The sequence below is a fragment of the Candidatus Chryseopegocella kryptomonas genome (assembly GCF_001536065.1).
Taxonomy (GTDB): Bacteria; Bacteroidota; Ignavibacteria; order Kryptoniales; family Kryptoniaceae; genus Kryptonium; species Kryptonium kryptomonas.
In genome coordinates this window covers 1-57671 of the sequence record NZ_CZVW01000003.1, presented here as the reverse complement: position 1 = coordinate 57671, position 57671 = coordinate 1, and the positions used below count along the sequence as shown (strand labels likewise).

The window sequence follows — 57671 nt, the reverse complement described above, 5'->3', positions numbered from 1 at the left end:
GCAAGCCATTGCAGCTCCAACAGCGCCCCAAGCGATCCCGTATCTTGCCTGTGTTAAGCACATAAGTGCTGCTTTTAGACCAACTGCTTTCGGAAGTATGTTTTCCTCGGGGATCCAGCAGTCCTGAAAGACAAGTTCGCTTGTCACAGATGCACGAAGCGAATGTTTACCCTTCATTTCTGGCGCTTCAAATCCTGGCGTTCCTTTTTCAACTAAAAAACCTCGTATAACCCCATCAAGTTTAGCCCAGACAACGGCAACATCTGCGATTGAACCGTTCGTTATCCACATTTTTGTTCCATTGAGGACAAAACCGCCATTTTTATATTCTGCTTTTGTTCTCAACCCCCCAGGATTTGAGCCGAAATCTGGCTCGGTCAAACCAAAGCAACCAATTTTCTCGCCCCGTGCAAGTTTCGGAAGCCAGTAATTTTTTTGTTCTTCGCTACCAAATTCATAAATCGGATACATAACAAGTGCACTTTGAACTGATGCAAAACTTCTTATTCCGCTATCTCCACGCTCAAGCTCCTGCATTATCAAACCATAAGCAACATTGTTCAAATTTGCACAGCCATATTTTTCTGGAAGTGTTGCCCCGAAAATTCCAAGTTCCGCCATCTCTGGAATTAGGTGCATTGGAAAAGTCCCTTCCATATAATGTTTCTCAATTATGGGTATAACTTTTTCATCAACCCATTCTCTTATAGTATCACGGACCATTTTTTCTTCTTCGGTGAGAAGTTCTTCGGTGTTATAAAAGTCAACGCCCTTGAACTTGGTTCCCACTATCATTGGCATTTCAGATTTTTATTTTTGATTTTGAACAAAATTATCAAAAAATCCGTCCAAATGCAAGAGAACCTTATAAAATTTCGGGCTTTGACAACTTTAAAAATTTTTTTAACTTGTATTTGAAACAAAAACAAAAGTCATCATTTTAAAATGACAAAAAGAAAACTTCTCTTCTCATTTTTCCTTCTTCTCTTTTTGCCTGTTTTTGCTCTTGCTCAAACTTACACGATTGAACAGTATCTCAACATAAGAAGCGCAGCATCTCCAACGCTATCCCCAGATGGAAAATTTATTGCTTATTTGACCGACATAACGGGAACAAATCAGGTTTGGAAAATTGGCGTTGAATCCGGTTGCCCAGAACAGATGACATTTTTTGATGAACGAGTTCAATTTGTATCTTGGAATCCGAAGGATAAATACTGGATATTGTTTGGCAAAGATGTGGGTGGAAATGAACGAACACAACTTTTCCTTTTAAAATCCGATGCAAGTGAAATTAGAAGATTAACTCACAAAGATGATATAATTTACAATTTCGGTGCGTGGAATAACGATGGGACAATGTTTGCTTACACATCAAATGAAAGAGATCAAAGATATTTTGATGTTTATGTGATGAACATAAAAACTGGACATGTTAGACTTGTGTGGCAAAACGATGGCAATAATTCCGTCGTTGCTTGGTCTCCCGATGGGAAGTATATTCTCGCTTCACAAAACAGAAGCAGTTTTGATAACGATCTTTATCTCATTGAATACGAAACTGGAAAAGTTTATAACATAACACCTCACAAAGAGCAGGCAAGATACTTTGGGGCTAAATTTTCAAAAGATGGACGGAGAATTTATCTCCTCTCGGATGAAGGTAAAGAATTTACAGGGATTGCTTACATTGATGTTCCGAATGGAAAGTTAAATTATATCTACACAACTAATTGGGATGTTGAAACGATTGAACTTTCAAAAGATGGCAGGAAAATTATTTTTGTTTTGAATGTTGACGGATACAGCGAGGTTTATTCACTTGACCTTATAACGAAAAAAACGCAAAAGTTAAATTTCCCGAGCGATGGGATAGTTGGCAGTTTGAGATTTACATCTGATGGAAACAAAATTGTCTTTACCTATCAAAGTCCGGTTAAAAATCAGGATATTTACATTTATGATGTTTTAAAGGGGACTTACAGACAGATAACGCAGAGTTCAACCGCCGGCATTCCACCATCATCGTTCGTTAAACCGCAACTTGTTCGTTTTAAATCTTTTGATGGGCTTGAAATTCCGGGGTATCTTTATCTTCCGAAAAATGCAAAGAAAGATGCTTCTTTACCTGTTATAGTTTCAATTCACGGTGGACCTGAAGCACAAGAGTTGCCGAGATTTTCAGCTCTTTATCAGTATTTTGTCAATAATGGTTATGCTGTTTATGCGCCGAACATTCGTGGAAGCACAGGTTATGGTAAAACATATGCTTCGCTTGACAACACAACAAAGCGCAAAGATGCAATTAGAGATGTTTCACTTATCCCAGAATTTTTAAAATCAACTGGATATATTGACCCGAGTAAAATCGTCGTTTATGGAGGAAGTTATGGTGGTTATATGACGCTTGCAGCTGTGACATTCTACCCGGATTTGTGGGCAGCTGGTGTTGATCTTGTTGGAATTTCAAACTTCTTAACATTTTTGAAGAATACCGGAGCGTGGAGACAAAGACATAGAATGGCTGAATATGGAGACCCGGAAAAAGATGCGGAATTTTTGAGAGAGATTTCACCATTTTATCATGTTGATAAAATAAAAGCACCATTGATGATTATTCAAGGTGCAAATGATCCGAGAGTTCCGAAATCGGAATCAGATCAAATTGTTGAGTCAATCAGATCACGCGGTGGAATAGTTGAGTATCTTGTCTTTGAAGATGAAGGTCATGGTCTTGCAAAACTAAAAAATAGAATTAAAGCGTATAAAGCAATTGTTGAATTCCTTGACAAATATTTCAAAAACAAACCGAAAGCATCAAATTGATTTTATATCTTGTAAGACACGCTGACGCTGAACCAAAAAAGCCGGGGATGAGCGACTTTGAAAGGGAATTAACTTTAAATGGGCGCGAAACTACTCAAAAAATGGCAAAAGCATTGAAGAAAATGGGCGTTAAAATTGACCTTATTGTTTCAAGCCCGCTTGTCCGCGCTGTTCAAACTGCTGAAATTATCCAGGATGTGTTGAACGTTGGAGCGGAAATTTTGAAGTTAAATGAGCTCATCCCTGGCTCTGATTTTATGGCATTTCTCAGTGTAATTTCAAATCTTGAGGCGGAAAATATACTTGCGGTTGGACATGAACCTTATCTTGGTGAATTTTTAAGTTGGTTCATTTGTCTTTCAAAGCCGATTGAATTTGAAAAAAATAGCGTTGCTTGTGTTGAAGTTGAAAGATTTTCTCAATGTGGTGGGGATTTGAAGTGGTTTGTAAACCCTGAACAAATTTTAAAACTTGTGGAGTAAGAAAAGGAGAGCGGGAGACGGGACTCGAACCCGCGACATTCACCTTGGCAAGGTGACGCTCTACCATCTGAGCTACTCCCGCGAAAGTTCATTATAAATATAATACTTGGGAAAGAAAATTTCAAGTTTAATTTGCAGGTATCTGGGAAAATTTGGTCTTGATTTTTGAGAGCAAGTTAAACAAATAATTTCAAATTTTATGGAAATTTTTGAGTTTTTGAATCCGCCGGATGAATCACTTTTTTATTCAAGGGGTGATGAAGATGACCCAAGAATGGGGGATATTGTGTTAAGAGATAAAAAAGATTTTAAAGAGATAGATGTTGTTTTACTTGGTGTTCCGCAAGATGAAGGCGTAAAAAGAAATAAAGGACGTCCGGGCGCAAGAAAAGCCCCAGACGAAGTAAGACGGTATTTTTACAGATTAACACCTTTCAATTTCAAATTTAAAAATCAAATAACGAGATTAAAAATTTTTGACCTTGGAAACTTGAAGATAAATGGGACGCTTGAAGAAATTCACGAGCGACTTTCTTTTATTGTTGATGAACTAATTAAGAATGGAATTTTGCCCATTGTTATTGGTGGTGGGCATGATATTGCTTTTGCGGATTATCTTGGCTTTGCAAAGAATTTTGAAAAAAGGGCAGTTTTAAACATTGATTCGCATCTTGATGTGAGAAACAGCAAGCCGTGTAACAGCGGAACACCTTTCAGACAAATTCTTGAATCCGAAAGTAAACCCGACAAATTAGTTGAAATCGGAATTCAAAATTTTGTAAATTCTTATCATCATTATGAGTATGCCATTAAAAAAGGAGTGAAAATTTTCACACTTGATGATGTTAAAAATTCTGGGCTTGATTCAATCCTTGTTCAGGTTCATCATGAGTTGAAAGATTATCCACTTCATTTGAGTTTTGATGTTGATTCTGTGCGTAATTCCGACGCACCTGGAGTAAGTGCAACTTATCCCGATGGGTTAAAGGTGGAAGATGTTTTAAGAATTGCGTTATATTGTGGTTTAAATTTAAATGTTAAAATTCTTGACATTGCTGAATTTAACCCGGAGTTTGACATTGATGGCAAAACCGCAAGATTGGTTTCATTTTTCATTTTAAACTTCTTAACAGGTATAGCAAATTCCAGAGGTTGACATGCTCAAAACAGTAAGTTTAAAATTTAAGTTTGTCGTTTTTACAATTTTAATAATGCTTGTTTTGATTTTAATTCCAAATTTAGCACGAGGCAAATTCATCACAGAGCCAATTCTTGTTTTCTCGTTGATATTTTTCGCCATTGTTGCGGGGTATATTTTCATTTGGCGGATTTTAAACCCTATTGAGAAATATAAAATTGCGGTTGATCGTGCTTTGAAGGGGCAGTATATTGATTTTGAATTTAAAAGCAGTGATGAAGTTGGAGAACTTGGGATGAAACTCAACAAACTTGTTGATAAACTAAAAAGGCGTGATCTTGAAAATTATATCATCACGAGAATTGACCACACTTTAATCTCAAACATCAAGATTGAGGATTCAGCGGAGGAAATTTTGAAAATTTTTAAAGAGACGCTCGGATATTACAGATTTTCAATTTATCTTGTTAATAAAGAAGAGCAAAAATTTCGGCTTGTTAAGTCGGTTGGATTTGAGGATAAGTATTTGATCCACGAGTTACCAATCGGCGGGCGTGGGTTGATAAATTATGCTTATATGTTTCGCACCTCTGTTTATTCACCAGATGTTTTAAAAGACGAAAGATATATTCAAGAGCATCCGATCATCAGGTCTGAATTTGATGTCCCGCTTATGATAGGGGATGAAGTTATAGGAATTTTAAATGTTGAAAGTGAAAAAGTTGACGGAATAAAGCAGGAGGATAGGGAATTTTTAATGAGAATGGCAGTTCAAATAGCAACTGCTTTTAGAAATTCACAAATTTACAATCAAGCGATAACGAGATTTAAACATTTGAATTTGCTTAATAAAGTTTCACAGACGATCGGGTTTAAACTTGACATAGAAGAGATTTTGAGGTCGGTTTTAAATTTATTGATGGAAAATTATGGGACGAAAAAAATTGCGATTTTTTTGAAAGAGGGAAGCGATGCTTTAAAGTGTAAAATTTCGTTGGGTCTGTCGGAGAAAGTTTTAAAATTGATGGAAAAATATACGCCGTGGCACAGCGAAGCCAATGTATCGCCAATTATGATAAGCGACATAGAAAATGAAAAATCATTTCTTGATTATGAAGAGATTTTTAAGGAATGCGGAATTAAGTCGGTTGTTTTCTTCCCGATCGTTCATCGTGAGAGGTTTATCGGGAGATTGGATATTTATTTTGATTCAAAGAGGACAATTGTAAAGGAAGAAATTGAGTTTGGGGTAAATGTATGCGGTGAAATTGCAAGTGCGATAGAAAATGCACGACTTTTTGATCTTTTGAAATCATCTGAAAAATTCATTAGAACTGTGCTTGAAAATGCTCCAATTGGAATTTTGCGTCTGGATGAGCGAGGTAATTTACTTTATTTGAATTCCGAGATGAGAAGGATAATAGGTGTTTCTGCAATTGATGTTGAGAAATTAACGGGTAAAAAGATAGATTCAATTTTAAATCTTGATGGAGTTGATATTGAGTCGTTCAGGAATTTAATGTTGAAGGGTGAGAGGATAAAAAGATGGTCTGTTTCGTTTAAGTCAGTTGATGGGAGAGAAATATCTTTGATCGTTGATATTGAGCCGATTTTTGCCTCTGGTGGAGCAATTGATGGATACATAGTCATTGCAAGGGATGTGACGGAAGAAGAGCGACTGCAACAGGAGAGATTGAAGTTAAGCAGAGCGATTGAAAATTTGAGCGAAGCAGTTATGATAACGGATGTTGAAGGTAAAATTGAATATGTAAATCCTGCTTTTGAGAGAATTACGGGTTATAAACTTCACGAGGTGATAGGGAAAAACCCAAGATTTTTGAAGAGTGGTAAACAGGATAAAAGTTTTTATGAGAAAATGTGGAATACGATTTTGAAAGGTGAGGTTTGGGAGGGTGAATTAATAAATAGAAAAAAGAACGGCGATTTATATTTTGAGTATATGAGCATTTCTCCGCTTTTTGATAGCAAGGGTAATATAACAAATTTCGTTGCGATCAAGCGTGATATTACGGAGCAGAAACTTTTTGAAGAGCAGATGTTACAATTTCAAAAACTTGAATCAATTGGTTCTATTTCAAGCGGGGTAGCGCATGATTTCAACAATGTTCTCGCTTCAATTCAAACAGGGATAAAGGTTTTGCAAAGGCGATTATCAAGCGAAGACCCAGAGATAATGAAGGTATTGAACATAATTAGGAAGAGCGCTGAAAGGGGAGCAGATATAACAAGACGACTTCTCAATTTCGTCAGGCGTGAGACAGGGAAAGCATCAACGGTTGATGTTAGAGATTTAATCGGCGAAGTTAGAACTTTGATAAGTCACAGTTTTCCTGAAAACATAAAGATTGAAACTTGGGTTGATGAAAATGTTAAGTTTATAAATGCTGATTATGGTCAGATAATTCAAGCGATTATGAATTTGTGTATAAACGCTCGTGATGCTATGCCAGATGGCGGGGTTTTGAAGATTACCGCAAAAAATGTTAGCGCTGATTTAATTAAAACAAGGTTTCACGATGTTTCAGATGAAGATTATGTTGAAATTGCAGTTTCGGATACAGGCACAGGCATTCCAGAGGAAATTAGGGATAAAATTTTTGAGCCATTTTTTACGACGAAACCTGTTGAGAAAGGGACGGGGCTTGGGCTTCCAATTGTGCTTAAAATTATAACATCTCATGACGGCTATATAACTTATGAAACTGAAACAGGCAAAGGCACAACTTTTTACATTTATCTACCTGCGGTTGAGAGAAAAGTTGAGGTTATTGAGGAAGTTAAAGTTGAAAAGATAACACCTGCGGTTGTGTTGATAGTTGAAGATGAAGAGAGTTTAAGATACCTTTTGAAAGAATATCTTGAATCAAGAGGTTATACTGTGATTGCGACGGATGATGGGTATGATGCGATTGAACTTTACAAGATGAACATGGGCAAGATTGACATCGTTATACTTGATATAGGTTTGCCGACGATTGATGGGATAACGACATTTAGGAAGATAAGGCAAATTGATCCAAATGCAAGGGTTGTTTTAACAAGTGGATATTTTTTAACAGAACCATCTCCAACGACTTTAATGGCTGAAGAAGGACTTGATGGTTTCATTCAGAAACCGTATGATGTTGATAAAATTGAATTTTTGATTGAGCGATTTGTAAGGGGATAAAAAAGAATTTGAGTTGGTAAAGCAAGTAAAAGTTAATGTTGGTTTTAGTTTTTTCAATACCGATGAACTTGCGATGTTATTTAGAAACTATAACCAAGTGAAATTCCGATGATAATGATAAATGTGAATCTACGAACATCACGAAGACCGGTGATATCATACTCGTATGTTTGAATCATCACAGGTACTGGTGTGAAAGATAACCTAAAAAACAATCCACCCTTTGGTGGTTGATAGCGATAGCCAATTAGTCCTGATAAAATAGAAGATCTTTCAACAAAAGTTATACCAGCTCCAATTTCAAGATGATGAGAGGAATTAGGATGGCTTATAAAGCTTAATGACAACGGAAAACCAATGCCAAAAATAAGCCAAGAAAAACCTATTCTGAATGAAAAGTTAGGATGGAAGCGATAATCTACATTGGCAGATAAAAACAAACTCTGACCGAAAAGTTCAAGGAATAAAGAACTTCTTTTAATCTCATTTTCTTCTTGTATGTTTGTTTCTTTAAGTAAAGAGAGATAATTTTGGTCGGTTTGATTACCTTTTAAAATGTCATTTAGAGCATTTCTAACTTTATCGGCTAATTTGTAATCGTTATAATTTGCGGTGTATTTATACTTTTTGTTTTGAAATTTAAATTTTAGATTAACCTCTCTATCTTTGCCCTTTATTTCTACACTTTCAATCTCACTATAAGGTATAACTTCTTTTATCTCACATTTGAGATTCTTTTCATCAAGAATGGACGAAAGAGCAAGAAAGACATTTTTAACTGTTGGATTTTCAGATGCAAGGTTGATTGCGTTTTTGACTTGGGCGTTCATCTCTTTTTGTGGATCTGGGAGAATTTTTTCAAATAGGGTATTTAAAATTGCAGTTAATGGAATTAAACGTATATCATCTGCGCTGAAAACTGCATTGTTACTAACATTTGTTGTGTGTGAAATCTGGTTAGTTTTTACGACGACGATGTTTGAATCTGTAAACAGAAGAAAATATCTTATGTAACCACCACCAAGGGTTTCCCAGCCGAAGTTATACTTCCAACTGTCAAATATGAATTTAACCTTTTCGTTGAAATAATCCTGAGCCAAGATTGGCGATGTATGAAAAAGTAAAAGCAACAAAGTCAAGTTAAGTTTATTTAACATAGGAGTTTCACCTCCTATTTTCGTTTTTTGTGGTTGTTTTATAAAAATTAAAACTTTTTGAAATAAAATTTCAAGCGTTTGGTTTTCGGTGTGATATTATGTTGTTTTAGGTTTCAAATTTGTTTTAATTTTCGGGTGGAGTTATATTTAAATCTGAAAAAATAAACGAAAAAGATGCAGTGGCGTTTCTGGTGTTGAAAATTTTTAAATTTCTTCTCCCGTTCCTATACATAGCGACAAGCTGGATGTATGGAAGAGCGTTTTTTAAAGATGATTCGCTTGCTAAAAGATTGAAGACAAAATTTCTCGTTTTTACATTAACTTTTCATTTCATTTATCTTATCATAAGAACTGCCGAGCTTAAACATCCGCCTGTCACTTCAATTTTTGAGCTTTTGTGCGTTCTTGGGTTTTCTCTCTCGCTTGCTTACATCTTGATTGAGTCAATGACTAAAATTAAAAACACTGGCTTTTTTGCAACTTTGATATCTTCGCTTCTTGTTTTGATAGCGGGAATTTTTTCAAGGGATGTTTATGGTTTTGAGCACGATGTTTTAAAGAATGAATTGCTTGCGCTTCATGTGACATCTGCGCTTGTTGGGTATTCCGCTTTTGCGCTTTCGGCGATTTACGGGCTTCTTTACATTATGCTTTATCATAAATTGCGAACGAAAACATTTGACACAGTTTATAAAAATTTGCCAAACCTTGAAACGATTGAATCAATGATGTATAAGTCTGCAATCGTTGGATTTGTTGCTCTAACTCTGGTGATAATTTTTGGTTTTATTTGGTTGCCAAGAGCATTTGAAAACTTTTCTTATACGGATGCAAAGCTTGTTGGAACTTTTATGATATGGATTGTTTATGCAGGTGGTCTTGGTGTGAAGAAAATAACGAGTTTAACGGGGAAGAAGACAGCGTTGATGTCAATAATTGGTTTTATCCTTGCGTTTATACTTATGGCTTTTGCTAACGCTTTGTCGGGATTCCACAAGTTTTATTGATAATTAATTTCAGAGCAATGTATGGATTTGGTTTTAATTGGATTGAACCATAAAACTGCTAGTGTTGAGGTAAGGGAAAAGCTTTATTATACACTTGACGAGGTTGAAAAAGTTTTGCCAGAAATAGTTCAACTTTTTCTCAAAGAAGGCGTTCTTCTTTCAACCTGTAATAGAACAGAACTTTACGGCGTTTTCAGAGATGAAAGTGTAAAGTGTGAAGATGTGATAAATTTTTTGATTTCGGGCAAGCGGGCTGAAGACATCGTTAAACATTCGCACTTTTACATAATGCGTTCTTATGATGCGGTAAGACATCTTCTTGAAGTTGCGTCGGGGATTGATTCAATGCTTATCGGTGATGTTCAAATTCTCGGGCAGGTGAAAGATGCTTATGAGGTTGCGGTTAAGTGCGGTGTTGTTGGAACACTTCTTCACGAGGTTTTTCATACCGCTTTTAGAACTGGGAAAAGAGCAAAGACGGAGACGGCAATAAGCGAAGGTGCAGTCTCTGTCAGTTATGCTGCGGTTGAACTTGCAGAGAAAATTTTTGCGGATATATCAAAAAAGAAAGGATTGTTAATCGGTGCTGGTGAAACCGCAGAGTTAACTGCAAAACATCTTGTATCACGGGGGATAAATGAACTTTACATCGCAAACAGGACAATTGAGAGAGCGGAAAAACTTGCAAAAGAATTTAATGGCAAAGTTGTGAAACTTGATGAGATTCAAGATAAACTCGGTGAAGTTGATATAGTCATAAGTTCTGTTGCAGTTAATGATTACATTTTGAATTTTTCTCAAGTTAAGTCGGCGATGGCAAAAAGAGGGAATAAACCGATTCTTATCATTGACATTGGTGTTCCGAGAAATGTTGATCCGAAAGTTAGAGAGATTGAAAATGTTTTTCTTGAAGATATAGATTCGCTTGAGGCGATCGCAAAGGCAAATTACGAGCGCAGATTAAATGAGATTCCGAAGGTTCAAAAAATAATTGATGAGGAGTTAAAAAATTTGATAAAGTGGTATGACGCTCATCAGGTTGCTCCGACGATAAAGTTATTGCGTGAAAGATTTGAAAAGATAAGACAAGCGGAAATTGAAAAATACAGAAATAAATTTTCACCTGAAGATTTTCAAAAGGTTGATGCTTTGACAAGGTCTCTTGTGAATAAACTTCTTCACACTCCAACTGTAAGCATTCGTGAATCGTCAAACGGTAAGCCAGATTCAGAGCGTATAAAGTTTATCCAATTTGTGCGTGAGTTGTTTGGGCTTGAGCAAAAATAAATTTTAAATTTTGAATGAGAAAAATAATCATCGGGACGAGAGGAAGCAAACTTGCTCTATGGCAGACGGAATTTGTGAAGAAAAAACTTTCAGAAAATTTCCCCGACCTTGAATTTGAGATCAAGATAATAAAAACGAAAGGTGACAAAATTCTTGATTCACCACTTTCAAAAATTGGTGATAAAGGAATTTTCACACGTGAGATTGAAATTGAACTTTTGAACGGTGAAATTGATTTAGCAGTTCACAGTTTAAAAGACCTTCCAACGAAGTTGCCCGATGGTTTGATAATTGGAGCAGTGACCGAGAGAGAAGATGTAAGAGATGTGTTAATTTCTAAAAACAATTTAAAACTTTCCGAACTTCCAACTGGTGCAACGATAGCAACAGGAAGTTTAAGAAGGAAGGCACAACTTCTCCATTTCAGAGGGGATTTTAAATTCGTTGATCTTCGTGGAAACATTGATACGAGATTTAGGAAATTTGACGAATCAAATTGGGATGGAATGGTGCTTGCTTTTGCGGGTGTTAGCAGAATGAACTATTTGGGAAGAGTTTCGGAGATTATATCAACGGATGTGATTTTGCCCGCAGTTGGTCAGGGAGCGATAGCAGTTGAAATCAGAGAAAGGGATGAAAAAATTTTTGAGATAGTCAGAAAAATTAATCATTCTGAAACGGAACTTGCAACAAAAGCCGAACGAGCACTTTTAAAGTATCTTGAAGGAGGATGTCAAATTCCAATTGGCGCTTTTGCGAGTTTAAAGGATGGGAAAATTAAACTTTCTGCGATGATAAGCAATCTTGACGGGACTTTTTTAGTTCGCGATTCAATTGAAAAAGAAATTGGGAACAATGTTGAAGAAGTTGGTTTTGAACTCGCTCAAAGATTACTTGAACAAGGTGGAGCGAAGATACTTGATGAGATAAGAAAGTTAAGTTCTTAAAATGAAAGTTTTAATAACGCGTGCGAAGTCGCAGGCGGGTGAATTTGCCGAATATCTTGCTGAATTTGGATTCGTCCCAGTGTTTTTCCCGACCATTGAAATAACGGAGCCAGATTCGTGGGATGAAGTTGATGCGAAGATTAAGAAAATTGATGACTACACTGATTTAATTTTCACAAGTGCAAATGGTGTTAAGTTTTTCTTTGATAGGTTTTTAAAATTTTTTCCTATTGAAGTTTTGAAAGCGAAAAATTTTCATGCTGTTGGGGTTAAGACGAAGAAGGAGATTGAAAAATACGGTTTGACAGTTAATGAGTTGCCAGAAAAGTCGGATAAAGAGGGTTTGATTGAAAAAATTCTTATTGATAAAAATTCGGGGCGTAAATTTTTATTTCCGCGCGGGAATCTTGCTGATGAAAGTTTCATCAAAATTTTGAGAGATTTCGGCTTTGAAATTGATGATGTGGTTGTTTATAAAACGATAAAGCCAGATGTGAGCGATGAGATGAAAGAAGAGGTTAAAAAGATGATTGAAAATGGCGAAATTAAGGTTATAACTTTTTTTAGTCCGTCAAGCGTGAGAAATTTTTTTGAGATTTTTGGAAATGTAAAGTTCAACGGGCAGAAAATCGCTGTGATTGGTGATACGACATTGAAGGAATGTGAAAAGTTTGGACTTGTAGTTGATATAAATCCGATGAAATACAATCCCAAGCCAGATGCAAAATTTCTCGCAGAGTTGATAATTGCTTCATTTCGGGGTTAATTTTTGTCAAGTCAAAGATGAAAGCGGGTTCGGGGTGTGGATATTTTGAGGTGTTAATTTCTTTATTTCAATGTTTTGTGAAAAGTTTTTCGTATATTTGATGGAGAAAAAATCAAAATTTGGAACAGCGATGAACATCGGAATTCCAAAAGAAAGCATTGACACACAAAAAATTTTTGAAAGAAGAGTAGCACTTACACCTGCCGGGGTAAAAGCACTTGTTGAGCGTGGGCATGAAGTTTATGTTGAATCATCCGCTGGTGAATACAGCGGTTTCAGTGATGCTGAATATGAGAAGATGGGGGCGAAGATTGTTTTTTCAAGGGAGGAGGTTTATAAAAGAGCACAAATGGTTGTGAAGGTTGCTCGCCCGACGGAAGAAGATTATAATTATTTGTGCGAGGGACATCTACTGTTTGGATTTCTTCACCTTGCTGTTGCGCCGAGGAAATTTATTGAAATTTTGCTTGAAAGGAAAATCACTGCTATTGGTTATGAGATAATTGAGCTTCCGGATGGGCGACTTCCGATTCTTCAAGCGATGAGTGAAATCGCTGGGCAAATGGCAATTGTTGTCGCAGCAAGATACCTACAAAATGAGGATGGTGGAAGGGGAATTATTCTCGGAGGAATTCCCGGAGTTCCACCTGCGACGGTTGTGATACTTGGTGCTGGCGTTGTAGGGCAAAACGCTATAAGAGCAGCTCTTGGTCTCGGGGCTCATGTTGTTGTCCTTGATAAAGATATTGACAAACTTCGTGAAGTTGAAAAACTTTTTGACAAAAGAGTTGAAACTGCGATTGCAAATGTTTATAACATTGAAAAAGCAGTTCAATTCGCCGATGTTTTGATCGGTGCGGTTTTAATTCACGGTGCTTTGACCCCGAAAATTGTCACAGAGGAGATGGTTAAGAAGATGAAGCCGGGTTCAGTTATAATTGATGTCTCAATTGATCAAGGTGGATGCGTTGAAACGAGCAGACCGACGACAATTGCAAATCCTGTTTTTGTTAAGTATGGTGTGATTCATTATTGTGTTCCGAACATGGCTTCAAATGTCGCAAGAACCGCAACTTATGCTCTCACGAATGTTAGTTTGCCTTACATAATTGAAATTGCTGAAAAGGGGCTCTCACAAACAGTGAGGGAGAGACCATCGTTTGGTAAAGGAATTTACACTCACGCTGGTTTTTGCACGAATAAAAACATCGCTGAAATTTTCAATCTTGAATATAAAAAAATAGAAGAACTCCTATGAGCTGGACAAAGCACTTTAAAGAAAGAACAGTCACAGCAGAAGAAGCTGTTAAAGTTATAAAATCAGGAGATAAGGTCTGGGTTCATCCCGGATGTGCAACTCCTGAACCACTTATAAAAGCACTTGTTGCAAGAAAAGACGAACTTGAAAATGTTGAGATAGCACATATCTTAACATTTGGTGAAGCTCCTTATGTTGCTCCTGAAATGCAGGGGCATTTTAAGCATCGTGCTTTTTTCACGGGTGCAAATGTAAGGGATGCGGTAAATGACGGTAGAGCTGAATTTGTCCCAATTTTTTTATCTGAAATTCCAAAATTGTTTTACAGTGGTGAATACAAAATAGATGTTGCACTTATAACAGTTTCACCACCAGATGAATATGGATTTTGTAGTTTTGGCGTTGGTGTTGAATGCACAAAAGCAGCAGCTGAGACCGCAAGAATTGTAATAGCAGAGGTAAATCCAAACATGCCAAGAGCCCTTGGGGATAGCTTCATACATGTGAGCAAGATTCATTACTTTGTTGAATCAGATAGACCTTTGTTTGAACTTCCAAAAGAGGAAATTACAGACCTTCATCGTAAAATTGCGGGCTACATTGCGGAGTTAATTGAAGATGGTTCAACATTGCAAATGGGGATTGGTGGGATTCCTGACGCTGTTTTGCTTTTTATGAAAGATAAAAAAGATCTTGGGATTCACACCGAAATGTTCAGCGATGGTCTTCTGCCACTGATTGAGTCAGGCGTTGTAAATAACGAGAAAAAAACTTTACACAGGGGAAAAGTTATCGCAAGTTTTGTTTTGGGGACTAAGAAGCTTTTTGAATTCATTGATAACAATCCTCTTTTTGAATTTCATCCGAGCGATTATGTGAATGATCCGTTTATAATTGCTCAAAATGAGAAGATGGTTGCGATAAATTCTGCTTTGCAAATTGATTTGACGGGTCAAGTTTGTTCTGATTCAATAGGACATAAAATTTACAGTGGGATTGGAGGGCAGGTTGATTTCATTCGTGGAGCTGCTCGCTCAAAAGGCGGGAAGCCGATAATAGCCTTGCCTTCCACGGCAAAAAATGGAACTATTTCAAGAATTGTCCCTGTCTTGACGGAAGGAGCTGGGGTTGTGACATCTCGTGGAGATGTGCATTATGTTGTAACTGAATACGGAGTTGCTTATCTTCACGGCAAAAGTATAAGAGAAAGAGCGAAAGCGTTAATTGAGATCGCGCATCCAGATTTTCGTGACTGGTTGAAGTTTGAGGCAAAAAAGAGATGTTATCTGTAAATCAAAACAAAATTATCCAAAGTTATGTTCTTAACATTAAAAGAGCAAGACCCAGAAATATACAACGCAATTGCTGGCGAGGTTGAAAGGCAAAATTATACACTTGAATTGATCGCAAGTGAAAATTTTGTCTCAAGGGCTGTGCTTGAGGCGATGGGCTCAGTTATGACAAATAAATACGCGGAAGGTTATCCCGGAAGAAGATATTACGGCGGATGTGAATTTGTTGATATAGCTGAAAATCTTGCGAGAGAAAGAGCAAAGAAACTTTTTAATTGTGAATATGCCAATGTTCAACCGCATTCTGGAAGTCAAGCGAATATGGCTGCATATTTTACATTTTTGCAACCTGGAGATACAATTCTTGGATTAAATCTTGCGCACGGCGGACATCTCACGCACGGGTCGGCGGTGAATTTTTCAGGCAAACTTTATCGCGCTGTTTTTTACGGCGTTTCAAAGGAAACAGGAATGATAGATATGAACGAGGTTGAGGACATCGCAAAACGTGAGAAGCCGAAAATGATAATTGTCGGTGCAAGTGCTTATCCGCGAGATTATGATTACAAAGCATTCAGAGAAGTAGCAGATAAAGTTGGCGCTTATCTTATGGCAGATATAGCCCATCCAGCAGGACTTATTGCATCGGGGCTACTTAACAATCCATTGCCATACTGCGATATTGTGACATCAACAACGCATAAAACATTGCGAGGTCCCCGCGGTGGTTTGATTTTGATGTATAAAGACAGGGAAAATCCATTTGGTGTTAAAACTCCGAAAGGTGATCGTCTCCGTATGATGTCTGAATTAATTGATGGTGTTGTTATGCCCGGGATTCAAGGTGGACCCTTGATGCATGTTATCGCAGCGAAAGCAGTTGCGTTTGGAGAGGCTTTAAAGCCAGAGTTTAAGGAGTATTCCGCTCAAATCATAAAAAATGCAAAAGCGCTCGCAAATAAATTAATTCAACTTGGCTATAACCTTGTTTCTGGTGGAACAGATAATCACTTGATTTTGATTGATTTGAGAAATAAAGGTGTAACAGGCAAAGAGGCTGAAAAGGCGCTTGAACAAGCCGGGATAACCGTGAATAAAAATATGGTTCCATTTGATGATAAAAGTCCGCTTGTCACAAGTGGAATTCGTCTTGGGACGCCAGCTCTTACGACGCGCGGAATGAAAGAGCAGGAAATGGAATTTATCGCTGAGTTGATTGATAAGGTTATTTCCAACATCGGCAATGAAAATGTTTATAGAGAAGTGAGAGAGCAGGTAAGGGAACTTTGCGAGAGATTTCCGCTTTATGATTTCGTTTCTTTAAGCAGTGTAAGTGTTAAGTGAGGAGATTATGCAGGTGAAAGTTTTTCTTGATGTTGATAATGATTCGCACAGGAGAAGGATTGAATATGTCTTGAAAAATTTTTCGCTCGTTTATGGAATTGAATTTGATATTGTGAGTTCAATAGATGATGTATCAAATAATGAACCGTTGATTTATTATGGCTCAAATTTTGTGCGAAGGGATAAAAGCATTTCAATCGGAAAAAGCACTCAAGCGATTGAACTTTTTGAGAGACGGAAATCGTATGATGAGTTATATGAAATTGCAACAATTCATTTTGTTAATCTAAAAACTCCACTTGTCCCAGTTGAGTTTGAAGGTTTCAAACTTCCCGTCTTTTTTGTAACTGGTGAACCAATTTTTGAAGTTGATGATTTTTTGAGAATAAATTTTGACATTTTATCCTGTGCTTTTTACTTTCTTTCTTCGTGGGATGAGAGAGTCAAAGTTAAAAGAGATGACTTCGGGCGTTTTCCCGATGATGAAAATCTTCTCGTAAAACTTGGCGTTTCTGATCTTCCAATTGTTAATTTTTATTTTTTCATCCTGAAAAAATTTCTTGAGAAAATTGATGTCGTAAGCAAGCAAAGAGATTGGGAAGGCAAAAATTTTGCTGTGTGTTTGACGCACGATGTTGATGTGTTAAGGAAATGGTCGCCATTTGGAGTTTACAATGAGATTGTGAATAAGTTTATAATGGGGAGGGAAGAAATTCAAAAGAGAAGAGAACGATTTGCAAAGTTTCTTTATTATTTTTTAAAGGGCTATGATCCATATCGTGAAGGGATGGGGAAAATTTTTGAGTTTGAAAATAAGTTTGGAGTAAAATCAACTTTCTTTCTCAAATCTGGTGGTGCGACAAAGTATGACGCAAGATACAAATGGGATGAGTTTATGTTTGGATTTGTTCGCAAGTTGAAGGAAAATGGATTTGAAATTGGGCTTCATCCAAGTTTTGATGCTTTTGATAAAATTGAATTGATGAGAAACGAGAAAGAGAAAATTTTGGAATTTGTTGGCTCAAATGTTTTTGGGGTAAGACAGCATTATTTGAGATACAATTTTAAGATAACACCGTTTATTCAGAGCGAACTTGGTTTTAAATATGATTCAACACTTGGTTTTACATCAAGACAGGGTTTCAGGTGTGGTTATGCTTTTCCGTTCAAAATTTTTGATGTTGATGGAAATGTTGAGATGGAAATTTATGAGATTCCAATTGTCTTTATGGATGCGGTTTATCAGTATGGGAAAAATGTTAAGTCAATTGAGGAGATATTGAGTGAGGTTGTTAAGTTGCTTCGGGTTGTTAAGGTTTTTGGTGGCGTGATGACAGTTTTGTTTCATAATACGGTTTATGATGAGTTTGATTCTTGGGGTTGGGATTTTGTTTATGAGGAATTTGTTAAGTTGGCTTTGGAAGAAGGTGCTTTTGTCGGAAGTTGCGAAGAAATCATTGATTTATTTGAAACGAAATAATTTTTTGAGATGGTTTATTTCTGGCTCACGATACAGACATTGATCGCAAGTTTAACGCATATAATTGCAAAAGCGGTTGTAAAGGAAATTACACCGATGACGCTTACGCTTTTGAGATCGGGAATTGCAGGGATTGGTTTTGGGTTTTTAATTTCTTTTTCAAAATACAGACGAGTTAGAATTGCTCGTGAGGACAAGTTTAAATTTTTCATTTTGGGTCTTCTTGCAGTTCCGCTGAATCAAGGTGCGTTTATATTTGGGATAAAATACACGACCCCTGGGAATGCATCTTTGATTTATGCTATGACGCCAATTTTTGCGTTGATATTTTCCGCTTTATTTTTGGGGGAAAAAATTAACTTTTACAAAGTTTCAGGTGTTTTGTTAAGTTTTATCGGGATAGGAATTGTTTTTGCCGAGCATGGAGTGAATTTGAACATTGAGTATTTAAAGGGCAACATTATAATAATGTTTGGTGCGATGTTCTGGGCTCTTTATTCAATACTTGGGAAACCGATGATAGTAAAATATGGTGCTGTCTATGTCACGGGGATTGCTTTAATAGTTGGGAGTTTGATTTATTTTCCAGTCGGCTTATATGATTTTTTAAGGATTGATTTTTCTGGTGTTTCATTTGGTTCGTGGCTTGGAGTTATTTATCTTGGTGTTGGAACATCAATTTTTGGTTATTTTCTCTGGTATTATGCCATTGGGAAGATAGAGGCAAGTAAAGTTGTTGTCTTTACAAACGGTCAGCCGATAATAACTGCGATTCTTGGAATGTTAATTTTTGGAAATCCTATAACATTGCCATTTTTAATTGGAGGGACGCTCGTCGTTGCTGGAGTTTTTCTGGTTCAACTTGGTTAAAAATAAATTTTTTAAAGATGCAGGAAAATCATAGGAAATATCTTGATCCGAAAGTCGTTTCAAAACTTTCAAATCTTGAACTCATAGCACGGCTTGTTGTTGAGGGTTTTATCGTCGGGCTTCACAAAAGTCCATATCATGGTTTTAGCGTTGAATTTTCCGAGCACAGGCAGTATTCTCCGGGGGATGAGACAAGATATATTGACTGGAAAGTTTACGGCAGAACTGATAGATATTTTATAAAGCAGTTTGAAGAGGAAACAAATTTAAGGGCTTATATAATTCTTGATGCGAGTGGATCAATGGCATATTCTTCGGGTGATAATGTAAGAAAGTTTGATTATGCATGTTATCTTGCTGGGGCGTTGGCTTATCTTATGATGATGCAAAGAGATGCGGTTGGACTTGTGATTTATGATGAAGGTATAAGAAAGTTTTTGCCACCACGATCTGTGAGAAGTTATCTTGATGTCATACTTTCTGAACTTGAAAGGACGGAGCCAGGGAGCAAGACAAACACTGCCAAATCGCTTCATCTTGTCGCAGAGAGAATAAAAAGAAGGGGGCTTGTGATTGTGTTAAGTGATTTGCTTGATGATCAGAATGAGGTTATAAGTGCATTTAAACATTTCAAACATAAGAAGAATGAGATAATCGTTTTTCAGATACTTGACCCTGTTGAGAGAAATTTTGATTTCAATGTTGATGCTTTGTTTAAAGATATGGAAACATCGGAGAAGATAATGACGCAGTCGCTTTACATACGAAAAGATTATCAGCGTGCGATTGATGAGTTTATAAAAAGATATAGAATTGAATGTTTAGCCAACGGGATTGATTATGAACTTATGGATACGGCAACGCCGTTTGATGTTGCGCTTTTTAGATATTTGAGCAAAAGGCGTGAGTTGATGTGAGTTTTTTGACGGTGGAATTTTGAACAGATTTTTATTGACAAAGTTATCGTGCTTTTTTATATTTAGGAAAGAATTAGATTGTCTTGTCATAATAATCAAAAATTTTCCGTGCAAAATGATATGTTCAAAGCACTTCGTTATCACTAATCAAAGTTTACGGATTTTCGCACGCAATTTGGGGGGAATTTTGAGTGTTTTGATGATTTGTTTAATTGTTTTTGTTAATTTCTCATCCTTGCAAACTAAACTTTCAGATAGAAAAAAGCAATTGAGATTTTGCAGGAACATTTTAAACTTGAAAGAGGAAAAAAGAGAAAATTTGATGCTCCATGTATCGGGCAAAAATTAACTAAATTCGCTATCATTAAGTAAAAAACTAAGGAGGTTGATTTGAGATGAAGCGTTATTTTATGCTTTTACTCGCTTTAATTTCAGTTGCTACTTGGCTTTATAGTGGGACAAAAGGTAAAATTGCGGGTAGAATAATTGACGCTGAAACAAAAGAACCATTACCTGGTGTGAATGTAGTTCTTGAAGGGACAACGCTTGGTGCAGCTACCGATATAAATGGATATTATGTTATCACGAATATACCGCCTGGAACTTACACTGTTGTTGTTTCTGCGGTCGGTTATAGAAAAATAACGGTTAAAAATGTTAAGGTTTCAGCTGATTTGACAACGACTTTAAATTTTGAAATGGAACCAGAGGCAATCGGTCTTCCGCCTGTTGTTGTTGAAGCTGAACGTCCACTTGTAAGAGCGGACTTAACATCTTCACAAGCGGTTGTTGATGCTGAACAAATTCGTGAATTACCTGTTGAAAACTTTCAGAGAGTTTTAACTCTCCAAGCTGGCGTTGTCGTTGGTGCTGGCGGTGATATTCATATAAGAGGCGGAAGAACAAGCGAGATCGCTTATACAATTGACGGACTTTCAATAAATGATCCATTTTTTAATACACTTGGAATGCAAATAGCAAGAAATGCAATCCAAGAAATGACGGTCGTAAGTGGAACATTTAATGCTGAGTACGGAAACGCAATGAGCGGTGTTGTTAATATAGTTACAAAAGAAGGAGGACAAAAATATACCGGTGAATTGCTTGTATATACTGGTGATTTTGTGAGCAGGCATAAAAATATATTCTTCAACATAGATAAAGTTGATCCACTTAATAATCCAGTTGTTGAATTTAGCCTTGGCGGTCCATTACCGCTGCTTAACAAAACGATTTCTTTCTTTACATCATTAAGGTGGGAACAAAACAAAGGGTGGCTTTATGGAGTAAGAGAGCATCAACCAAGCGATCAACCTAACTTCAATGATGCGAATAACTGGAAGATTCCGATGACGGGAGATAGTGCAATTGTTCCAATGAATCCAAGTAGGAATTTGAATACAACGGCGAAATTAACATTTAGAATTTCACCAACCATTAAGTTAAACATTGACGGACTTTACGACAGAAGTTGGTATAAGACATACAATCATTTGTTTAAATATAATCCAGATGGAACTTATCAATATCACGATGAAAACTATAAAGTTGGCTTCACATTATCTCACGCTATAAGTAATAAAACATTTTACGAACTCAAAGCATCTTATAACTATCAAAAATTCAGACAATATGTTTATGAAGATCCACTTGATCCAAGATACCAGCCGATTGAAAGATTAGCAAGACCGACAAGTTTTACTTTTTATTTCGGCGGGACACAAAACGACCATGTTTATAGAGATTCAAGGACATTTATGGCAAAGTTTGATATAACAAGTCAGGTTTCAAATTACCACGAGATAAAAACGGGTTTTGAAATTCGTTTGCATAAACTTGATTTTGTTTATTTCACAGTTTTGAGAGATACAGTTAAATATCTTCAGCCAACGATTCCAGACATTACATCACCATATCACAACAGATATACACGAAGACCTGTTATTTTTTCCGTTTACGCTCAGGACAAGATGGAGTATAAAGATATGATTGTTAATTTTGGTATAAGGTATGATTACTTTGATGCGAAAGCGGATTATTCACGATTTATTTTCTATCCTGATCCAAACGACCCAACGATTCCGCCGATGATTGTTCGTGATACTTTGATTGCAAGGGCATCTCCAAAACATCAGATAAGTCCACGACTTGGTGTCTCTTATCCGATAACTGATAGGGGAATTTTGCACTTTTCCTATGGTTGGTTTTTGCAGATGCCACCGTTTGCTTATCTTTACACGAACCCAGAATTTGAATCTGCATTATTTGTTGGGACACCTACTTTCGGAAATGCTAATTTAAAACCGGAGAAAACCGTTGCTTATGAGTTCGGTTTACAACAGCAATTAACAGATAATCTTGCAATTAATATAACTGGATTCTACAAAGATGTTCGCGATCTTCTGGCATTGCAGAGAACGAGAATAAGTCAGGAGAAAGTTTACAATCTTTATGTCAATAAAGATTACGGAAACATCAAAGGATTTACACTTTCACTTGTAAAACGTAGATTGAAAGGCGAACTCATCGCTGCAACACTTGATTATACTTATCAAGTTGCTGAGGGTAACGATCCAAATCCAGATGCTTTCTTTATAGATTTGAAATCTGGGCGAGAGCCAGAAAAAATTCTTGTTTACCTTGATTGGGATCAAACGCACACTTTGAACGGAACATTGAGCATAGGAATTCAAGACAACTGGCTTTTGAGCTTTATCGGACAATATGGCTCTGGGCTTCCATACACTCCGTATGTTACGAACAATCGCCTTGAATTAAGACGAAATAGCGAGAGGAAGCCAGCTAGAATTCAAGTGGATATGATGTTTGAGAAATTGTTCAAGTGGTTTGGATTGAGATGGAGTTTCTTTGTTAAAGTTTATAACTTATTTGACACACTTAATGAAAGATATGTTTACGATGACACTGGGACGGCGCAATACACACTTGCAAAGCAAAGGGGTGAAGGTATTGTGGTTGATCAATGGGTTGGTAAGATTCCGGGGGTTCATTCATCAGATGATTATTACACAAGACCACATTATTATTATCCGCCAAGAGAAGTCAGAGTTGGTTTTTCAATAGGATTTTAAAAACAAAAGATTTGTTCATCAAGCCATGAAAAGTAAAATTTACTTACTTGTTTTGCTTGTGTTAATTTTTAGCCCGTTGATTTCTCAACAGAAAAAATCTGACAGAGAAAAAGCTCTTGAAATTTTGCGGGGACTTACTTCAAAAGAAAGAGAAGAGCAAAGAAAAGTTGAGCATAAGGTTATATCTGATTACATAGCGAATGGATACGAAGAAATGTTGAGAAAATCTACGTTTTTGAAACAAAACATTGAAATCGTTCCACCACCTCATCTTGCAAATGATCCTGATTGGAAGAAAAAATGGAAGAACCCAAAAGAGATGACCCCTGAGGAAAGAGAAAGATATTACAAGGAAATAGATAGAAAGATAAGAAAAGTTGGTGGTGAAGCCGATAGAAAAAAACTTGTGATGAATGGTAATAAAATTACCGTTACGATTTACAATTATGGTTCATTGTCTGCGCCTGGGGATAGAATTACGGATGTTGTTTGGAATGGTTTGGGGTATGCGTATGAATTTGGACCTCTTGTTGGGGCTTCAGTAGTTGATACATCTGGAAAAAGAATTCATATAATAACGGATGGACTGCTTGATGGAGGTGACCGCTCGCCAGATGGAACTAAAAGATGGGGATGGCAACCTTTGCCTGGTTATGCGGATCCGAATCAAGATAAGATAGCACACAATCCTGATAAAGATTTGAATGGTGATGGGAAACCTGATTCATGGCCATCAAGTTGGTATGATCCAGTTTTGGGTAAATATGTTTGGCCTGGCTATCTTTCAAGAGATGCTACACAAGCAGACCTTGAAGCTTTCTATGTAATGGATGATAGAGATAATGAAGAGTTTGCATATTTCCCATTCCCGGATGATTCAACAAGAAGAGGTTTAGGGATACAAGCGCAGGTAAGAGTTTTACAGTGGGCTAATCCACTTGCTGAAGATGCTATTTTCATTGTTTATACGATTACAAATGTCAGTCCAAAAAATCTTGATTCAGTTGTATTCGGTATGTGGGGTGATCCGCATGTTGGCGGTGCAACGGATTACTCTGATGATGATTCTTATTTCATTCCGCCGTATAATGTTCCAAATTATCCACCTGTTGATAACATTCCTGTCTACGCAAGAAGTATGGTTTATTCGTGGGATCATGATGGCAGAGGTATGTTTGGGTTAAAACCGGGATATTTCGGTTATAAATTTTTGGAGTCCCCAGGTAATCCATATGATGGTATAGACAACGATGGAGATGCTATGATAGACGAAAGCCAGCAGGATGGGATAGATAACGATGGAGATTGGAATCCGTTAATAGATGATGTCGGGGTAGATGGAATTCCTGGAACGGGTGATGAAGGTGAGGGAGATGGTGTTCCAACGAGAGGTAGATTGTTGCCGGATGGAAGTTTAGACCCATTAAGCCCTGGTGAACCAAATTTTGAATTTACAGACCTTGATGAATCTGATATGATAGGACTTACTAGCTTTAATGCTTTCATTTGGTCAACTGATTATGTAAGCAACGATGAAAATATCTGGAACAGGTTAAAACCAGGTAACTTTTCTGAGATAGTTCAAACTGCTGATAATGTTTTCCTTTATGGTTCGGGTTATATTCAGCTTCCAGCGGGGCAAACGAGACGTTTTTCTGTTGCATTGCTTTTGGGTGAGGATTTGAACGATTTGTTGTTGAATGCTGAGACGGTTCAGAGGATATATAATGCCAATTACAGGTTTTATCGTCCGCCTGAGAGACCCAAAGTTAGAGCAGTTGCTGGGGATAGGAAAGTTACATTATATTGGGACACGAGAGCTGAGAAGAGTTTTGATCCATTGTTTGGTAAGAATCCTTTGGATGCGAATGACCCTGGTTATGATTTTGAAGGTTATGTTATCTACAAGTCAACAGATCCTGGTTTTAAAGATGTTGAGTTGATAACAGATGGCAGGGGGGCAAAGTATTTGCGAGTTCCTTTGAAGGATGCATATGGGAGAGATGCGAGGTTTGACAAAGTGAATGGTTGGCGTGGATATAGTCCTGTTGCATATCCTGGGCGAGGAATACATTATTATTTGGGTGATGATGTTGGTTTGGTTCATAGTTATGTTGATAGTGTAGGTGTTATGAATGGTGTAAAGTATTATTATGCTGTGGTTTCTTATGATAGGGGAGATAGTTTGGGTATACCACCTACGGAGTGCACGATGAAGGTTGTCGTAGATCCTATAAGTGGCGAGGAGGAGTTAGATGATAATGTGGTGAGTGTGATTCCTGGAGATAGAGCAATTGGATATGTAGGACCACAAGTGAGTAGAACTGTAGACGGTGTAGGATTTAAGCATGTGAGTGGGCGAGGGACGGGTAAGATAGTGGTTGAGGTTTTGAATGATTTGGAGGTTAGGGATATGGGATATAAAATATGGTTTGAGGGTAGTGGAGATAGTTTGAGATGGAATGTTGTATCGGATGAGGAGATAAGAGAGAGAATAGATTTTACGGATACATTGTGGAAGAAACTTTTGAGGTTACCATTGGAGGGTGGGGTTATGATTGATGGATATGCTGAGGGGGTTGATTATGTGGTTGATTATGGACGTGGTTTGATAAAGGCTTTAAGAGGAGGAAGATTGTTTGGAAGAAGTGGGGTTGAGGTGAGATATAGGTATTATTCTGTCAAAGGAAGCAAAGAGTTGAGTGGTGGAGATGGGAGTGAAGTTTTTGATGGGATGAGGATAAGGGTATGGAATGATGAATTGGGATTGGATTTGGAGCGAAGTGGATGGGGAGGAGGTAGTGTCGGTAGAGTTAGATACAGGATAAGCACGGCTACGCTTGGATTGGGTAGAAGAATGTATCCTGCAGATTTTAGGATAGTTTTTGGTAAGTTGGATACGCTTTCAGATGGAAGTTTGTCAAGTCCTGTTGATACAAGCATAAATGGTGTGAAGTTGCCGTTTTATGTAGAGAATGTTACGGAGGGTTGGCGCGTGAAAGTTTATGTTAGGGAGGTGATAAGAAATGGCAGATGGGATTTGGGTGAGGATGTTATATTTTTGGAGCGTGGCTCAACGAACAGGACAACATGGCAAGTTTTGTTTGAGCAGGTTAGAGATGGTGATGTGGTTTATAGTTATCCGAGGATAGGGGTTGATATAAAGGAGGGAGATGAATTTTGGTTGAGGACGAAGCGAAGTTTCAACACTGTTGAGGGTGCAGTGGTTGATGTGGATAGTTTTAGGCTTGAGGTAAAAGGACATAAGTATGATTTGGGGTTGGCAAGTTCATTGTTGGATAGGATAAAGGTTGTGCCAAATCCTTATGTTGGCATAAACGAGCTTGAGCCAGTGAGTAAATTGCCTGGGCAGGTTAGGGGAGAAAGAAGGATATATTTTGATGGTTTGCCAAAGGAATGTGTAATAAGGATATACACATTGAGTGGGGAGTTGGTTAAAGAGATTTATCATTCAAGTGGAGTTGATAATGGACGTGAGTATTGGAATTTGTTGAATAGAGATGGTTTGGGAGTAAGTTATGGAGTTTACATAGCTCACATTGATGCCCCAGGTATAGGACAAAAATTAATTAAGTTCGCTATTATTAAGTAAAAGAAAATTTTGGTGAGAAGAAATGATGAGAAAAATTTTAACAATAGGAATTTTGAGCGTTTTAATGTTTTCCATTTCACTTGCTCAAATCGGAAGTAGTTTAACAAAAACTGGGACAACATCAGCCCAATTTCTAAAAATTGGAATTGGTGCAAGAGCCATAGGAATGGGTGGTGCTTTTGGCTCTGTTGCTGATGATATAAGTTCAATATATTGGAATCCAGCTGGCTTGAGCAGGATAAGTGGAAGAGGTGAAGCGGTTTTTAACTATGTTGACTGGCTTATGGACATAAAGTATAGCTTTGCTGCTTTTGCTCTGAATTTAGGTAATCTTGGAACAATTGGAATGCAAATTTCTTCACTTACAATGGGAGATATGGAAGTTAGAACTGTTGAGATGCCAGATGGAACTGGAGAAAGATTTAAAGCGGGTGGATTGATGATGGGCGTTTCATATGCAAGGCAATTGACCGATAGATTTTCAATTGGTTTTAATGCAAAGTATGTTAGAGAATATATCTGGCATGAAGTTGCCCAAGGTTTTGCTCTTGATTTCGGGACATTGTATATCACTCCGTTTTTGAATGGGATGAGAATAGGTGCAAGTATGTCAAACTATGGAACTAAAATGCAACTTACGGGTCGTGATTTGATAATTATTTACACTGTTGGTGGTGGAACGGGAAACAATATAAATGCATTTATCCAAACGGATAAATTTGAAATGCCTTTGATTTTCAGAGTTGGTCTGTCAAATGATTTTATAAAGACAGAATCGCAGAGATTAACAACCGCTGTTGATGCGGTTCATCCGAATGATAACACTGAATATCTAAATCTTGGGCTTGAATACTCGTTTAAAGAAATTTTCTTTTTAAGAGGTGGCTATAAATCGCTGTTTGAAAAAGGAGGGGAACAAAGATATACATTTGGAGCAGGTGTAAAGTATTCAATCGCAAGAGGTATCGCCTTTGCTATTGATTACGCATATCTTGATTTCGGTCGCTTGAAAAATGTCCAGTATCTTACGATTGCGGTGAAATTTTAAATTAAAATCTGATCTGCTGTGGAGTATTTAATTGGAGTTGATGGCGGTGGAACTAAAACGCATGGAATAATTACTGACATTGATGGTAACATTATAGCCGAATCAATTACATCATCTTCAAACTTTCAAATGCTTGGTGCTGAACCCGTTGCTAAATTGCTTGTTGACTTAATTTATGAACTCGTTGAAAAAGCAAAGTGTAAATTTTCTGATGTAAAACTTGCAGTTCTTGGTCTTACGGGTGCAGGAAGAGAAAAAGATAGGGAAAAAATTTACAACGCTATAATTCTTCACTCAAAAAATCAAAACCTGCAGATTCCCGAAATAATCATAGAAACCGACGCAAGGATTGCTCTTGAAGGTGCTTTGATGGGGCAACCTGGGATTATCTTAATCGCTGGAACTGGCTCGGTTATGTTTGCAAGGGATGTGAATGGAGAAATACATAGAGTAGGGGGATGGGGAAGATTCATCGGAGATGAAGGGAGTGCTTTTGTGATCGGGCGTGAAGCGTTAAGGGCAGTTGCAAAGTATATTGACGGTAGAGGTGAAGAAACAATTTTGAAAAAAATGATTTTTGAAAAATTTGAAATAAATGATTTGATGCAAATCGTCAGCGGAATCTATTCAGGCGAATTTGACATCGCAAAGGTTGCTCCAATCGTTATGGAAGCGGTTGAACTCGGTGATTATGTTGCGAAAGAAATTCTTGATGAAGCCTGTGATGAACTTTTTTATCACATAGAAGCAATGACTAAAAAAACAAACTTTGGAGAGAAAATTAATCTTGTGCTTCTTGGCGGGGTTCTTCAAAATGAAAACTATGTTTCAAAGAAATTGAGAAACATGGTTAAAGAAAAACTTCCAAATGTAAATTTGCTTGAACCACTGGCATCTCCTGCTTATGGTGGGATCGTTTATGCGAAAAATTTTCTCAAAAATAAAATTTCAACCGAAAAATGAAAAAATTACCCCTTGCTTTTTCAATCATTGCATTGCTTGTAATTTCCGTGGTTGTCGTTTCATATGCTATAAAAAATGAACCAGAAAAACACATTCAAACAATTTCTCAAGGGAAGAAAAAAATTGATAAAGTTGATTTCAACCGCTTTTCAAAACAGGAGTGGGTGAATTATTGGATGAAGAGATTAACACTTGAAGAAAAAGTTGCGCAGATGATAATGCCTGATGCCCGAGGAATTTTCCTTGCGAAAGATAATAAAGAGTTTAAAAAACTTGTTCATTATGTCAGAGATAAAAAAGTTGGCGGATTAATTTTCTTCCGTGGCGATGTTTATGAAACGGCGGATATGATAAACTATTTTCAAAAAATTTCAAAGATACCGCTTTTGATTTCTGCTGATTTTGAATGGGGGACAGCGATGCGACTTGATTACACGACGCATTTTCCACCTGCTATGGGGATAGCTGCAACAGGAAAGCCCGAATACGCTTATGAGGTCGGTAAGATCACAGCAATAGAAGGACGTGCTATCGGGATTCATCAAAATTATGCTCCAACGGTTGATGTAAACAATAACTATAAAAATCCAATCATAAACGTTCGCTCTTTTGGGGAGACGCCCGAAATAGTTTCAAAATTTGCTGTTGAGTTTATAAAAGGTTTGCAAGAAAATGGAATGATAGCGACCGCAAAACATTTCCCAGGTCATGGTGATACTGATGTTGATTCACATCTTGATTTGCCTGTTATAAATTATCCGAAGTCAAGATTGGATTCAATTGAGTTGCCACCTTTTAAAGAATCTATAAAAGCGGGTGTTAAGTCAATTATGATTGCGCACATCTTTTTCCCGCAAATTGACACAGGCAAAGCTTTACCGTCAACGCTTTCTTATAACATTGTTACAAAAATTTTGAAAGAAGAACTTGGTTTCAAAGGTTTAATCGTAACTGATGCGATGACTATGAGAGGCGTTACAAAACTTTACTCAAATGCGCTTGCTTCGGTTCTTGCTGTTAAAGCCGGAAATGATATAATTTTAATTCCGCCAGATGTTGATGAAGCAATTGATGCGATTGTAAAAGCTGTAAAGCGTGGGGAGATTTCAGAAGAGAGAATAAATGAGTCGGTGAGAAAAATTCTTGAGTTTAAATATGATCTTGGCTTGCATAAAGAAAGATTTGTTGATGTGAATAAAATTCGTGAAGTCGTTGCACGGGAAGAACATTTAAGAAAAGCGAAGGAAATTTCCCGAGCTTCAATCACGGTCGTTAAAAATGACGGCGTTTTACCACTTTTGCAATTTGATGATAAAAAAATTCTTCACATCACGATTGTTGATTCAAGAGACCCAAACACTGGGAGTGCATTTGAGAATGAACTTGCGAAAAGATATAGCAACATTTCTTTTGAAAGGGTTGATTTGAGAAGCACAAATGGTGAACTTAACACAATTCTTTCAAAGTTAAATAATTTTGACCTTATCATTGTCTCGGCTTATGTCCGTGTGAGGGCTTATCAAGCTTCAATTTCCCTTCCTGAAAAACAGGCGAAATTTTTAAGTCAAGTTTTAAACTCCGGAAAACCCGTCATTTTGATTTCATTTGGAAATCCATACATAGTTATTGATTATCCAAGTGTTAAGGCATACATTTGCTCCTATTCGGATGCCCAGCCAGTTGTTGAGGCAACCGCAGAGGTTATCTTCGGCGAAATCTCACCGCAGGGAAAATTGCCAATTAGCATTCCCGGATTTGCAAAACTTGCGACGGGATTAACATTTCCAAAAACAACGCTTCGCTATGGATATCCAGATGAAGCTGGGCTTGATGCAAATAAACTTGCAGAACTTGATTCAATAATGGAAAAAGCAATAGATGATTCTGTTTCCCCGGGCGCTGTTCTTCTCATTGCAAGAAATGGTGTAATTGCATATCATAAGGCATTTGGAACTTACTCATATGATCCATATTCAAGAAAAGTTGATCCAAATTCAATTTATGATATGGCTTCAATTACAAAAGTCGCAGCAACGACGATTTCAATTATGAAACTTTACGAGGAAGGCAAAATCAATCTTGACGATCCAGTTGCGAAGTATATTCCGAAATTTGCTCAAAACGGAAAAGAGAAAGTAACTATAAAAAATTTACTTCTTCACAATAGCGGTCTTCCATCGTGGAAACCATTTTATCAAATTTGCAAAACACCTGAAGAAATTCTTGATTCAATATACGCTCAACCGTTGGTTTATAAAACTGGAGATTCAACAGTTTATAGCGATTTAGGTTTTATAACGCTTGGGAAAGTTGTTGAAGTTGTAACTGGGAAGACGCTTGATCAATATGTTAAGGAAACCTTTTACATCCCTCTTGGAATGAAATCAACGACATTTTTGCCACCGAAGGAATGGCTTGATATAATTGCACTAACCGAATATGACAGCTCCACAGGTTCTTTCATTCATGGGGTTGTTCATGATGAAAATGCTCGGGCTTTGGGTGGTGTCTCTGGTCATGCTGGACTTTTTTCAAATGCACGAGATCTTGCGGTTTTGATGCAGATGATTTTAAACAGTGGTGAATACGGTGGGAAGCGTTTCTTTAAAAAGGAGACAGTTGAATTATTTACAAAAAGATATCCGAATAACCGCGGTCTTGGCTGGGATAATGCACTTTCACCTTATGGAAGAAGTGCGCTTGATGGAGCATTTGGAGAAAATGCGTTCGGACATACAGGTTTTACGGGAACTTCTGTTTATGTTTATCCTGAGAAAAATTTAATTGCTGTTCTTTTGACAAATCGCGTTCATCCAACGAGAGCAAATAACAAACACATTCAACTTCGGAAAATCGTTCATAAAACAATTGCAAAAGCCGTGATTGATTGAAATTGTAAAAACAAAAAGTGTTAAAAAATGCAATTAATTGATTGGCTTATCGTTGCTCTTTATTTCATTTTAAGCATCGCAATTGGGGTTTATTATTCAAAAAGAGCTGGAAAAAGCATTGGTGAATTTTTCTTATCGGGGAGAAATCTTCCGTGGTGGCTTGCTGGGACTTCAATGGTTGCGACGACATTCGCAGCTGACACACCGCTTGCGGTAACCGAACTTGTTGCAAAAAATGGTATCGCAGGAAACTGGTTGTGGTGGAATTTTCTTTTCGGCTCAATGCTTACGGTTTTCTTCTTTGCAAGATTGTGGAGAAGAGCCGGGATTTTAACCGATGTTGAGTTTGTTGAATTAAGATACTCTGGAAAACCAGCTTCATTTCTTCGTGGATTCAAAGCACTTTATCTTGGTTTATTTATTAACACAGTTATAATCGGCTGGGTCAATGTGGCGATGGTTTCAATCCTTACGGGATTTTTCGGCGTCCCGGAGGAAGTTGTGAGATACTATGTTTTTGGGGCGATGTTAATTGTTGCAATTTATTCGGCTCTTTCGGGATTGTGGGGGGTTGCAGTGACTGATGCAGTTCAATTTGTTATAGCAATGACTGGGACAATTATACTTGCTATTTTAGTTGTCAATTTGCCGCAGGTTGGTGGTGTTTCAGGTTTGAAAGAAAAATTGCCCGAATGGGTTTTTAATTTTACGCCTGTAATCGGTTCAACAGAAGAACTTGCATATGGTGGTGTTCTGGCTTTGACAGTTTCTTCGTTTATTGCCTATATCCTCGTTCAGTGGTGGGCTTCGTGGTACCCAGGAGCTGAACCCGGCGGTGGTGGATATGTCGCACAAAGAATGATGTCCGCAAAAGATGAAAAACATTCTCTTCTTGCAACTTTGTGGTTCACAATTGCTCATTACTGTGTAAGACCCTGGCCTTGGATAATTGTTGGACTTGCAACACTGGTTCTCTATCCTGAACTTGGGGTTGACGATAAAAAACTTGGCTATATCTACACAATGCGTGATTATCTTCCCGTTGGTTTGAAAGGTTTGCTTATATCAGCATTTTTCGCTGCGTATATGTCAACCATAGCAACACATTTGAACTGGGGAACATCTTATGTTATAAACGATTTTTACAAGAGATTTATCAAAAAAGATGCGGATGAAAAACATTATGTTTTTGTTTCAAGGGTTGTAACTTTGCTTGTTATGGTTGCTTCGGTGTTAATAACTTTAATCATAAAAACGATTTCCGGGGCGTGGCAGTTTATAATTGAAGCAAGCGCTGGATTTGGGCTTGTGTTAATTTTAAGATGGTACTGGTGGAGAATAAACGCCTGGAGCGAAATTGTAGCTATGATTGCTCCGTTTTTCGGCTACGCTTACATAAAATTTTTCACTGCTGTTAAATTCCCAGAGACGCTTTTTTACATCGTCGCTTTTACAACTATCTCGTGGCTTGTTGCTACCTTCTTAACAAAACCAGTTGAGCAAAACCATCTCATAAATTTCTATCGCAGAGTTCATCCGGGTGGAATCGGATGGAGGAAAATCGCAAGAATTGTCCCTGATGTAAAAGGCGACTCTGGATATGGTTATCTTTTCATTGACTGGATAAGTGGAGTTGTCCTGGTTTACATGTTTTTGTTTGGGATAGGAAAAATTGTTCTTGGTGAATATCTAATTGGATTAATTTATCTTGCGATCGGTTTGATTGCGGGTTCTGTAATTTATTTTGATCTGTCAAAGCGAGGTTGGGAGAAAGCAGTTGAATGATCTTAATGTTCGGGAAGTTTGATTTCAAATTTTTCCGTAAATTTTGAACACCATCCCTCTTTTTCAAAACAGTAAAAATATGTGAATTTTCCAGTTATAGCATTTAAGTTTTTTGAATTCAGAACAAGGTAAAAAGATATCGGCTTTTTTGTGTTAAGATAATTCTTTTCATCAACTTCAAATTTTACATCAACGATTTTTAGGTCTTTGCTCTCAAAACTAATTTCTGGCGCAGGTTGGGAGTTTATATGAATTCCCGGTGTCGGTGTTAAGAAAATTTGGAGAATCGCTCTATCATTTGAAAGTTTTTTAAGTTTAAAGCTTGTTGAGACAAATTTATTCTGCTTTTGTGTAAAGTTCAGCGCTAAAATGAAAATTAAAAGCGAAGATAAAACTTTCTTCATTTTGCATCAAAAATAATTTCTTAATCTCGTTTAAATTTGATTTCGCCTTCGTAAATTGTCATATGGACATCAAAGTTTTTATCAAGTATAACGATGTCGGCATCTTTTCCAGTTGCAAGAATTCCTTTTTGATGTTCTTTCCCAAGCACACGAGCTGGGTTAAGCGAAGCCATTCTAACTGCGGATGTGATTGGAACATCAACAAGTTGAACCATAACTTTGACAGCTTGCTCCATCGTCAGGGTGCTTCCAGCAAGCGTACCATCTTCAAGAAAAATTTTTTTATCTTTGACGATCACTTTTTGACCTGCGAATTCGTATTCTCCATCAGGCATACCGCACATTTTCATCGCATCTGTGATGAGAATTATTCCAGTGGGACCTTTTATTTTGTAAAGAAGTTTCATCACCATTGGATGGACATGAATTCCGTCGGCGATAAGTTCAATTTTTAGCTCGTCAAATAAAAGCGAACCTGTGATAACGCCGGGGTCACGATGATGAAACGGTTTCATAGCGTTGAACATATGCGTCACATGAGCAGCACCGTTGTGAATCGCCATCTGTATTTCTTCAATGTCTGCTATTGAATGACCGATTGAAAGTATGACGCCATCAAGAGCAGCTTCTCTCATAACTTCGTAAGCCCCGGGAAGTTCAGGTGCAATTGTCATTAATTTTATAAATCCACGTCCTGCGTCTCTTAAAGTATACCATGCTTCAAGTGATGGTTTTTGCAGATAATCCGGGTTCATCGCACCACGTTCTTCTGGATTTAAAAAAGGACCTTCAAGATGAATTCCCCAGATATTTGAATTGTTTTGTTCAATAAAGTCTGCAATTCGTCTTAATTCGCGGACAAATTCTTTCTCTGGTTTTGGATAAAGCGTTGCAAGTAATCCAGTTGTTCCGTGTTGAAAGAAAAATTCGCTTATCTTAAAAAGAGCATCATCATCTTCATCTTCAAAGCCATATCCCAAACCACCGTGGACATGAAGATCAATAAATCCCGGCACAGCATACATATTGTCAAAATCAAAAATTTCAAAATCTTCATCAGGTTCAATTTGTAAATCATCAAGTTTTCCAATTTCAGAAATTTTCTTCCCCTCTATCACAATTCCAGATTTTTCTATCACTCTAAATGGTGTAACTGAGTTAACATTACGAATGAAGATTTTTTTCATACAAATTTGACTTTGTTTTTTATTTCAAATTCAAAAAACTTTTGTTTAAATTTTCTTACTGTTTCCGTCACATCATTTGAATTGAAAATTGACGAACCAGCAACTATTATATCTGCACCAGCTTCAAGCAAGAGATCAACATTATTTAAATCTATCCCACCGTCAACTTCTATTTCAACTTTCAAATTTCGCTCCGTTATAAGTTTTTTCGCTTGAATGATTTTTCTTATCGTCGTGTCAATAAATTTTTGCCCTCCAAATCCCGGATTAACGGACATTATAAGCAAAATGTCAACATAGTCAATTATCTCTTCAATCAGATGAACAGGCGTCGCAGGATTTATTGAGACGCCAGCTTTTGCTCCCGTTTGTTTGATTTTTGAGATCGTCCTGTGTAAATGTGTGCAAGCTTCAAAATGAACAGTGATTATATCAGAGCCAGCTTTTCTGAATTCTTCTATGTATTGATCTGGATTTGAAATCATAAGATGCGAATCAAGTGGCAACTGTGTTAATTTCCTAATTGCTTTAACTATCATCGGACCAAATGTTAAATTCGGAACGAAATGACCATCCATAATATCAAGGTGGAAAAGATCTGCACCACCGTCTTCGGCTTTTTTTATCTCGTTTTTTAAATCTGAAAAATCAGCTGAAAGAAGCGATGGGGCTAATTTAAACATCCTGTGTCAGTAATTTTGTTTTTGTATTTCCGAAAGCTCTTTTGCAACGAACACATCAACGCTTGAACCTTTTTGAACATAAAAACCCGGTCTTGGGAATTGCTCAATCACAGTGTTGGGTAAAACAGTTGAGCTTGGCTCGTAAATTACTTTGCCGAGGCGAAGATCTGATTCGTTCAAAATTTGCTCAACTTTTGAAAATGGAAGACCTATTAAATTTGGAACTTGCGTTTTCCCCTCTGCATTTCCCAAACTTACCACAACTGAAATCGGTGTTCCTGCGGAAACCCTTGTCTTTTCAGGAATTGACTGCGAGAATATAGCTCCTTCTGGAAAATCATCCGAAAAAATCATATTGGACATCGCCAAGGCGAAGTCCGTATTTTTCAAGTGTTAACTTCGCATCACGAACAGATTTACCAATAAGAGATGGAACTTCAATTTTTTGCTCCCCTGAACTTATAACGAGATAAACTCTTCTTCCTTCTTTTATTTTCATCCCAGGTCTTGGATTTTGAATTATGACATAACCAGCTGGGAAACGGGCATCGTGCCTTTCCGTGACGCTTTCAAGTTTCAAGTTGAGTGAATCAATAATTTTTTTCGCATCTTCAATTTTTTTACCAATCAAATCGGGCATCTCAATTGATTTAACTGCACCAACATAAAATGGCATCACAATTTTATCCACGAGTAAGATAAAAGCTATAAAAGAGATGATAAACAGCACGGGCTTTTTATATTTTTTCCAGATCATTAGCAAGCCAAATCTTTGTTTATCCTTCGTTGAAGATGCAATTTAAAATAAAAATAAATTCCGAATTCACAAAACTTTTATCCCTTTGAATTAAATTCACACAAGATTGACACTTTGGCAACGGGGTTAACAAAATTGCAGTTTCACAATGCCACTTTGTCAATTTGCTTTGAATTTTCTCGCATAATTTTCAATTCTTTTCTCTGGCACAATCTTTGATTAAAATTTATTTTGGAACTTGAAAACAAAAAATAAAACACAGGAGGTGATGAGCTATGTTGATGAGATATTCCCCATTCAAAGAAATTGAAATGCTTGAAAGAGAAATTAACAGAATGTTTAACGATTTCTTCCGTGGATTTGAAAGCGGTTATGAGTATCCACTTATTGATATTGTTGACACGAAAGATGAGCTTGTGATTTATGCTGAATTGCCGGGCGTTAATAAAGATGATGTCAAGGTTAAAATACATAACAACATTCTTACAATCTCCGGCGAAAGGAAAGAACCAGAGCTTCCTGAGAATGCAAATTGCCTTGTTCGTGAGAGGGAATTTGGCAAGTTTATGAGAAGTGTGAGATTGCCTTATCCAGTTGAGGTGAGCAAAGTCAGCGCTGAATATAAAGATGGAATCTTGAAGATTACCCTTCCGAAGAAAGAAGAGGTCAAACCGAAAGAAATCCAGATAAATGTTGAATAAAAACAAAACCTATTAAAGGAGGTGATGATATATGAGAAGAGACAGAAGCATAATCAAAAATGAAAAAAGTTTAAGAACATACATCACGCCTCCTGCTGATTTATACGAGACACCTGATGCATATATTCTCTACATTGATTTACCCGGTGTGACAAAAGAAAATCTTAACATAAAAGTTGTTGATAACTCACTTATCGTTCAGGGAAAATTTGAACTTTCACTTCCAAAGGATTCGGACACGATGTTTAGTGAGCTTGCGAAGGGTGAATATCGCAGGGAGTTTGTGCTTGCTGGCGATGTTGATAGGAATAAGATTGATGCGAAGCTTGTAAATGGTGTTTTAATCTTAACACTTGGCAAGAAAGAAGAAAGCAAAGAAATTGAAATCAAAATAGAATAAAAATAAAAGGAGGTGAGTTGCCATGACACTCGTAAGATGGAGCCCATTAAGAGACCTTGCAACTGAAATTTTTGATCTCCAGAGAGAAATAAACAAAATGTTTGACAGATTCTTCCGTGGCTTTGAGGAAGAGGAAGAAGTCAGAATCAGCACATGGAGTCCAAGAGTTGATATATCTGAAACGGATGATGAATACATTGTGAGAGCGGAGATTCCGGGTGTAAGCAAGGATGATGTTAAGGTTACGATAAGGGATAATGTGCTCACGATAAGTGGAGAAAAGAAGCAAGAGAAAGAGACAAAGAATGAGAACTTCCACAGGATTGAAAGAGTATATGGTTCGTTTACGAGGTCATTTACATTGCCAGGTGCTGTCAAGGTTGATAAAGTTGAGGCGAAGTTTAAAGATGGAGTTCTTACGATAAAACTTCCGAAGGTTGAGGAAGCAAAAACGAAAGAAATTGAGGTTAAAGTTGGCTAAGTTTGAAAATCCCGCCAATTTTGGCGGGATTTTTTTTAAATTATAACGGGTGGGCTTAGCCCACCCGCAGATTTTTTATCAAAAATAAAAGTGGAATTGAAAAATGGCTCCGGAAGCACAAGCAAAGAAAAAATCAATTGCGGAAATTTTGAAAAGTTTATTTATGCCTTATCTTTCGGAGACGGACGAGTTGATAAAAATTTTAAATGAGGATTACTCAAAAGAGATGGCACTTGCACATATGATTGATGAACACGCTGAGATTATTCCTTTTGATTTTTTGAGGGAAAAATTGAAAAAAGTCGCAGAAGAAGAAAGAAAACACGCTGAAAAACTGAAACAAAAAATCACAGAACTTGGTGGAACAGTTAACCCATCGCCGAAAGCTTATGCAATTAAAACCTCTTCAATTCATAACGAAAAAGGATTCAGAAAACTTGTCGCAGACCTTGAATTTGATAAAGAAATTTATGAAGATTACATCGCACAGATGAACAGAATTGGAAACGAAGATGTTAAGAAGTTGCTTCGTGAGATTGTTGAAGACGAGATGAAGCATAAGGATATTTTGATGGATGTGGTTATGCGTTTGTGTTAACTTTTTAAAATTTTAAAAACAAAAACTCAAAATTAAATCATGGCAGAAGAAATCAAATACACTGGAAATCCAGAAAAGCATGTTCATATTCCTGAGGCGATGTCTGTTTTACCGCTCAGGAATTCGGTGTTTTTCCCGAAGCAGTTTATGCCACTTTCTGTTGGAAGGGAGAGCACGATAAAATTGATTGAAGATGCATCAAAGACGGGTGAATTGATTTTAATTGTGGCGCAGAAAGAACCACAGATAGAAAGGCCAACGCCTGATGATGTTTATCACTTTGGAACAGTTGCGAAGATATTGAAAGTTTATAATCTTCCAGATGGTTCAAAGAGCGTGTTTGTGCAAGGTTTGCACCGTGCAAAAATTTTGTCGTTTATACAGCAAGAGCCGTATCTAAGAGCTGTAATTCAGCAGGTTGATGATGAAGGCGAAATAGATATTGAAGCTGAGGCGCTTGCGGTTGCGATAAAAAATGTCTTTAAAAAAGTTGTTGAACTTTCATCGGACTTAACACCTGAACAAGCAAACATGGTTTCAAGCACGGATGATATATTTACACTGCCGGATCTTGTTGGTTCAATTTTAAATGTTTCCGTTGCCGAGAAACAGGAAATACTTGAGCAGGTGAATATAAAAGATCGTTTGAAGAAATGTCATTTCATTTTAAACCGTCACGCTCAACGGCTTGAGCTCGGAAATAAAATTCAGGCGGAGGTTCAAGATGAGATTACGAAGAATCAACGTGAGTATTTCTTGAGGGAGCAATTAAAGGCGATAAAGAGAGAGCTTGGAGAAGATGAAGAAGGGGCGGAGATAAGGGAGCTTCGCGAGAAAATTGAAAAGGCAAATATGCCCGAAGAGGCGCGAAAAGTCGCACTCAAAGAACTTGACCGACTTTCAAGAATGCATCCATCATCTGCTGAGTATACAGTGTCAAGAACTTATCTTGATTGGTTGATTGAACTTCCGTGGAGCATTTCAACCGAAGATAACCTTGACATAAAGAAAGCTGAGGAAATACTTGATCGCGATCATTACGGACTTGAAAAAGTTAAAAAGAGAATACTTGAATATCTCGCTGTTAGAAAGCTCAAAAACGATATGAAAGGACCAATCCTTTGCTTTGTTGGACCTCCGGGCGTTGGAAAGACATCACTTGGCAGGTCAATTGCGGAAGCGCTTGGGAGGAAATTTGTCAGAATTTCTCTAGGCGGAGTTCACGATGAGGCGGAAATAAGAGGGCATCGCAGAACTTACATTGGAGCTTTGCCCGGAAGAATAATTCAGGGAATAAGAAAGGCGGGTTCAAATAATCCAGTTTTTATGCTTGATGAAGTTGATAAAATTGGTGCTGACTTTCGCGGAGATCCAGCAGCTGCATTGCTTGAGGTTCTTGACCCTGAACAAAACCATTCTTTCAGCGATCATTACATTGAAGTTCCGTTTGATCTTTCAAAGGTTATGTTCATTGCAACCGCAAATATGGTTGAGCCCATACCACCAGCTTTGAGAGATAGAATGGAGATAATTGAAATCCCGAGCTACATTGAAGAGGAAAAACTTAACATTGCAAAGTATTTCCTCGTCCCGAAACAGATCAAAGCTCACGGATTGACCGAGGATATGATAAAGTTTGAAGATGAAGCATTAAGGAAAATAATTAACTCATACACACGTGAAGCCGGAGTCAGAAATCTTGAAAGAAGGATTGCCGATATATGCCGTGGGGTTGCAAAAGATGTTGCCATGGGTAAAAATGAGCCGACGACGATAACAGTTGATGCCCTCCCAAAATATCTTGGACAGCCGAAGTATTATCACGAAGTAGCAGAGAGAATTAACAAGCCGGGAATTGCGACAGGTCTTGCGTGGACCCCAGTTGGTGGAGAAATTTTGTTTGTTGAAGCGACGAAGATGAAAGGTAAAGGTGGGCTTCAACTTACAGGTCAGCTCGGTGATGTGATGAAAGAATCAGCTCACATTGCGCTGAGCTATATCGCTTCAAAAGCTGAAGAATTCGGAATTGATCCGGATTTTAGAGAAAAATATGACATTCATATCCATGTCCCGGCTGGTGCAATTCCAAAAGATGGTCCATCTGCTGGTGTTACGATATTAACCGCTCTTTATTCTCTTCTCACAGGAAAAATTGTCTGTAATGATATCGCAATGACCGGTGAGATCACTCTGCGCGGAGCGGTTTTGCCAGTCGGCGGAATAAAAGAGAAAGTTCTCGCTGCACATAGAGCGGGAATTAAAAAGGTTATTTTACCGGAAAAAAATAAACCTGACATTGAAGAAATCCCAGAACAAGTCAGAAACGAAATGGAGTTTTACTTTGTGAAAGAGATGGACGAGGTTCTTGAGATCGCTGTTAAGAAAGAAGAAGTCGTTGAAGAAGTTTAATTTAAACTTTGAAAATTTTTATCGGGCGAATTGTTCCGAGTCCGAAGGAAACTTTGGAGAAATCGGAATGATTCGCCTTTTGTTTATAAAATTTTGGAGGTGATGACAAGGTATGAAAGATTACTACAAAATACTCGGTGTGAGCGAGAACGCAACGCAGGAGGAGATAAAACAGGCATATAAAAAACTTGCAATGAAATATCATCCTGATAGAAACCCGGGAGATAAGCAAGCAGAGGAAAAATTCAAAGAGATAAACGAAGCTTACAGCGTTCTTTCTGACCCGGAGAAAAGAAAACAATATGACCAGTTAAGAAAATTTGGAGTTGGTGCAGGGACTGGCGGTTTTCAGGGTGGATTTAACTTTGAAGATTTGTTCTCTGGATTTGGCACTGGCTTTGGTGAAGGATTCAATTTTAGAGTTGGAGATTCGTTTCTTGAAGATTTGTTGAATCAATTTTTTGATCGTGGTGAATTTTTCAGAAGAAGTAGGAGAGGCGCTGTAAGAGGGGAAGATATAAACATTGATGTTGAAATACCTTTTTCAACTGCAATTCACGGTGGCGAAATTTATGTTGATGTACCTAAAAAGGAAGTTTGCAATGTCTGTGGTGGAACAGGAGCAAAACCCGGAGCAAAGATTTCAACCTGTCCGGTGTGCGGAGGAACTGGAACTGTTTCAGATGTTAGAGGAATGTTTGCGTTTTCAAGACCATGTCCGAGATGTTATGGTCGTGGGAAGATAATCTCCGAGGTTTGCTACAATTGTGGTGGAACAGGGCAGGTTTCAACTGTTAAGAAAATCAAAATAAAAATTCCAGCTGGAATTGACACTGGAACAACTTTGAGAATTCGTGGTGAAGGTGAACCCGGAATAAACGGCGGTGCTAATGGTGACCTTTATGTTCATATCAAAGTTCAGGATGATAAATTCTTCAAACGCAAAGGAAACGATATTTATGTTGAAATACCGATAAACATCGCTCAAGCAATTCTTGGTAGCAAAATGAGAATTAAAACAATTTACGGCAATAAAGTAGAGTTAACAATTCCACCCGGAACTCAAAACGGGACGACATTTAGATTGCGTGGTCTTGGTGTGATAACTGATGGATTCGTCGGGGATATGTATGTCACAGTCAAGGTTGAAATTCCAGAGAAAATAAACGAAAGACAAAGGAAATTGATTGAGGAGTTCGCAAAAGAAGGGAATTTGAAATACTAATCTCGGGGGGCTTGAATAAAAAATCAAGTTTTATTATCTTCACAAAGAGATTTAAAACATTTTTGCTTCAATTTTTATGAAAAAGATTTTAACAATTGCATGGTGGGAGTACATAACGAAAGTCAGAACAAAAGCTTTTTTAATTTCAATCGTTCTCATGCCACTCTTTATCTTCGTTTTTTCAATCCTTCCGAGAGTTTTGGTTGAAAGAGCTGACACAGAGCAAAAGACAATTGGAGTTGTGGATTTAACAGGCTGGGTGTTTGAAAAGTTTGAGAAGAAACTACTTGGAGAATTTAAACTTCCAGATGGCAGACCAAATTATAAGCTGATTAAAATAAGCTCTGAAAATTTTGATGAAAGCGACATAAACAGAATCAAAAAATTCGCCAACGAACTTGTTGTTTCTGGGAAAATTGAAGCGTATTTAATAATCCCGAAAAATTTTGAGGATAGTTTAAGTTTTCAATATATCGGTCAAAATGTTGGAAATATAAAAGATATTGAGAGATTCAGAAGCAGTTTGCAGGAAATAGTTATCGGGGAGAAACTTCAGAGATATGGAGTTAAAAAGGATGAGGTTGCACAGATTATAAAATCAGTTAAGTATTCAACTGTTAAAATTTCAAAGAAAGGTGAAGAGGAAAAAACTGATTTTATCGGTGTTTTTTTCAGTTCTTATATCTTCATACTTGCACTTATGATTCTCATCATCACTGGCGGGCAAATGCTTATAAGAAGTGTTGTTGAAGAAAAATCAAATCGTGTTATTGAAATACTTTTATCATCCTGCACTGCAAATCAATTGATGGCGGGTAAGATAATCGGGCTTGGTATGGTTGGGCTTACGCAGATGTTCATCTGGGCTATCGTTGGATTTTATTTTCTCTCGGGTTATGCTTTAACTTCAATAAATTTTGAGTTGCTGTTAATTTCTTTAATTTACTTCATTCTCGGTTATCTTTTTTATTCAGCGTTGTTTGTTGCAATTGGTGCACCAGTTAATTCTGAATATGAAGCACAACAAATTGCTGGGTATGTAAGCATGCTTCTTGTTTTACCAATTGCCTTTGCTTTTTTGATAATGCAAAATCCAGATTTATACTGGATTAAAATTCTCTCTTTCATTCCGTTATTTACTCCATCTTTTATGGTTGCACGGATTCCAATAAAAATGCCAGCGCCGTGGGAAATAATTGGGACAATTTTGATTCTTGCTGTTTCAGTTGTTGCGATGATATGGGTTGCGGGGAGAATTTTCAGGATAGCAATTTTAAGTTATGGGAAATTCCCAACTTTTAAAGAGTTAATTTCGTGGGTGAAAACAAAATAAAGGAATTTTAAATGCAAGACGCTTCTTTTATAACTTTGCTTGTCAGCACCGCATCAATTGCCTTTCTCCACGCTCTTGCCCCTGATCATTGGCTTCCATTTATAATGATTGGGAGAGCGCAAAAATGGTCAATTAAAAAATTAATTTTCGTCACATTCATCGCTGGGATCGGACATGTTGGTTCTTCCGTTTTGATTGGTTTAATCGGTTTGTTTATCGGTATGGAGTTAAGTAAACTTGAAGGGTTTGAGGCACTTCGTGGTGAAGTTGGAATATGGCTTTTAATTGGTTTCGGAATTGCTTACGCTTTATGGGGTTTGAAACACGCAAGGCATCCACATAGACATGAGATCGTTGATGAAAAAATTTTGAATAAAAAAGTTGTCACGGTCTGGACATTGTTTGCTGTATTTGTCCTCGGACCTTGTGAGCCATTGATACCTCTTTTCTTTATATCGCTTAAATTTCAAATTGCTGGAATTATCGGTGTAATAGTTGTTTTCAGCATTATGACTTGGATAATGATGATAGCACAGGCGGTGATAGGTTATCTCGGGATTCAACTTGTTAAGTTTGAAACGCTTGAAAGATATTCTCATACGATTGCTGGCGTTGTCATAGCATTAACGGGAGTTTTCATACTTGTTTCAGGTGTTTGATTCGGAAAATTTGATTTATTTTGCCTTTGTTAGTAAATTAAGCACAGAAAAATTAATCAATGTTTTCGGCTATGCTTGGGCAGAATGAAAAAATGGTCGTCGCAATGTTAAAATTCCTTTTTCCGGGAGAGCCATTGCCAGATGCATTTGAAAAAGCGGAAGGAATACTTGATGTTCAAAAGAAAACAAAAAAACATGTCCTTTCGCTGATAAAGAAATCAAAACTTGATTGGTATGGTTATGCTATCCCGTATGAGTTCGGTGGTGAATTTGAAGAGAAAAGATTTTCAAGGAATCTTGAAGATTGAATGCTATTGACTTTTGAGTTAAATTTAATTATATTGGTTTCAGTTGAAAATTAAGGACAGTTGCCTATTGCGACTTCGTTAAAGGTTTTTATTCTTTGAATTAGATGCGTTAATTTAAAGCAAAAACCGATGAAAACGATATGCGAAAAAACTCAACCTTTAACGCAAGTTCGCTTGGCAACTGTCCTTTTTTATTTCTTCTGCTAATTTTCTTAACATCAAACATCTTATCTCAAAGCGTAAATGATTACACTATAATTTCGCAGAACCAGAATGAAATTGTAATTGAATATACTCCTTACCTTTTGCAGATTGACACTTTAAAACCTGCTGAAATTTCACAACTCCAAAACCAAATTGATTTATCACAACCAGTTTTATCATTTTTATTTTTGAACACATCAATTGACAACCCGCAACCCGGAAATCCACAAATTCCAGTGAGAATTTTCCCATTGATTTTAAAATCGGAGACAGGAAATCAAATTGAGGTGCTTGAATCTTCTTATGTTGAATTTGACGGCGTCAGATTAAAGCCAATGCCTGCTCTGATTTCGGAAAAACAAGTTGACAACGCCTTAGGAGATACAATCTCGTATCTTAAAGTTTTCTCTTTTGGTGAGATTTACAGCAAAAATAATTTTATGCCTGAGGAAATAGTTGAACTTGGTGAAGTTGGAGTTGCGAGAAATTACATCATCACGCAAGTTAAAGTTTATCCTGTTCAGTATAATCCTGCTCTCGGAAAGGTCAGATTGTATAAGAAGATAAAATTTGTGTTAAGATATGGTCAGGGGCAAAGCCAGTTTTTAAGTCCAGATAAATTTGATTTTAAAATTGCTGATGGATTTGTTAATCACGAAATTGCAAAAAACTGGAAAATAAATTTTGCGAATCGTGTCTTTGCAAAACCTCAAAACAGCCAACTTGCATCCGGGGACTGGTATAAAATTCCAATTGTTGAAGAAGGAATTTACAGAATAACTTACACAGATTTGCGAAACGCAGGAATAAATCCTGATAACATTGACCCGAGGACGATAAAAATTTTTAACAATGGTGGTTTTCAACTTCCTGAAAACATTAATGACCCAAGACCCGACGGCTTGATTGAAAATGCAATTTATGTCTTTGGGGAAGATGATGGGAAATTTGATCAAAGCGATTACATAATCTTTTACGGCAGAGGAACAAGTGGATGGAATTACAATCCGACGACAAAAGAATTTACGCACTATGTTAATGATTACACAAATGAGAATTATTACTTTCTCACATTTGGTGGAGCAAGGGGGAAAAGGATGATGATAGTTCAAAGTTTAAACTCTTCAAATGCGTTCAAACCAGAATATACATTTGGTCTTTATTTCAGAGACGATCAAAAGATAAACTTAACAGAATCTGGAAGAGAATGGTTTATGTCATCTGTTGAGGCAAGAGCAGGGTTTAATATGGTAAATTATGTTACAAAACTTGATGAACTTTTGCCCGGTAAACCAGTGCGATATCGGATTCAGGTTGCTTCAAGGGCAGGGGGACCGAATTGGTTTGTGATAAAAGAGAACGACAACGACCTTGGAACTATAAATCTTGGAACTGTTGCTTTGAGCGGTTACACTGCTTTGATTGATTATTATGCTGTTAAGTCAGAACCGAAGAAATTCATCTATAACGGCGAGATAAAAGATTCAAGAAGCAATTTGAAATTTTATTTTAACTGGGTTGGTGAAGCAGTCGCTGGTTATGTTGATTGGTTTGAGATAGTTTATCCGAGGACTTTCAAAGCAGTGAATGATTTTATCTCTTTTTATTCGTATGATACAAGCGCAGTTGTTGAGTATAAAGTTTATGGATTTTCTTCAAATGATGTCAGAATGTTTGATGTCACGGATTTTGGAAATGTTAAGATGATTTCTGGAAATGTAAATGCTGGTGAATTTGTTTTTCAAGTTTTGGAGCAAGCTGGACAAGTAAGGCATTTTATTGGAGTTGGGGCAAATGGTTATAAAAGAGTTTCAAAAATTGAGAAAGTTAAAAATACAAATCTGCGTGGCGAAACGGAAGGAGCAGATTGGATCGTGATTACACATCCTGATTTTATATCTCAAGCCAAAAAATTAGCAGAGCACAGAGCCAAAAAAGATTCGCTTAAAACCCTTGTCGTTGATGTGACGGATATTTACAATGAATTTTCATCAGGTATGCTTGATCCCGTGGCTATAAGAGATTTTTTAAAGTTTGCCTTTGATAGATGGAATAAAAAACCATTTTATGTCTTGCTTTTCGGAGATGGTGATTATGATTATAAAAATGTTGAAGTTGCAGACAAAAATTGGATTCCTTCGTATGAAAGCAAGGAAGGATTACAGCAAATATGGACTTATACTTCTGATGATTTTTATGTTCTTCTGACGCCAGATCCATACATTGATATGGCAATTGGGCGTTTACCAGTTCAAACGCAGGACGAAGCGGAAATAATTGTCAACAAGATAATTCAATACGAGAACAATTCTGACTTTGGGATGTGGAGAAATACAATTTTATTTGCTGCTGACGATGGTTTGACATCTGGGGATAATACAGATGGACAGATACACACACTTCAAAGTGAATCGCTTGCAAACTACTACACACCAGATTACATTGATAAAAGAAAAATTTATCTTGTTTCATATCCAACTGTTTACACATCGGTTGGGCGACGCAAGCCAGATGCAGCGAAGGCGCTCGTTGATTATATAAACCGTGGTTGTGCAATTGTAAATTGGATTGGTCATGGAAATCCGTTTGTGTGGGCTCACGAGAGAATTTTTGAAATCGGTTATACGATACAAAATTTGAAAAATGAAAATAGATTACCGTTCGTTGTTGCTGCAACATGTGATTTTGGAAGGTTTGACAATCCAAAAACACAAAGTTCAACAGAGGTTTTATTGACTCTGAAAAATGGCGGAGCGATTGGTGTTTTAACATCAGCAAGATTGGTTTATTCAAGTGATAATGCAGCGTTTAATTATAAATTCTTTGACGAACTTTTCAAAAGCACACCTGAATATAAAACAACTCGTCTTGGAGATGCAATGTTCAGAGTTAAACAGGTTTACGCTTCTTTAAACGATTTGAAATTTATTCTTTTCGCAGATCCAGCGCTTCGCCTCACATTGCCAAGATATTCAGCGGTGGTTGATACGATAAATGGAAAAGATCAAAATCAAGTTGTTCAGCTCAAAGCGCTCGGCAAAGTGAATTTTTCAGGGCGAGTTCAGAAAAATGATCGTGAAATGCTCAATGTTTCAGGAAATGTTGAATTCACATTGTTTGATGCGCAAAAGAGATTAACTTATCTTGATGAAAAGGGATGGATTTTTAACTTCGTTGATCAGGGCAATTTGCTCTTTAAAGGTGTTTATTCTGTAAAAAATGGAAATTTCAAGGGTGAATTTATGCTTCCAAAAGATATATCTTTCTCAAATGAGAGAGCGAAAGCAATTGCTTATTTCTATGGCAATGGGATTGATGGCGTCGGATTTGCAGGAAATATCGTAATCAATGGCATTGATTCAAATTTTGTTGGCGATTTTAAAGGTCCTGAAATAGAGATATTTTTGAACAACAAAAGTTTTAAATCCGGAGATGTCGTATCAAATGAAGCAACATTAATTGTTGAAATTTTTGATGAAAGTGGTGTTAATGTTTCAACATCGGCAATTGGACACAGAATTGAAGCTTTTATTGATGATAATCCAACAGGAATTGATCTGTCTGAATTTTATAAAACAAAGCCAGACGATTACAAAAGGGGTGAAATTGTTTATAAACTTCCAACGCTTTCGCCGGGAAAACACAGATTGAAAGTCAAAGCATGGGACATCTTTAACAATTCTTCGTCAAGCGAAGTTGAATTTAAAATTGCTGAATCTGGCGAGTTTGCAATTTACAATGTCTTTAATTATCCAAATCCATTTTCTGATAAAACTTATTTCACATTTCAAAAAGTTGCAGTTGAAAATGATGTTCCTGTTGATGTTGAGATAAAAATTTACACTTTGAGTGGAAAGTTGATAAATAAAATTGAGAGATTTGGTTTAACGGGAAATTTCATCGCAATAGAATGGGATGGAAAAGATATGGACGGTGATGAGATATCAAATGGAGTTTATATTTACAAAGTCATTGTCAAAACATTTGACGGCTTAAAGAAGGCAGAATCAATTGGAAAGTTGGTTGTGATGCGATGAAATTTGTTTTTTGTGAAAATTTTGTATATTTAAAACAAACGAAAACAAATGTGATCAGTGGACACGGACGAATTTTACCGCTTTGATTGATTATGTAAAACAAAAAATCAGGAGGTAAAAATTATGTCATTTAAAAGAAGCGCAATACTGTTCTCAGTTGTTTTGATAGCATTTTTTGCGACGGGACTTTATGCTCAAGGTGGAGATGCTGCTGTTCCGTTTCTTTTGATAGCGCCAGATTCAAGGGCTGGTGCGATGGGTGAAGCCGGGGTGGCTATAGCTGACAATGCAAATGCAATTTTTTGGAATCCGGCAGGGCTTGCTTTTCAAAAGGGAACTGAAATAAGTTTTACACACGCAAGATGGCTTCCGCAGTTTAGCTCAGACCTTTTTTATGAGTATTTGAGCGCAAAGCATTATTTGAGCTCAATTGATGCAACTATCGGAGCGAATATAACATATTTCAATCTTGGTTCTTTTGAGAGAAGGGATGAAAACAACACTTACCTTGGAACTTTTAAGGCGTTTGAATATGCTGTTGCAGTTGGATATGCAATGAAGTTAACAAGAAATTTGGGATTCGGGATAAATTTGAGATATATTCACAGTCAGCTTGCTCCTTTTGGAACTGCTGAGGAACAGGGGAAGGGGGTTGCAAATGGAGTGAGTTTTGATATAGGTTTGTTGTTTAGGGAATATGTTTTCGGAAGAAGGGTTAGTGCTGGATTCAATCTTTCAAATCTTGGTCCGATGATTCACTATATTGACAAGGAACAAGCAGATCCACTTCCGACACATTTGCGATTGGGCTTTGCTTTTGACATAATCCAATCGAAATATAACAATTTCACAGCTGCTGTTGATTTCGGACGAGTTCTTGTTAAAAGATATCCGCCTGAGACAGGTAAAAAACCTGACCCGCTTCCGAAGTCGCTTATAACTGCGTGGGATGAAGCAGGGAGTTTGAGAAAAGTCACCATCGGCGCTGGTTTTGAATACTGGTATGGAAGCCCGAGGTTGATCGCTTTAAGAGCTGGTTATTTTTATGAAAGCCCAAGAGCTGGTGGGAGAAAATTTGCAACTTTTGGAGCAGGTGTAAGATATAGCATTGTTGGGGTTGATTTTAGCTATATTTCAACTTTTGAGGAGAATCATCCGCTTGCGAACACGCTTCGCTTTACGGTTTTACTTAATTTTGGTGGAGAAGAATAAATCAATTTTCGGCGGGTTTATCCCGCCTTATTTTATAAAATAACTTTTCAAATCCTGCGATGTTGCGCTCTTCCTTGCTTTTTATCATTTTTTTGATTTTAACTTTGAATTTGTTTTCCCAAAATCCGCAGAGACATTATAAAATTCTTGCTGTTATGGTTGAATTTCAGGAGGATGACGATCCTTTGACGACTGGAAATGGGAAATTTGATTTGAGCTTTACATCAAAGAAGATAATTGACCCACCACCGCACGATAAAAGATACTTTGAAGCACATCTTGAATTCTTAAAAAATTACTTCGCAAAATTCTCCATCCAAATTGAATATGAAGTTATTGATTCGGTTTTAACGCTTTCAAAGCAGATGCGTTATTATTCACCACCGCAGGATTCTGGATTTGAGCGACTTTTGAATTTAATTTATGAAACATGGACAAATGTTAAGAAATCATCAGTTAGGACGAATTACCCACTTTCAGCATATGATTGTTATATAATTTTTCACGCTGGGGTTGGAAGGGACATTGACTTGACAGCTACATACGGCTACAATCCGACGCCGTTTGATATTCCGTCTGTTTTTGTGAATTACGATTCAATTCAAATTTTTTTAAGCAAAAATGGAATTTCAGATAATTTTGAAATTAAAAACACGATAATTCTTCCAGAGACAGAGTCAAGAACTGTTCAAACGGTGACAGGAGAAACATTGCTTCAAATTGGTTTAAACGGTTTGCTTGTTTCAAACTTTGCGAGTTTTCTCGGTTTGCCTGATTTGTTTGATACGAAGACAGGAAGATCAAGGATTGGAAGGTTTGGTTTGATGGACGGTCCGGGCATTTTCTCCTATCGTGGAATTTTACCACCTGAGCCATCGGCGTGGGAAAAAATTAAACTCGGTGTGTGCAATCCTGTTGAATTAAAACCAGAAAAAGATACAACTATTTCAATCTACACATTTAATCTCAATCCTGAAAAATCAATTTACAAAATCCCGATAAATTCAAAAGAGTATTTCCTCATTGAAAACAGAAATCGTGATGCTTTTTCGGATGGGGTTAAATTGAAGTTTTACTGGCGAGATTCAACGGGTGAAAAAATCATTGAGCGTATTTTCTTTAGAGATGAAGTTGGTTTTAATTATTTTGATGTTGATTCTGTTTATGGGGTTTTAATTGATGTTGATGAATTGGATTGGGCTTTGCCAGGTTCTGGAATTTTAATTTGGTATATTGATGAAAATGTGATTGATAAGAAGTTGAAAACGAATTCAATAAATAACGATGTGAGAAATCTTGGTGTTAAACTTGTTGAAGCAGATGGTCCACAAGTAATCTATGGTGATGAGATAGGTTGGGAATATGATATGTGGTTTCTTGGAAACATTGCACCAACTTATAAAAATGAATTTTCAATGAGTGCGTATCCGTGGAATCCGACGAATAACTTGTCTAATTTTAAATTTAAAATTTACGATTTCAGCGTCCCTGGACCTGTGATGAGTTTTAAAATTGGATTTTCTGATTCTTTAATTCTTCCATCGCCATCTTTTCCGAAGAAAACCCCGGGTTTAACTGAAAGATCCTTTGTGACAGTTGCAGACATAGATCACGACCCGAAAAATGAAATTATAATTAATTCATCAACTGGGATTTTCGCTTTCAATCCATCAGGGACAAGTTTAACTCTTAACATTCAAGGTTATTACACAAATGTTAAAAGTGATTTTGCGTGTGCGGTTCTTGATGTTGACGGCGATGGGAAAAAAGATGTTATCTCTGTTAACGGGAGAAAAATTTTTGCTTTCAAAACGCAAGATTCAAATCTTGATGGGTTTGTTGATAGCGTCTGGGTTTTTGAAAATCAAAGTTCTGTTTCAACGCCACCGGCAATTTGGGAAGATAAAATTATTTTTGGTGACAGCTCAGGAAATCTTGTGATTTTAAACAACGATGGAACACTTTCTGAAAAAATTAAAATTGACGATAAACCGCTTGTTTCTTTGATTGCTGGGAATTTAAATTGGGTTGCTGTTTCAAGAAATGTCATAAAGACAGCAGAGGGCGAGTGGAGGTTTAATGTTAATTTCGTTTCATCTGCTGGAATTGACATAGATGATGATGGAAAAGTTGAAATTGTTGCTGGAGTTGGTGAAAATGGGGAAATCGTGATACTTGATACAAGAACAGGAGCGTCAAAACAAATTCAAATCCCCGGGATAAAAAGTAAAATTAAAACGACGCCAGCGATCGCAGATTTAAATTCGGACGGATTTCCGGATATAATCATCTCCGCTGAAAATAAAATCTGGGCTTTCAATTATCTTGGCGCAACTCTTCTGAATTTTCCGGTTGAAGTTAAAAATGCAAATTTCATCTCATCGCCGGTCGTTGTTAATTTTTATGCCGATACATTGCCCGAGATAATTGTCGGGACAGATAATTATCAGGTTTACGCTTTTGATGTTTACGGGAAAATTATCCCTGGTTTCCCTCTTTCAATAAGTGGAGAATGTTTAACTTCGCCAGCGGTTTATTACGAAAGCAATCTTGTTTATCTTTTTGTCCCGAGCATTGATGGTTATCTTTATGCATGGACGATTAAGCCCAGTTCAATCCCGGCAAATGTTTTATGGTCAGGTTATCTTCGCGATGAGAGACACTCAAATTATTCTGTGAGGTCATCTCAAGTTGTTTCAACTCCATCGGCGGACATACTTGACAAAAACGAAGTTTATAATTGGCCAAATCCTGTTTACGATGATTTCACATTTATTCGCATAAAAACTTTTTACGATGCGAAAGTTAATGTGAAAATTTTTGATGTCTCAGGTCTTAAAGTTGATGAACTGAATGTTTCAACATCTGCAAATTTTGAGGTTGATTTAAAATGGGATGTGAGAAATGTTCAAAGTGGGATTTATTACGCAAGGGTTGAGGCAAATTCACAGGGAAGAAGCGATGTTAAGATAATAAAAATTGCGGTCGTGAGATGAAGATTTTTTTGAAAATATATCTTTTCATGTTTTTGTTTTCTTTTTTTTCATTTGCTCAATTTGATGATGAATTCATTCATCCTGAAATTGACTGGTTCACAATGGAGACGGAGCATTTTTTGATACATTATCATAGTGGTGCTGAAAAAACTGCAAAAGTCGTCGAAAAAACCGAAGAGGAAATTTACGAGCCGATAACTTCGCTCTACAATCACAAGCCAGATCAAAAAGTTAACTTCATCATAAAAGATTACGACGATTATTCAAACGGGATTACATATTTTTACGACAACAGGATAGAGATTTGGGCAAGTGCGCTTGATTTTGAACTTCGCGGGATGCATAACTGGTTGCGCGATGTTGTAACGCACGAGTTTACTCACAACATTCAAATGCAGGTTGCTATGAAATTTGGTCGCAGAGTTCCTGCGATTTATTTTCAATGGCTTGGTTATGAAAAAGAAAACAGACCGGATGTTCTTTATGGATTTCCAAATGTGATAGTTTCGTATCCTTTTGCCGGTATAAATGTTCCTGCTTGGTTTGCTGAGGGGACAGCACAATTTAATCATCCTGATTTAAATTATGATTACTGGGATACACACCGAGATATGATTTTGAGAATGCAGGTTCTTGATGATAAACTTTTATCCTGGGAAGAACTAAATTCGTTTGGGAAAACGAGCTTGGGGAATGAGTCGGTTTATAATTCAGGTTTTTCTCTTGTTGAATTTATAGCAAAAAATTACGGCGTCAATAAACTTGAAGAGATTTCAAGATATTTAAGATCGCCATTTCGCCTTTCAATTGATGAGGCGATAAAAAAGTCGCTCGGGATTGATGGCAAAGAACTTTACAATCAATGGAAAGAGCATCTTCGCCAGAGATACACAAAGCAAGTTCAAATAATTGGTGATAAAGTTGAGGGTGAAATTGTTGCTAATGTTGGCTTTGGCAATTTTTATCCGAAGTTTTCACCCGATGGGAAAAAATTTGTCTATGTTTCAAATAAGGAAAGCGATTATTTTTCTCCATCAGCGATTTATCTTTATGACCTTGAAAACGGGAAAGAGGAAAAAATTGTTGAAGGTGTTTCGTCTTCAATTTCGTGGTCGGCTGATGGTAAGAAAATTTTTTATTCAAAAAAGACAAGGAAGAACAAAAACTGGCGAAGTTTGTATGATGTTTTCGTCTACGATTTTGAATTGAAAAGAGAGAAACGCCTTACTTACGGATTGCGTGCAAATAATCCAGCTGTATCGCCGGACGGGAAATACATTGCTTTTATAATTTACGAGGATGGCACAGCAAATATCGCAATTGCGGAGATTAAATTTAACCGTGAGATTGAAATTTCTGGATTTAAGAAGTTAACAGATTTTAGAAACGGGGAACAGGTGTATAACATTTGTTTTTCTCCAGATGGAAGGAAATTAATTTTTGATTATTCAATCAAGGATAATCGTGATATTGGGATTCTTGATGTTGGGATTGCAGAGTTCAAACCTTTGCTTGCAACTCAAAGCGATGAGCGAAATCCCGTATTTTCGGAAGATGGACGCAAAGTTTATTTCTCATCGGATAGAAATGGAATTTTTAACATTTACGAACTTGACCTCACAAGTGGTGAAATTTTGCAACTTACAAATGTATTTGGCGGAGCGTTCATGCCAGATGTTAAAGAGGGTAAACTTGTTTATTCAACTTACACATCAACTGGCTTTAAAATCGCTTACATTGAAAAAATAAAAAAATTTAAACCCAAGGAATTTGAACTTCTCGCATTTGCAAATTCATTTGATGCTTTTTCATCTTCTAAAATTTCAAATGATTATGACGATACAAATCTTCCAGAGTTTAAAGTTCGTGAGTATAAAAATGTTTACACATCGCTTTCGTTTTATCCTGTTTTGAGATTTGACAATTACAACAAGCACGATCGTGGAATTGACCTTTTGAAATTTGGATTTTATACATATTCAACTGATGTTGTCGGGAAATATAGTTTGTTTGCCGGTGCATTGATAAACCGAAAATTTGAACGAGACCTTTTCCTGATGTTTGAATTCAATGATAGATTTCCGATACTTTATCATCTTGGATTTAAGCCCAAATTTACGCTTGAAGCATACAATGTCACACGAACGACTAAATTTCTTCTTGAACTTGGCTTGAACCTTATACCTGTTGATATTGTGTATCACTTGACAGAAGTTGATCTTTATTTCGGCTGGAAATTTCTTATGCCGAACTTAAACGCAAAAACTGGATTCACATTTTCACGCTATTCGGCGGAGATAAAAAGTTTTACAATTCCAGAAACGAAAACACTCGTCCCGTCATCTGATGATGTTTATTTCATTGGCAGAGTTTTTTATTTGAACTTGAATTACAAAAGCATTCGCCCGAAAAGAAATTCAGATATAAATCCTGTCGGAAGGAAGTTAAATTTGAGGTTGAGTTATGAACTTAACAAGTTAAATCCAGATGGAACTTATGAATTCAAAGATGGCTTCCTTGTTCCCGTTTATAAAAATTTCAACTTCTGGAGAATTGATTTTGGATGGAATGAGTATGTTAAGTTGCCTTTTAGAAATCACACGCTTGGATTTGTTTTAAGATACGGGAGCATAATCGGGAAACCTGTGAATGAGTTTTTCAATTTCTACGGCGGTGGATTAATTGGAATGCGTGGTTATTTGTTTTACTCGCTTGGGGGGAATGAATTTTTAAGTTTGAAAATGGTTTATAGATTTCCGATAATTGAAGATGTATCGCTTCAAGGTTTGCACATTGGATTACAAAGGGTTTATTCGGGTTTGTTTTTTGATTTTGGAAATGCGTGGGATGAGGGAACGAGGTTGAGAGATTTTAAAAAAGATGTTGGGATTGAGTTAAGATTTGATGGAACTTCGTTTTATGTTTTCCCGATGAAAATTTTTGCAAGCGTTGCGTATGGATTTGATAAGTTTGAGAAGGTTATAAACAAAGAAAAATTTAGTTTTGGGCGTGAATTAAGATTTTATTTCGGGGTCATTTTTGAATTTGATTCGCTTGAGTAAAATAAAATTTTGAGGGTGAAAACAATGGGAAGATATTTTCTGGCGATTTTGTTTTTCATAAGCATTTTAAAAGCACAGGATTTGAAAATTGGTGAAAATAAAGATTTTGCAAAATTACATCTGGCTTATGTGTTAAGTAAGCATAACGATGCGGAATTTCCTTCTGCAAATTCAAATGTTGAGTTGAAAAAATACTCTCCATTGAAAGCGGGTTTAATGTCAGCGATAATTCCAGGAAGTGGAGAAGTTTACACTGGAAGTTATTTTAAGTCAGCGTTGTTTTTTGCTGTTGAAATTGCGTCGTGGGTTGTTTATTTCAATTATACGAAAAAGGGCGACGAGCAGACGAAAAAGTTTAAGCAATTTGCTGATGAGAATTGGAGCGTGGTTGATTACGCACTTTGGATGAATGAATGGATGAGAAGATACGGGACTGCTGATGCGCCGATGGTTGGAATAGATCCAGATGCGAGCAAAAGACCGTGGGAGAGAGTTAACTGGTTTCGTTTGAATGAAGCAGAAAGATATATCAGTCGTCTCTCGGGTGGTTTTTCGCATACGCTTCCTTTTTATGGTGAACAGCAATATTATGAGTTGATCGGCAAGTATCATCAATATGCGCCAGGGTGGAACGATTTTGATAAAAATTTTATCCCTGAAAATGTGAATGAATTAAAGCCGACGCAAAATTTTAAGTTTTATTCAATTGAACGTGGCAAGGCAAATGATTTTTATTCAATCGCCAGTGCATCTGCTTTCATCATAGTTGCAAATCATGTTTTGAGCGCAATTGATGCGACGGTAAGCGCAATTGTTAAGAATAAAAAAGTTAAGACGGAAACATCTTTGGATTATAATTTTAGTTCTGGCTTTGTTGCAAAAGTAAAATTAAGCGTTGATTTTTGAAGATGGGGGTTGCTCTTTTATTTTTTGACGGAATCGGAATTGGCGAAGATAACCCGGAGAAGAATCCATTTGCAAGATATAGATCAAAATTTTTTCGTGCCTTTATCGGTGGAGATAATTTTAAAGCCGAATATGAGGGTATAATCGTTCCAACGGATGCTTCGCTTGATGTTCCGGGTTTGCCACAGAGCGCAACAGGTCAAACTGTTATATTCACGGGAGTAAATGCGCCTGAATTAATGAATGGGCATATAAATGGTTTGCCAACGCCTACATTGAGGAAGGTTCTTTTGTCAGAAAGTATTTTTTTGAAATTGAAAAAAACTTGGCAAAAAAGCGACTTTTGCAAACGCTTATTCAAAACATTATTTTGAGATACGTGGTGAAAAACTTTCTGCGACAACTTATGCTGTTTTGGCTTCGGGTGTGCCATTTAGATGGTATGATAAGGAATTAACAGAAGGAAAAGCAGTTCCAGCGGATTTAACAGGTGAATTTTTGAGGAAATTTTATCCAGATATAAAGATAATCACGCCAGAAGAATCTGGAAAAATAATTGCGAATTTACTTGAAGAGTATGATTTTGTGATGTATGAGTTTCCATTTACAGACGAGGCAGGGCATAATCAGGATTTCTTGCTTGCTTTGAAATACATAGACAGAATTGAACGATTTCTTGAATCATTGCTTTCAAATGTTAATCTTAAAAAGCACTTAATAATTTTGACAAGCGATCATGGAAATCTTGAAGACCTT

The 57671-nt window shown here is 37.0% G+C and carries 42 protein-coding genes, 1 tRNA gene and 1 pseudogene (1 of these 44 running past the window's edge); 36 read left to right on the top strand and 8 right to left on the bottom strand.

Going from position 1 to position 57671, the window contains the following annotated elements; genetic code table 11:
• Positions 1–801 carry the 5' portion of an acyl-CoA dehydrogenase family protein gene (locus tag AWW83_RS01710; RefSeq protein ID WP_234697220.1) on the bottom strand. Its footprint begins 384 nt before the window's first position, so only the first 801 of its 1185 coding nucleotides appear in the window; the start codon lies at positions 799–801; its stop codon lies off the left edge, out of view.
• Positions 802–945: 144 nt separating this feature from the next.
• On the opposite strand from AWW83_RS01710, the gene AWW83_RS01705 reads away from it, so the two are divergent.
• Positions 946–2826, top strand: a complete 1881-nt coding sequence (locus AWW83_RS01705) for a S9 family peptidase (protein ID WP_092347505.1) — start codon at positions 946–948, stop codon at positions 2824–2826.
• Entirely contained in the window at positions 2823–3308 is a 486-nt protein-coding gene (gene sixA, locus AWW83_RS01700; protein ID WP_092347502.1) for a phosphohistidine phosphatase SixA, read from the top strand. Before AWW83_RS01705 ends, sixA begins: the two co-directional genes overlap by 4 nt.
• A 9-nt stretch (positions 3309–3317) precedes the next feature.
• Here the strand turns inward: sixA and AWW83_RS01695 are convergent.
• A tRNA-Gly gene (locus AWW83_RS01695) sits at positions 3318–3390 on the bottom strand.
• Between the two features lie 117 nt (positions 3391–3507).
• Here AWW83_RS01695 and AWW83_RS01690 point away from each other — a divergent pair.
• Complete coding sequence (locus tag AWW83_RS01690; protein WP_092347499.1) at positions 3508–4464, top strand: formimidoylglutamase; 957 nt, start codon at positions 3508–3510, stop codon at positions 4462–4464.
• Between the two features lies 1 nt (position 4465).
• The gene (locus AWW83_RS01685; protein ID WP_092347496.1) at positions 4466–7636 is read left to right on the top strand and encodes a PAS domain S-box protein; all 3171 of its coding nucleotides are present in this window, start codon (positions 4466–4468) and stop codon (positions 7634–7636) included.
• An 80-nt stretch (positions 7637–7716) separates the two neighbouring features.
• Here the strand turns inward: AWW83_RS01685 and AWW83_RS01680 are convergent, their stop codons facing one another.
• Complete coding sequence (locus AWW83_RS01680) at positions 7717–8793, bottom strand: hypothetical protein (protein ID WP_092347493.1); 1077 nt, start codon at positions 8791–8793, stop codon at positions 7717–7719.
• Positions 8794–8984: 191 nt separating this feature from the next.
• On the opposite strand from AWW83_RS01680, the gene AWW83_RS01675 reads away from it, so the two are divergent.
• From AWW83_RS01675 to AWW83_RS01595, 16 genes are all read left to right on the top strand, one after another.
• On the top strand, positions 8985–9800 hold the full coding sequence (locus tag AWW83_RS01675) for a cytochrome C assembly family protein (RefSeq protein WP_092347490.1): 816 nt from the start codon (positions 8985–8987) through the stop codon (positions 9798–9800).
• 21 nt (positions 9801–9821) lie between these two features.
• Positions 9822–11087, top strand: coding sequence for a glutamyl-tRNA reductase (gene hemA / locus AWW83_RS01670; RefSeq protein ID WP_092347488.1), 1266 nt, complete (start codon positions 9822–9824; stop codon positions 11085–11087).
• A 14-nt stretch (positions 11088–11101) separates the two neighbouring features.
• Positions 11102–12034 carry a hydroxymethylbilane synthase gene (hemC, locus tag AWW83_RS01665; RefSeq protein WP_092347485.1) on the top strand — a complete coding sequence of 311 codons (933 nt, stop codon included), beginning with the start codon at positions 11102–11104 and terminating at the stop codon, positions 12032–12034.
• Between the two features lies 1 nt (position 12035).
• Positions 12036–12800: a uroporphyrinogen-III synthase gene (locus AWW83_RS01660; RefSeq protein ID WP_092347482.1), complete on the top strand. Its 765-nt coding sequence runs from the start codon at positions 12036–12038 to the stop codon at positions 12798–12800.
• 100 nt (positions 12801–12900) lie between these two features.
• Positions 12901–14058 carry an alanine dehydrogenase gene (gene ald, locus AWW83_RS01655; protein ID WP_234697219.1) on the top strand — a complete coding sequence of 386 codons (1158 nt, stop codon included), beginning with the start codon at positions 12901–12903 and terminating at the stop codon, positions 14056–14058.
• Entirely contained in the window at positions 14055–15350 is a 1296-nt protein-coding gene (locus tag AWW83_RS01650; RefSeq protein WP_092347479.1) for an acetyl-CoA hydrolase/transferase family protein, read from the top strand. Before ald ends, AWW83_RS01650 begins: the two co-directional genes overlap by 4 nt.
• A 24-nt stretch (positions 15351–15374) precedes the next feature.
• Positions 15375–16694, top strand: a complete 1320-nt coding sequence (gene glyA, locus AWW83_RS01645) for a serine hydroxymethyltransferase (protein WP_092347476.1) — start codon at positions 15375–15377, stop codon at positions 16692–16694.
• Between the two features lie 7 nt (positions 16695–16701).
• Positions 16702–18174: a DUF7033 domain-containing protein gene (locus tag AWW83_RS01640; RefSeq protein WP_092347473.1), complete on the top strand. Its 1473-nt coding sequence runs from the start codon at positions 16702–16704 to the stop codon at positions 18172–18174.
• Between the two features lie 9 nt (positions 18175–18183).
• Entirely contained in the window at positions 18184–19044 is an 861-nt protein-coding gene (locus AWW83_RS01635) for a DMT family transporter (RefSeq protein ID WP_092347470.1), read from the top strand.
• A gap of 17 nt (positions 19045–19061) precedes the next feature.
• Positions 19062–19961 (top strand): DUF58 domain-containing protein, encoded by a 900-nt coding sequence (locus AWW83_RS01630; RefSeq protein ID WP_092347467.1) that lies wholly within the window; start codon positions 19062–19064, stop codon positions 19959–19961.
• 395 nt (positions 19962–20356) lie between these two features.
• On the top strand, positions 20357–23053 hold the full coding sequence (locus AWW83_RS01620; protein ID WP_092347461.1) for a TonB-dependent receptor: 2697 nt from the start codon (positions 20357–20359) through the stop codon (positions 23051–23053).
• A 25-nt stretch (positions 23054–23078) separates the two neighbouring features.
• Positions 23079–26666, top strand: a complete 3588-nt coding sequence (locus tag AWW83_RS01615) for a hypothetical protein (RefSeq protein ID WP_092347458.1) — start codon at positions 23079–23081, stop codon at positions 26664–26666.
• A gap of 22 nt (positions 26667–26688) precedes the next feature.
• Positions 26689–27714 carry a PorV/PorQ family protein gene (locus tag AWW83_RS01610; protein WP_143713857.1) on the top strand — a complete coding sequence of 342 codons (1026 nt, stop codon included), beginning with the start codon at positions 26689–26691 and terminating at the stop codon, positions 27712–27714.
• Between the two features lie 18 nt (positions 27715–27732).
• Complete coding sequence (locus AWW83_RS01605; protein ID WP_092347452.1) at positions 27733–28677, top strand: N-acetylglucosamine kinase; 945 nt, start codon at positions 27733–27735, stop codon at positions 28675–28677.
• The gene (locus tag AWW83_RS01600) at positions 28674–31568 is read left to right on the top strand and encodes a serine hydrolase domain-containing protein (protein ID WP_092347450.1); all 2895 of its coding nucleotides are present in this window, start codon (positions 28674–28676) and stop codon (positions 31566–31568) included. The genes AWW83_RS01605 and AWW83_RS01600 overlap by 4 nt, the downstream gene beginning before the upstream one ends.
• Positions 31569–31595: 27 nt before the next feature.
• Positions 31596–33353 carry a sodium:solute symporter family protein gene (locus AWW83_RS01595; protein ID WP_092347447.1) on the top strand — a complete coding sequence of 586 codons (1758 nt, stop codon included), beginning with the start codon at positions 31596–31598 and terminating at the stop codon, positions 33351–33353.
• A gap of 2 nt (positions 33354–33355) precedes the next feature.
• Here the strand turns inward: AWW83_RS01595 and AWW83_RS01590 are convergent, their stop codons facing one another.
• From AWW83_RS01590 to AWW83_RS01570, 5 genes are read right to left on the bottom strand one after another with little or no spacing between them, the layout of a single operon-like run.
• Positions 33356–33757, bottom strand: a complete 402-nt coding sequence (locus tag AWW83_RS01590; protein WP_092347444.1) for a hypothetical protein — start codon at positions 33755–33757, stop codon at positions 33356–33358.
• 20 nt (positions 33758–33777) lie between these two features.
• Positions 33778–34944: an N-acetylglucosamine-6-phosphate deacetylase gene (gene nagA, locus AWW83_RS01585; RefSeq protein WP_092347441.1), complete on the bottom strand. Its 1167-nt coding sequence runs from the start codon at positions 34942–34944 to the stop codon at positions 33778–33780.
• Complete coding sequence (rpe, locus tag AWW83_RS01580) at positions 34941–35627, bottom strand: ribulose-phosphate 3-epimerase (RefSeq protein ID WP_092347438.1); 687 nt, start codon at positions 35625–35627, stop codon at positions 34941–34943. The genes nagA and rpe overlap by 4 nt, the downstream gene beginning before the upstream one ends.
• A gap of 6 nt (positions 35628–35633) precedes the next feature.
• The gene (locus AWW83_RS01575) at positions 35634–35981 is read right to left on the bottom strand and encodes a PASTA domain-containing protein (protein ID WP_159421071.1); all 348 of its coding nucleotides are present in this window, start codon (positions 35979–35981) and stop codon (positions 35634–35636) included.
• Positions 35965–36384: a PASTA domain-containing protein gene (locus AWW83_RS01570; RefSeq protein WP_092347432.1), complete on the bottom strand. Its 420-nt coding sequence runs from the start codon at positions 36382–36384 to the stop codon at positions 35965–35967. Before AWW83_RS01570 ends, AWW83_RS01575 begins: the two co-directional genes overlap by 17 nt.
• 275 nt (positions 36385–36659) lie before the next feature.
• Here AWW83_RS01570 and AWW83_RS01565 point away from each other — a divergent pair, with 275 nt between their 5' ends.
• The 16 genes and pseudogenes from AWW83_RS01565 to AWW83_RS01490 form a co-directional block, all read left to right on the top strand.
• On the top strand, positions 36660–37085 hold the full coding sequence (locus tag AWW83_RS01565; protein ID WP_092347429.1) for an Hsp20/alpha crystallin family protein: 426 nt from the start codon (positions 36660–36662) through the stop codon (positions 37083–37085).
• Positions 37086–37116: 31 nt separating this feature from the next.
• Positions 37117–37485, top strand: coding sequence for an Hsp20/alpha crystallin family protein (locus tag AWW83_RS01560; protein ID WP_092347427.1), 369 nt, complete (start codon positions 37117–37119; stop codon positions 37483–37485).
• A gap of 22 nt (positions 37486–37507) precedes the next feature.
• A complete protein-coding gene (locus AWW83_RS01555; RefSeq protein ID WP_092347425.1) occupies positions 37508–37966 on the top strand; it encodes an Hsp20/alpha crystallin family protein in 459 nt (152 codons plus the stop codon).
• 103 nt (positions 37967–38069) lie between these two features.
• Positions 38070–38564, top strand: a complete 495-nt coding sequence (locus AWW83_RS01550; protein WP_092347422.1) for a ferritin-like domain-containing protein — start codon at positions 38070–38072, stop codon at positions 38562–38564.
• A gap of 39 nt (positions 38565–38603) precedes the next feature.
• On the top strand, positions 38604–40973 hold the full coding sequence (gene lon, locus AWW83_RS01545) for an endopeptidase La (RefSeq protein WP_092347419.1): 2370 nt from the start codon (positions 38604–38606) through the stop codon (positions 40971–40973).
• A 112-nt stretch (positions 40974–41085) separates the two neighbouring features.
• A complete protein-coding gene (gene dnaJ, locus AWW83_RS01540) occupies positions 41086–42198 on the top strand; it encodes a molecular chaperone DnaJ (protein ID WP_092347416.1) in 1113 nt (370 codons plus the stop codon).
• A gap of 76 nt (positions 42199–42274) precedes the next feature.
• Complete coding sequence (locus AWW83_RS01535) at positions 42275–43531, top strand: ABC transporter permease (RefSeq protein WP_092347413.1); 1257 nt, start codon at positions 42275–42277, stop codon at positions 43529–43531.
• A gap of 11 nt (positions 43532–43542) precedes the next feature.
• On the top strand, positions 43543–44190 hold the full coding sequence (locus AWW83_RS01530; protein ID WP_092347410.1) for a hypothetical protein: 648 nt from the start codon (positions 43543–43545) through the stop codon (positions 44188–44190).
• Positions 44191–44261: 71 nt separating this feature from the next.
• Positions 44262–44498 (top strand): hypothetical protein, encoded by a 237-nt coding sequence (locus AWW83_RS01525; protein ID WP_092347406.1) that lies wholly within the window; start codon positions 44262–44264, stop codon positions 44496–44498.
• A 140-nt stretch (positions 44499–44638) separates the two neighbouring features.
• Positions 44639–48739, top strand: a complete 4101-nt coding sequence (gene porU / locus AWW83_RS01520) for a type IX secretion system sortase PorU (RefSeq protein ID WP_092347403.1) — start codon at positions 44639–44641, stop codon at positions 48737–48739.
• 123 nt (positions 48740–48862) lie between these two features.
• A complete protein-coding gene (porV, locus tag AWW83_RS01515) occupies positions 48863–49951 on the top strand; it encodes a type IX secretion system outer membrane channel protein PorV (RefSeq protein ID WP_092347399.1) in 1089 nt (362 codons plus the stop codon).
• Between the two features lie 59 nt (positions 49952–50010).
• A complete protein-coding gene (locus AWW83_RS01510) occupies positions 50011–52947 on the top strand; it encodes a T9SS-dependent M6-like inactivated metalloprotease (RefSeq protein ID WP_092347394.1) in 2937 nt (978 codons plus the stop codon).
• Complete coding sequence (locus AWW83_RS01505) at positions 52944–56009, top strand: PD40 domain-containing protein (RefSeq protein WP_092347391.1); 3066 nt, start codon at positions 52944–52946, stop codon at positions 56007–56009. Before AWW83_RS01510 ends, AWW83_RS01505 begins: the two co-directional genes overlap by 4 nt.
• Before the next feature lie 24 nt (positions 56010–56033).
• Complete coding sequence (locus AWW83_RS01500; RefSeq protein ID WP_092347388.1) at positions 56034–56915, top strand: hypothetical protein; 882 nt, start codon at positions 56034–56036, stop codon at positions 56913–56915.
• Positions 56916–56917: 2 nt separating this feature from the next.
• On the top strand, positions 56918–57289 hold the full coding sequence (locus tag AWW83_RS01495) for a hypothetical protein (protein ID WP_092347385.1): 372 nt from the start codon (positions 56918–56920) through the stop codon (positions 57287–57289).
• Between the two features lie 40 nt (positions 57290–57329).
• A pseudogene (locus AWW83_RS01490) lies at positions 57330–57671 on the top strand (alkaline phosphatase family protein); the annotation flags it as partial.

Excerpts from the sequence above, each read along its gene's own strand:
- AWW83_RS01705 (WP_092347505.1), top strand. The coding sequence starts at position 946 with ATGACAAAAAGAAAACTTCTCTTCTCATTTTTCCTTCTTCTCTTTTTG.
- AWW83_RS01690 (WP_092347499.1), top strand. The coding sequence starts at position 3,508 with ATGGAAATTTTTGAGTTTTTGAATCCGCCGGATGAATCACTTTTTTAT.
- AWW83_RS01685 (WP_092347496.1), top strand. The coding sequence starts at position 4,466 with ATGCTCAAAACAGTAAGTTTAAAATTTAAGTTTGTCGTTTTTACAATT.
- AWW83_RS01680 (WP_092347493.1), bottom strand. The coding sequence starts at position 8,793 with ATGTTAAATAAACTTAACTTGACTTTGTTGCTTTTACTTTTTCATACA.
- hemA (WP_092347488.1), top strand. The coding sequence starts at position 9,822 with ATGGATTTGGTTTTAATTGGATTGAACCATAAAACTGCTAGTGTTGAG.
- hemC (WP_092347485.1), top strand. The coding sequence starts at position 11,102 with ATGAGAAAAATAATCATCGGGACGAGAGGAAGCAAACTTGCTCTATGG.
- AWW83_RS01660 (WP_092347482.1), top strand. The coding sequence starts at position 12,036 with ATGAAAGTTTTAATAACGCGTGCGAAGTCGCAGGCGGGTGAATTTGCC.
- ald (WP_234697219.1), top strand. The coding sequence starts at position 12,901 with ATGGAGAAAAAATCAAAATTTGGAACAGCGATGAACATCGGAATTCCA.
- AWW83_RS01650 (WP_092347479.1), top strand. The coding sequence starts at position 14,055 with ATGAGCTGGACAAAGCACTTTAAAGAAAGAACAGTCACAGCAGAAGAA.
- glyA (WP_092347476.1), top strand. The coding sequence starts at position 15,375 with ATGTTCTTAACATTAAAAGAGCAAGACCCAGAAATATACAACGCAATT.
- AWW83_RS01640 (WP_092347473.1), top strand. The coding sequence starts at position 16,702 with ATGCAGGTGAAAGTTTTTCTTGATGTTGATAATGATTCGCACAGGAGA.
- AWW83_RS01635 (WP_092347470.1), top strand. The coding sequence starts at position 18,184 with ATGGTTTATTTCTGGCTCACGATACAGACATTGATCGCAAGTTTAACG.
- AWW83_RS01630 (WP_092347467.1), top strand. The coding sequence starts at position 19,062 with ATGCAGGAAAATCATAGGAAATATCTTGATCCGAAAGTCGTTTCAAAA.
- AWW83_RS01620 (WP_092347461.1), top strand. The coding sequence starts at position 20,357 with ATGAAGCGTTATTTTATGCTTTTACTCGCTTTAATTTCAGTTGCTACT.
- AWW83_RS01615 (WP_092347458.1), top strand. The coding sequence starts at position 23,079 with ATGAAAAGTAAAATTTACTTACTTGTTTTGCTTGTGTTAATTTTTAGC.
- AWW83_RS01610 (WP_143713857.1), top strand. The coding sequence starts at position 26,689 with ATGATGAGAAAAATTTTAACAATAGGAATTTTGAGCGTTTTAATGTTT.
- AWW83_RS01600 (WP_092347450.1), top strand. The coding sequence starts at position 28,674 with ATGAAAAAATTACCCCTTGCTTTTTCAATCATTGCATTGCTTGTAATT.
- AWW83_RS01595 (WP_092347447.1), top strand. The coding sequence starts at position 31,596 with ATGCAATTAATTGATTGGCTTATCGTTGCTCTTTATTTCATTTTAAGC.
- AWW83_RS01590 (WP_092347444.1), bottom strand. The coding sequence starts at position 33,757 with ATGAAGAAAGTTTTATCTTCGCTTTTAATTTTCATTTTAGCGCTGAAC.
- nagA (WP_092347441.1), bottom strand. The coding sequence starts at position 34,944 with ATGAAAAAAATCTTCATTCGTAATGTTAACTCAGTTACACCATTTAGA.
- rpe (WP_092347438.1), bottom strand. The coding sequence starts at position 35,627 with ATGTTTAAATTAGCCCCATCGCTTCTTTCAGCTGATTTTTCAGATTTA.
- AWW83_RS01575 (WP_159421071.1), bottom strand. The coding sequence starts at position 35,981 with ATGATTTTTTCGGATGATTTTCCAGAAGGAGCTATATTCTCGCAGTCA.
- AWW83_RS01570 (WP_092347432.1), bottom strand. The coding sequence starts at position 36,384 with ATGATCTGGAAAAAATATAAAAAGCCCGTGCTGTTTATCATCTCTTTT.
- AWW83_RS01565 (WP_092347429.1), top strand. The coding sequence starts at position 36,660 with ATGTTGATGAGATATTCCCCATTCAAAGAAATTGAAATGCTTGAAAGA.
- AWW83_RS01560 (WP_092347427.1), top strand. The coding sequence starts at position 37,117 with ATGAGAAGAGACAGAAGCATAATCAAAAATGAAAAAAGTTTAAGAACA.
- AWW83_RS01555 (WP_092347425.1), top strand. The coding sequence starts at position 37,508 with ATGACACTCGTAAGATGGAGCCCATTAAGAGACCTTGCAACTGAAATT.
- AWW83_RS01550 (WP_092347422.1), top strand. The coding sequence starts at position 38,070 with ATGGCTCCGGAAGCACAAGCAAAGAAAAAATCAATTGCGGAAATTTTG.
- lon (WP_092347419.1), top strand. The coding sequence starts at position 38,604 with ATGGCAGAAGAAATCAAATACACTGGAAATCCAGAAAAGCATGTTCAT.
- dnaJ (WP_092347416.1), top strand. The coding sequence starts at position 41,086 with ATGAAAGATTACTACAAAATACTCGGTGTGAGCGAGAACGCAACGCAG.
- AWW83_RS01535 (WP_092347413.1), top strand. The coding sequence starts at position 42,275 with ATGAAAAAGATTTTAACAATTGCATGGTGGGAGTACATAACGAAAGTC.
- AWW83_RS01530 (WP_092347410.1), top strand. The coding sequence starts at position 43,543 with ATGCAAGACGCTTCTTTTATAACTTTGCTTGTCAGCACCGCATCAATT.
- AWW83_RS01525 (WP_092347406.1), top strand. The coding sequence starts at position 44,262 with ATGCTTGGGCAGAATGAAAAAATGGTCGTCGCAATGTTAAAATTCCTT.
- porU (WP_092347403.1), top strand. The coding sequence starts at position 44,639 with ATGCGAAAAAACTCAACCTTTAACGCAAGTTCGCTTGGCAACTGTCCT.
- porV (WP_092347399.1), top strand. The coding sequence starts at position 48,863 with ATGTCATTTAAAAGAAGCGCAATACTGTTCTCAGTTGTTTTGATAGCA.
- AWW83_RS01510 (WP_092347394.1), top strand. The coding sequence starts at position 50,011 with ATGTTGCGCTCTTCCTTGCTTTTTATCATTTTTTTGATTTTAACTTTG.
- AWW83_RS01505 (WP_092347391.1), top strand. The coding sequence starts at position 52,944 with ATGAAGATTTTTTTGAAAATATATCTTTTCATGTTTTTGTTTTCTTTT.
- AWW83_RS01500 (WP_092347388.1), top strand. The coding sequence starts at position 56,034 with ATGGGAAGATATTTTCTGGCGATTTTGTTTTTCATAAGCATTTTAAAA.
- AWW83_RS01495 (WP_092347385.1), top strand. The coding sequence starts at position 56,918 with ATGGGGGTTGCTCTTTTATTTTTTGACGGAATCGGAATTGGCGAAGAT.